The sequence below is a fragment of the Methanobrevibacter woesei genome (assembly GCF_003111605.1).
In the GTDB taxonomy this organism is placed as follows: domain Archaea; phylum Methanobacteriota; class Methanobacteria; order Methanobacteriales; family Methanobacteriaceae; genus Methanocatella; species Methanocatella woesei.
Genome location: NZ_MZGU01000004.1, coordinates 574,456 through 632,126, shown reverse-complemented (window position 1 = coordinate 632,126; position 57,671 = coordinate 574,456). Strand labels below are relative to the sequence as shown.

Genomic DNA, 57,671 nt, shown 5'->3' with positions numbered 1-57,671 from the left:
TTATTTATAAGAATAAAATTTTATTATCTTTTTATATACTGACCAGGATTTAAGAAATCATCTATAAAAGACCAAAATTCACTGCTATCACTAGAAATATCCTCTAGGTTAATGAAAGAATAGCTATCAAGTAAAGAATCTTTTAAATTTTTACCAATCTTAATTAAAGCAATATTTTCACTGGTAAATACATGTTTTATATATGAAACAGCACTTGTAAATTCTCTTTCAACATTCATAACAAGAAAATCATCTTTAATATAACAATTTTCAAGACCATGAGCATCAATAAACTGCTTGCATCCTCTTTCAATGAATACTTTAGGACCTTTGTTGATTTTGATTTTATTTAAAGTAGATGAAGCCATTTCAAATATAAAAACAGCTACTTTTTCTTCATCAGTCCAATAATCAGATGCAAAAACATTAAACTCTTCATCAGCCAATTTTTCTGATAATGATTCAACGGTTTTCTTAAGTTGAGGATGAAGAGTATCTAAAGGAATTTCTGGAATGTTAAACTTAACAACAATAAATTCACTTTCATTATCTTTAATTTGATTTAATAGATTTTCTTTATTTGTGTTTTTATTAATGGGGTTAAAATATTCTTCTTTTATATTGGAATTTAAATAATTTCTTGCAGATTGTATAAATTCTGCCATTTTATCTAATCTTAATGCTGCCGCAACATTACGATTTTTATCTGTTGGATCTATAGCTATTAATGGGTCATTAAATAGCTTAGATGTTTTATAATCCATTAAATCAATAACAGTTCCATATCTCCATTTAGATGCTTCTTTTAAAGTGGTTTCAAAATCACCATACTTTACAATTAAGAGCTCACAAAGATAACCTGCAAATCCACCAACTTTAAACTCAGAACCGTAAGTTCCAGTCATATCCATAAATCTTTTAAGTAATAAAACATCATCCTTCTGAGATTCTTTAAGATTTGCTTTAATAAAGTTAGTATGAAGTACAGTCCTGTCTACAGCAGATTTTAACTGACTACCATCTTCAATTTGGTAGCAAGGTACAAAATCAATTTCAAAACCTTCAATTTCACTAGTTAAATAGGGATGAGAAGCATAATGTTCACTAGCTACTCCATTAAACTTTTCATTACATAAATAACCTAATTTAAGTCCCATTTCTTTAAGGTAATCCATTGATGTTTCAAGAGGAAATGTAATGAAAATATCAATATCAGATTTTCCCTGAAGATATGTTCCTTTAGCTACTGAACCAACAAGAACTGTATTAGCATTGATACTCTCTTTTTTACAGTAATCATTAAGAAAATCAATAATTTTATGAGATATTTCCTTAATTTTAGTTTTCTCCTGTTCTGTTGGTCGTAACTTATTTAAAATTGAAGTATAATCCATGTAATCACTTAAATATCAAAAACTTTTACATCTTCATAAATAGGGCCATTAGGTGTTAAAGTACTTTTTTTAAGTGAAATTCTACCAATAGACATTTCACCTATTTCAACAGTTTTATAATCATTTAATTTTTCTTTAACTTGATTTTTATTTTTAGCTGATTTCATTCTACCAATTGTAAGATGATTTGAGAATCTGGAATCTTTTTTAAATCCTATTTTTGAGAATTCTTCATCTAAATCATCATGCAAGGAATTTAAAATAGTGTTTTCTTCAGTTCCTAACCAAATGACTTTTATATGGTTTAAGTTAGGAAATGCACCGCAACCTTGAATTTTAAGATTAAATGGTTCAAATCCTTCTAAAGTATTGGATACTATTTCTGAAATCTGATTTATTTTATTTTCATCAACATCCCCAAAAAATTTTAAGGTGAAATGAAGATTTTCAACTTCAACAAACTTAATGTCAGTGTTTAAAGTTTTAAAATCTTCAATAATTTCTTTTATTTGAGGTTTGAATTCTTCTTTTAAATCAATAGCTAAAAAAGCCCTTATTTTAGACATGATATCATTGTTCAATAATAGTTTCATCAATTGCAATACCAAAGTGTCTTGCACTAGTTTCAATATAAACTTTAACTTTATCTCCAACTTTTAGCTCAGCAACGGAAATAGGATTGTTATCACTATCAACTATCCTAATTGTTTCTGCATTCTGGAGTAAGGTTCTAATGATAGTTCCTTCATATTCTGCTTCAACAAGAAGTAATGGTCTTTTTTCAATTTTACTCCTGCCTACATATGCAGTTCTAGTTTCACCTTCAGTATTAACAATTAAAACTTCATCTCCAGCTTTTAATTCAGCAAGATAACGAGTTTTATTTCCAGGAACCATTACATATGCCTGAACAGGCCCTGCATTTACTCTAAATGGCCTAGAAGCAACATATTCACTTTCAAGAGATTCACTGTGAACTAAGAATAATGCTTTTGAATAGGAACCAATAAGCATACCTTCACCAGGCTGCATCATAGAGGTTGTGTCAACACAGACTCTATCTCCTGAGCCTAATGGTTTAACATTGGTAATTGTAGCTTCTTTTAATTCATATTGTTCCCTAGATAAAGATTCAACAAGATTAACTATGTCCTTAATTTGGCTAAACTCTTCAGGTTCAAATATTACACCATCAGTACCTATTTCTAAGGTTTCCATAGCTACTTTTGCATCATCACTGTTTTTAACAGCAGCTATTATCTTAACAGATTCTTTTTGTAAGTCTGCAATAATATTTTCAAGTGGAATAATTGTCCAGTCAGTAGCAATGAGAATTATATAATCAACAATTTTACCTAATTCAACAGCCAACTGTTCATGTGCTTTATCAGTTATTTTTATATAAGCACAAACAGTTTTTCCAGCATTTTTAGCTTCTTTTGCATCAAAAAGGTCTTGTGATTCAGATAAATTTTCATTAAGGATTAAAGACCCATCTCCTTCACCATCAATACCGATTAAATAAATATCTGCATCATCACTATTTGCTACAATATTTACATTACCCAGTTTTCTAATTTTATCATGGTCATTTAAATCTAGTACATAATCAATACCAGACTCTAAAGCCATTGTGATAAATTCTTTTCTTTCATCCCATGGTTGATTAGGAGATAAAATCCAACTGAATTTATTTTGCAAAGAATCACCTTATTTTAAGAATTTTAATGCTTCTTCAACTTCTAAATCATTGTGGACTACTTCAGAAATAGCTCTGGTGATTTTTCCCGGATTTTCAGCTTGGAAAAGGTTACGTCCAAAAGCTACTCCAGCTCCACCAACTTCAATGGAATCTTTTACCATTTGGAGTAATTCTTCATTAGTTTCTACTTTTGGTCCACCAGCTATTACAACAGGTACTAAAGCTCCATCAACAACTTCTTTAAATGAATCTGGGTCACCAGTATAATTTGTTTTAACAATGTCTACACCTAATTCTGAACCTACACGTGCAGCATGTTTAACTAATTCCACATCATGTTCATTTTCTACTTTTTGACCACGAGGGTACATCATAGCAAGTAAAGGAATTCCCCAATAACTACAGGTTTCAGCTACTTCTCCTAATTCTTGTAACATTTTACTTTCAGTTTCAGAACCAAGATTTACATGAACAGAAACTGCATCTGCCCCTAATTGAATAGCTTTTTCAACAGAGGTTACTAAAACTTTATCATTTGGATCTGGTGCTAAGGAAGTACTAGCAGATAAATGTACAATAAGACCAATATCTTTACCGTATCCTCTGTGTCCTCTTTCTACAATTCCTTTGTGCATAAGAACAGCATCTGCTCCACCTTGGGAAATGGATTCAATGGTTTCATCAATGTTTATAATTCCTCTTAAAGGTCCACTGGAAACACCGTGGTCCATTGGAGCAATTACAGTTCTTCCGTTCTTTCTATTTATTATTCTTTCTAAACGAATTTTCTTTCCAATCATTATTTTATACCCCAAATATTTATGAAGTATATTATCTTACTGACTGTATATAATGTTTTCTTAAAAATAGTTATTTCAAAGAATTTGTCCATAATTCAAATTCTTTTATTTGTGGAGGTATTCCTTCATTTTTATAGGACTCCAAATAACCTTCACTTGAATAGAAAGATTCATCACTTTTAGATGTAGAATTTAAAAACTCCAAAAGCCCCCTATTTCTGATTATTGTTGATTTAGGCTTGAATGTTGAAGACCATATGTAAAATACTTTAAAAACAGTGTCAGGATGATAACCACCACCTAAATCAACAGAAAGAACATCACAACTTTGAGTTTTTTTAAAAACTAATGATAATACATCATGAAGCCTTACATCTCCATGAATAAAACATAGATTATCATATTCATTTTTTAAGTTATCCATTTTTGGAATAGCTTCAGGACTGTTATCTACTGAAATAAGTGTAATATCTTCAAAACTATCTAAAATCATCCTTGAGGTAGTGCCTACATGACATCCCAATTCAATAATTGTGTCACCATGATTAATAACTTCAAATAATTGATTTCTATACTTTTTGATGTTATAACTTACTTTAATCATATTTAACACCAAAGTTATCTATCTCATAGATATCAACTTCTAGATTTTCAAAGGCATCTTCATTATATGCAAAGGAAAATACAGTATTTCCAAGCATAGCCATTGAAGAACCTAAAATATTATCTCTTTCATTAAGATAATCAATTAAATTAGAAACCTCCTTACTCATTAAATTTGTATCAGTGGAAAATTTATAAGAATAATCCAAAAACTTATCAACAGAGGGATTTTTAATAAATTTTTTTGTTAAATTTAGTCCAACATCACTAATTACCTTTTTATAATGAGGATCTTGAATAATATCCGAAGTTTCAATCTCTCCAAAGGTTTTACATGCAACATAAATAGTTTCATTATTAAAACAAGAAATTTCACCAATACCTGGTGCACCAGGTTTTGTTCTTAAAACAATCCCTTTTCCAAGTTCAGCAATAACATCTCCAAGGCCTGAACCTAATTTAATTTCAGCCTGATGAGCAATTTGACCCGATTTAATCATATCATGATTTAAATCTAAAATATTTGAAATTCCAATAGCTGTTCCTAATGCTGAAGCTGCAGATGTGCCAAAACCTGCACCAATAGGAACTTCTACTGATTGATTAATTTTAAAGCTATCTTCAATATCCAATAACTTAAGGACTTCATGAATTATAGTTTCATTTCTTTTATCTATTTTCCCATTGATTTTTATAGAAGTTTCATCTTTTGAGGTTTTTTTAATAGAAGTTGTAACCCCTTTGTTAAGTAAAAAACCTGCACCACAGGACCCATTAACTAAAGGGTTATCATCATTTCTTATATTAAAAAAACCTGTTATATGACTAGGAACAAAAACTGAAACAGACATTTATATCATCTTATTAGATAACTTTATTTATAATTATATAATAAATTTATTTTTATAATATAAAAAAAGGTGCTTAATTTTGAATAAAAGAATAGATTTGCATATGCACAGTTTATTTAGTGATGGTGAATTATTGCCATCTGAATTAGCTAGAAGAGCTTACAAATTAAACCATGAAGCAATAGCTATTACTGATCATGTTGATTACTCAAATATTGAAAGTATTGTCCAAATTCAAGAGGCTATTGATGACATTAATGCTAACTGGGACATTAAAGTCTTATTAGGTGCTGAAGTTACTCATGCTCCTGTAGAGTCCATTGATGATTTAGCAAAAAAAGCAAAGGAACTTGGAGCAGATATTGTAGTGGTTCATGGTGAAACTTTAAATGAACCTGTAGTTGAAGGAACTAACTATGCTGCAGTTAATTCAAAATATGTAGATATTCTAGCACATCCTGGTTTAATTACAAAAGAAGAAGCTGAAATAGCTAAGAAAAATGATATCTATCTTGAAATAAGTGCAAGAAAAGGACACTGCTTGTCAAATGGACATGTTGCAAATATTGCACGTGAAGTTGGTGCAAATCTTTTAGTAAATACTGATACTCATGCACCAGATGATTTAATAACCTTTGAAAAATCTTATGAAATAGCTTTAGGTGCAGGATTAACTAAAGAGGAAGCAATGAAAGCTATTGTTGATAATCCAAGAAAATTACTTGGAGATTTATTAAATGAAAGCTAATAACCTTCTGGAAGAGATAAAAACAAACATTAAAGATTACAATATTGATTATCTTAAAAATAAGGTAACTGATGACAGATATAAAGATCCTCTAACTAAACGATTAGCAAAATATAATTCTGAAGCTTATGATGAAATATTCGAGCTAGAGATTAGTGAAGATTTTGAAATATCTGATAAAACAATTAAAAACATAAAAGAGGATATTGACTACTATTTTAGCAGATACAATCCTCATGATGAAGAAAACCAAAATTTAACAAGAAATTTGTGTTTATATTTTGCTCTTATAAGCAAAAAACCACTTCATCCCTTTGGATTAAACCCTAAAAAGGATGGCGTTTATAAATATAATGACAATTATTTCTGTAAAGGAAAATCAAAGTATATTAAAGAGCATAAATCATTATGCAGATACTGCATCTGTAAAAAAGCTCCTTTTGAACATTTATTTCTTTAATATTTAACTTTATATTTTAAAACTAAATCTTTACCACAGCTAAAAGAATCAACTAATTCTAATTTTACACTTTCATCCATAGTCATAAAACCATCTCCACCAAATAGTGAGATAGCATTAACACCACCAACAACCATAGGAGCTACACATATTCTTATTTCATCAATTAAACCATCTTTTATCATTGAAAAGTTTAAGGTAGATCCACCTTCCAACATTAAGGTTCTAACTCCTTTTTCATAAAGATAATTCATTAACTTTACTAAATCAACTTGATTTTCACCAGCAAAGAAAAAGTCTACGCCATTATTTTTTAAAACATGATATTTATCACTAGCTGTTAAATCAGATTTATAGTCATCAGAAACAGCTATTATTGTTGGTGCATCATCATTGGTTATTCTAGATTCAATTGGAATTCTTCCTTTTCCATCAACAACAACTCGGATTGGATTATCTTCCTTTTTAGATTCTATTTTATGTACAGTTAATCTTGGATCATCTGCAATTACAGTGTTAATACCAACCATTATTGCATCCACTTCTTTTCTAAGTTCATGAACCCTTATTAAATCTTCCTTTCCAGAGATATTAGAACTTCCAGTTTCAGTAGCTATCTTTCCATCTAAAGTCATTGCAGCATTTAAAATTACATAAGGTTTCATATAATCACTTCAAAGTTAGATTTTAAAAACAGATTTTGCATTATTAGTAGTGATTTCATCTACTTCACTTACATCAATATCTTTAATTTCAGCTATTTTATGAACAGCTTTTGCAACATTAGCTGGTTCATTTCTCTCTTCTCTTGTCATAGCCAAATAAGGACTATCAGTTTCAGTCAATATTGATTCTAAAGGAATATCCTTAACTAACTCCTGATGTCTTTGGGAGTAACAGACCATTGTAGAAAAGCTCATATAATATCCTTTATCCATAATCCTTCTAGCTGTCTTCATACTTCCACTAAAGCAGTGAAATATTATTTCAGGAATATCATCATACTCTTTAACAATATTAAATGCTTTTCTTTCACAGTCACGAGCATGGATAAGTAATGGAACTTTATATTCATTAGCTATCTCAACAAAGCTAGTGAAAGTCTCTTTCTGTTTTGCACGGAGAGCTTTATCTTTAACATAGAAGAAATCCATACCCACTTCACCAATAGCAACAATATTATCCAAATTAGCTATTAAATGTTCTTGAGCAGCTTTTAACTCTTCAACAGTAGAATCTTGAGAAGTTACAGGATGAAAACCGAAACTTGAATATATAAAACCTTCATTTTCTTTTGATAATTCTAAAACTCTTTGATTACCTTCTAAACTAGTTCCAGAATTAATAACAGCATCCAAGGTATCTTTTGCTCTTTGAATTACATCAACTCTATCATTATCAAAATCCTCAAAATCAACATGACAATGTGTATCAATCATTCTATAACCTCCAAAAAATAAAAATAAACAGGTGTTAAAAAATAAAATAAAAAATAAGAGAACTATACACCAAATCTACGTTCTCTTTGTTGATAAGAACGAATAGCTCTTAAAAAATCAACTTTTCTTAATTCAGGCCATAAACTTTCACAGAAATAAAGTTCAGAATAAGAAGACTGCCATAATAAAAATCCACTAAGACGTTCTTCACCACTTGTTCTTATAATTAAGTTCGGATCATCTAATCCTTCAGTATAGAGATTTTTAGAAACTACATCCTCATTAATATCTTCAACATCAAGTTTTCCATCTTTCACATCTTGAACTATTTTTTTAATAGAATCTACAATCTCTAAACGTCCATCATAACCAATAGCTATATTGAATAAACGTTTATCATAATGTTCTGTTGCTTTTTCAGCTTCTTCAATAGCTTCACGAACACTATCTGGAAGTAAATCAAGTTTTCCAACTACTTTTACCCTAACCTCATTATTATGGATTTTACTGTGATTTACAATCCTTTTAAAATTTTTAACAAAAAGCTTCATTAGCCCCTCTACTTCCTTTTGAGGCCTATTGAAATTTTCAGTGGAAAAAGCATAAGCAGTGATTATTTCAATACCTAAATCAATACTCCAGTCTAAAACACGTTCTAAAGTATCAACACCAAATTCATGTCCCTTAATAACATCCATATTGCCTTGAATTCTAGAATATCTTCTATTTCCATCCATAATTAATGCAACATGTTTCGGCATGTTCTCTTTTTTTAAATTACGAGAAATATACCATTCATAAATTTTGTAAATAAAATTTTCGGACATGAAACTCTCCTTGTAAATAATTGGTTATATATTATTAGCTAATTCATAATTAATAAATATTATTTAAATTATATGCTAATTTTATAGAACGTAGGTATCCTTCAACACTTTGAGACCTACTAGTGTCAATATAAATTTTATCTAGACCAAAGGTTATTGCACCATTACTTGGCCATTTGTTTATTAAAATAAGTGTTCTAAAAATAATATTGCCTGTAATTCCATCAGGAGCTATAATAACATTACATTTATCTTTTACAGCCTGTTCAATCAATATATAATAATTTTTAACATCCAAATTAGTTTTACTTAATAAATCAAATAATTTCTCACTTTCATCAATGGATTTATTAATTTCTTCACTTCTTCCATAATCCCCTTTTCTTCCACCAGCTAAAATAGCTATTTTCGGAGTTTTTTGAAGTTTTTCTAAGAATTTAGCACAGTTAATAGCTATTTCATATTTCTCTTCTATTGTTGAACCTTCATCTATTCCAACAGGAGAAAGCAGAAACTCCTGATTTTCTCCATTTACATAGGTAGCCCTAGTAATTAAATTTGAAGAATAATGCTCCTTAATATCTTTCATAATAGAAGATGAAGGTAAAGAACCTCTAATTACTGCATCAACATCTTCATCTTTAATTGCTTTTATTAAATCTTCTTCTTTTTCAATTAATTTAATATTACAATCTGAATGTTGAGTTTTAAAAATAGAAATGGCTTTTAAAACATTTCTATTTTCACCAATCCCAATAGCTATTGTATACATTGCTCTAAAAATTATTTAATTTCTTAATCTACTTGCTAAGGTTCCTAAATGATGAAGAATAGCAAATACAACTAAAAATATTACACAGATAAGTATGGATCTTGAAGTAAAAATCCAATAACATCCAATTACTACCCAACAGAATTCTAAAGCATAAAATAACCAGTAATAAAATTTTGGTCTGAGAGTAAAAGGTTTTTGAATAACTTCATCAATTTTTGAAATTGTATCTTTTAATGACATTATCTACACCACATAAAAAAATAAAATAAGAATTAATGATTATTAAAATCATCAATTGCTGAATCAACTAAGTCTAAAACAGATTTGCCTAAATCAGGATAAGTATAATCTAATGCAATAGGAATATTATCACAGTAAACAACTTCAAGACCAGCATCTATAGAATCTTTAGTAGCTACATCTACAGCAGCAGCTTTTAACTCTGTAAGCATAACATCTGCTTCATCCATATGTTCTTCAATATCTTTCTTAAGTAAAGGCCTGTTAGATAAATGAGAAGTTATACCAACAATTTTACAGTCATAGTTTAACTCTAAATATTCAACAAGTTTATCTTGAACAGCTTCAGGAGCAGTAGTTGCAAATAAAACTTTTTTGCCTGCAATATCTCCTAATGGTTTTGGCCTGAATACTGTAGAAATGATTTTTGCATTTGGATTAATCTCTTTTACATACTCTTCAAGGTATTTGATTTTTTCTTCATTAGCCATTGGTGCTTCACACATTGTAATAACAATTAAATCAGCTAATCCTATTCTATAAGGTCCAAAGTATTTAATTATATTATTTAATGGTTGATTAGCTCCTATAAGCACAATATTTTTATCTGTTTTAATAGGTGGAATAGCTGCACCACTACCTTCAAATATTACAAATTTACTGTCAACTTCATTGGCTAGTTCTGCACCTTTTGGCATGTTAGTAAGGAATACTTCTCCAGCCATTCCTCCACCACAACGTCTACATCCAATAGTTAAAATCCTACTCATTAATGCATCTTCCCAATGATCACTAGCTGCATGAACTCCTTTTTCAGATTGTTCAAGTAAAAATTCTGGTGATATTTCAATTTCATCCCCATGAACTATTTCAGGTTCTTTTGGTCCTCCTCTTCCCATAGCTACAACACAAGGTTCATAATTGTTTTCATCAATTAATCTAGAAACAAACCCAGAAACAGCAGTTTTTCCTATTCTTTTACCAGTTCCAATAATTTTTAAAGAAGGTTTTTTAACAATATCTAATTGAGTAACTGGTTCAAATTTAAAATCAGGCCCCTCATAAATTTTTCCTTCATTTAACACTTTACAAGCAATATTAAATCTTTTAGGGTAATCCAAAATAGGTTCATCACTTAAATCAAATACTGCATCTACTTCATAGCTGTTAATCATTTCCACAATTAAATCATAAGGGATATTTTTAGTTTCAGCAAAACGAACAGGAACACCTAAAATATTAGTATAAGATTCTTCATTGTCATCTCTTAACTTTTCAGTCCCACCAATGAAAACAGCAGCTATAACATCATATTCATCTTTAGAGTTTAAAGTATTAATTGCATCTTTAGTAACAGGAAGGTAATGTTCACCATCCACTAAACATAGGACTTTTTTTGAATTCATTAAATCACCATTTAAGTTCATAATATAATAAAAAAGAAAAAAATAAGATTATGCTTTAAGTTCTTTCTCAGATCTTGTTACTAAATCTGCTAAAGAATTGCAAACATTTGTAGGAATTGAATTTGAATCCTTATCAGCAATCAATTGAGCAATGATTTTACAGAGCACAAAAATTGCATGTTTATGTTCTGCTTTTGTTTTATGGATATGATGGGGGCTAATATTAAGTGATATATATTCTGAACAGTCATTTTTAATTTGATCATTTTCTGCCAAGTATTTTAAAACATAAACTAAAAATTGATGTAATTGAATCATTTCGTCTTTATACATAATAATCTAACCTATATATACATAGTCTATCCAATCTTAACAAAATTAATTATATAAATATTATTTTTTCATTATGATATTTAAATATTAATGCAAAATCAAATAGGAAACCTTATATTAAACATGCATAACTGTTTAATAATGGAAAATTTATTTTATATTAAAGAATTTTAATCAAAGCAATCCTTAATTAAATAGTTATTTTTTCCCAATATGGTTAAATAAGAAATATAAAAAGAGAAAAAATTGCTCATTTTAACAGTGTATTCAGCAGATTTTCATAAATTTCAGGAAGTTCATCATCAAGTAAATCCAAACCTTTTTGAGTTATGCCTTTTTTTGTAGCTACTTTACCCATCAATTCATCAGCTGTGAATATATTAGAGCTTAATAAATTAGATGAACTAGTTACAGTTTCAGATAATAAATCAAATAATTCATTTTTGTTTAAATCATAATTAAGAGCCATAAAATCTACAAATGATTTAATATTTAATGCAACAAAAGCAGGCATACAGCTAGTTATAACTGTAAATAATTCCAACTCTTTTTGATTTTTAACTTCCTTAACAATGCTAAATTTAGAAAATAAATCTTTTACAAAAGTTTTATTCTCACTAGCTAAATTTGCATTATTATAAATAAGTGAAACTCCTTTTTTATCTTTATTTTCACAAATAGAGGATGCAATTGATGGAATAACACAAGTTACTGGCTTATCATATACTTTAGAAATCTCATCAAAGCCAATTCCAGCACAGGTATGAATAATGAAAGCTTTTTCCTTTAAATAGGGATTAATTTCAGCAATAACATCTATCAACTGAGGACTTTTAACAGCAATTATTATTTTATCACAATTCAATGCCACTTCCTTATTAGAACTGCAAATAACTACATCATCATTATTTTCAAATTTATCAATTTTTGAATGTGTTTTATTTGAAATAAATAATTTATAATCCTCATTTAAATTTAAAATATTTAAGGTAAGAAGCTCTCCAATATTTCCATATCCTATAATTCCAATATTCATATAATTCACCTAAATATAGTCTAATTCAAATTTTTTAGTTTTAACAAGTTTAGGTAACTTTCCAATAGTTCCAATATTATCCCCTGAGATAATCAATACTCCTTTAAAAAGTTCTTTATAATTTTCTGCTATTTCTAAAGCATTTGAAATTGCATCCTGAGAATTTTCGCCTTTGACTTCATTAGCCAATCTTGTTGCAAGCCCATCAGCCAGTGATGAAGAATCAGCAATGACAGTTACAGAATCTGCATCACCAAAGCTAATAGAATGACCTATCCTACCAGAAGAAGTACAAATACCTAAAGGAAACTTATTTGGTTTTAAACGAAAAGCTATTTCATTTCCAATAACTTTATTATTACTGTATATGCCACAAACAATTTTTCTATTGTTAATAATAGCTATATCTCCACCATTTTCAACTATAGAATTTTTAGAACCTTTAGAAATCAAGTAATTAAGGGACAGTTGAGAAATTGTTCCAGCAACTGTAGCCATAGGGCCAACATCTGACAGATTAGATGACCTGACCATCATCTGGACAATTTCAGGTAAACTCTCTAAATTTTCAACTTTAATCTTATCAAAAGTAATGAGAAAATTCTTATTGAATTTAATATAACTTTTAAGTTCAGATCTGATTTTAAAAATATAAGAGCTTAAACAGTGGAGTTTTAAATCGGTTTTAAGCCTTATATGTGTTTCATCAATATCAATATTTTCACTATACATTGTTTAATCCTTATTTTCATATTTTTTAGAAAATGGAGAAATTATCAAACAAATGACAAATAGCACCGTGATTAAATCAAAGGCAAGTTTCATTGCATCATAAAGAATTTGATTTGCAATTTCTGCAGATGCTGAGGAAACACCCTGCAATTGATTTATTTCAACATCATTCATGTGTTCAATATAAATATTGAAGTCATCAAGAACTTCATCCTGAGTTATATTATAATCAGTATATAATCCAACTCCTTCATAAAAGCCATAGGCAGCTCCAACAATAATTAAAACACCGATAATCGCAGTACCCATTGAAGAACCCAACATATTTCCAGTAGTAATCAATCCAGAAGCAGAGGATTCATCTTTACTTTCAACACCATTTAATGCAATATCAGTTCCAAGTGCAAATACAAAACCAACACCTGCACCTACTAAAAACATTCCTGGACTGATATCCCATATTCCAACACTTAATCCAAATTGTCCTCTAAGTAAAATTGAACCGATAATGGCTAAGATAAGTCCAATCATAATAACTGTTTTATGGGAGAATTTACTAGCCAATCTTGGTGTTACCATTGAAAACAATAATAATCCTACAGTTAATGGCATTAATGCTAAACCGGTAGTAAATGGATCAGTTTTTAAGATTGTCTGCAAGAATATAGAAACAGCAAATATTGTTCCTGCTAAAGCAAGTGCTGCTAAAAGTCTTACAACAAAAGAGATATCCAAAGTTCTATTTTTAAATAAATCTAATTTCAATAGAGGTTCTTTTCCTTTTTTAGTACGCCTATTTTCATATAATACAAATAATATCAAGAAAACTAATGATAAAACAAGAATAAAACCTGTTAAATGTAAATTAAACATATGTAATGATAAAATTCCTAAAATAAATGCCACTAAAGTTATAATAAATAAAATAGAACCATAAATATCAAAATCAGATTTAGATAATGTAGTTTCTAATTCCTGTATTTTTCCTCTAAATACTAAAACAAAAATAACAATTAATAATTCAACTAAAAATCCTACTCTCCAACTTGCATAGGTTGTTAAAACACCACCAAATAAAGGACCAATAGCTGCAGCAATACCTGCCATTGCACTAACAACAGCTAATGCTAAAGTTCTATCTTTTCCTTTATAAGTACCACTAACAAGTGAGATAGTAGCAGGAGTCATAAAAGCTCCCCCAACTCCTTCAAGTAATGACCAGCCAATAAATAAGGTACCTGCTGAATTACTTAAAGAAGCTATTAGAGTACCGCATCCAAATAAAAATGCACCAATCATAAAAATTTTCTTTTTACCAAAAATATCCTGTAATTTAGCTCCTACAAGCATTAAAGAAGCCGTGATTAATGTATAAAAAGTAATTATAGCTTGGATAGTTGATAAAGAAGTATTTAAATCTTGAACTAATGTAGAAATAGCTACATTCATAAAAGTTGAATCAAGAGCTATAATAAATGATGCACATGCAATTATAATAAGTGGAAACCACGATTTTGAATGATTTTCATTTACTTCCATAATTTATACCTCATATAAATTATCTTTTATTTATTCAGGTATATATTATATAGTACTATAAGAAGAACATGAGAAAAAACCTAATATATTTAAATACCAATATTTATTAATTAATAAAAAATTAAATAGTTTACATATATAAAATTACAAAAAATAAGTTATAAAAGTGTGATTATCTTGAAATCATTCAGTTTTTTATCAAAAGAAAGAGAGAATAAACCAAGAACCAAAGGACTTACTATGGTTCTTGATAAAGGTTTAGGACTTGAAACTGCAGAAAGTTTAATGAAAATATCTGGAGAATACGTCGATTACTTAAAATTCGGATGGGGAACCTCTATTGTTCATGAACAAGATATCATCAGAAGTAAAGTTGAAATGTATCAATCTTATGACATTACTCCTTATACTGGAGGTACTTTATTTGAATTAGCTTGTTATCAAAATAAATTAGATGAATTTTACCAAGAAGCTCATGATTTAGGATTTACAGCTATTGAAGTTTCAGATGGATCTTCACATATTCCACATGATGAAAAATTAGAATACATTAGAGAAGCTAAAAAAGAAGGATTTGAGGTTTTATCTGAAGTTGGTAAAAAAAATCCTGATTTAGATAAAGAAATTACAGTAGCTGAAAGAGTAGAATTTATGAAAGAAGAATACAAAGCAGGTTCATCTTTAGTTATTGTGGAAGCAAGAGAAGGTGGAAAAAATATTGGAATTTATGACAGCAAAGGAAATGCTAAAGAATCAGAAATTGATTATATCCTTGATAATTTTGATTCCAATAAAATATTATGGGAAGCACCTAACAAAGATCAACAAGTATTCTTCATTTTAAAATTAGGAAATGATGTTAACTTAGGAAACATTTCCAGTGATGAAATTACTTCTCTTGAAACTCTTAGAAGAGGATTAAGAGGAGATACTTTTGGTAAAATCTAAAATTCAATAGAAGGGTTAATATTGAGAAGTATTGAAGAGATTAATAAAAAAATAGAAAGTGGAGATGCCAATATCTTTACTGCTGAAGAATTTAAACAGCTAGTAAAAGATGATGATGCTCCAAGTTTTGATGAAGTTGATGTTGTTACAACAGGGACCTGTGGAGTAATGAGTGGTACTGCTGCAGTATTTAATTTAATAGCTGCAGAACCTGGAAGATTTATCAGAGCTAAAAACATTTATCTTAATGGAGTTCCTGGAAATGTAGGTCCATGCCCAAATGAATGGCTAGGATCTGTTGATTTAATATTACATGGAACAAGCAAATCACCTGAAAATCCAGATTATGGTGGTGGATTCCTTTTAAAAGATCTTATTGATGGAAAAGATATTGATATTAAAGTTGAAACCTTAAATGGAGAGATAATTGAATCAACCACAAATCTTGATGAAATGGGAAGAGCACAAATCTTTGGAACACGTATGGCATTTAAAAATTACACTGCTTTTACAAATCCGTCAAAAGAAGAAGTTTCTTCAATATTCTCAGCCATTCCACTTGAAGGTAATTTATCTGGATTAACATTTTCAGGATGTGGAGATTTAAACCCATTACAGAATGACCCTGTTCATAATGTTATTAAAGAAGGAAGAAGTATCTTATTAAATGGAGCTAAAGGTTTAGTTATTGGAGATGGAACCAGAAGTTCTCCTGAAAAACCTAATTTAATGCTTACAGCTGACATTAAAAATATGGAACCTGGATATCTTGGAGGATTTAAAACAGGTCAAGGAGCTGAAGTCTTTGATACAGTAGCTATCCCAATTCCAGTACTAAATGAAGAAATATATAACAACTTATTAATTAAAAATGATGAAATTCCATTAACTGTTTCAGATATTAAAGGCCGTCATATGCCATTATGTGAAACAGACTATGGTGCACTGTGGGATAATCATCAATCAAGACCAAAATATGATAGAGAAAAATGTAAAAACTGCAGTGACTGTATTATTGAAAAAATATGTCCTACAAATGCTTTTGCAAATGAAAGACTTGATTTGACACGTTGTTTTGGTTGTGGAATATGTGTTCACTACTGTAGAAACAATAGCTTTGAGATGGATACTGGTTCTGTTGAATTAGAAATAAATGGAAAAACTGAAGAAATACCTATAATATGTAGGCAATCAGATATTTTAAGAGCAAATAAACTTTCAACTAAGCTTAAAAAGATGATTATTAAAGAAGAATTCAAGGTGTAAACAATGAATACACAAAGAATAGATGATGAACCTCTTGATTTTGCTGAAACTATCATCAATGATATAAAATCATCCAAAGATGAAGGGGTTTTAAAATGTGTTCAATGTGGAATGTGTACTTCAACATGCCCAGCAGCACGTCATTCCCATTATAATCCACGTGATATTATTGAAAGAGTACTTGAAGGAGATAAAACTGTAATAGAAGAAGATGATATTTGGAATTGCTTCTACTGTTATACATGCCACAGCATCTGCCCTGTTGGAAATAGTGTTTCAGAAGTAAATCAAATATTAAAGCAACTTGCAATATCTGAAGGAAAAGCTTATGATAAAGTCTATGACTATCTAGGCTTTGCAGACAGCTATTATTCAGAGGCAATTGGTGCAATCCCATCTACATTTTATCCTGAAATAAGTGAAGATGTTGATGGATGGTGGGATTTTAGATTACATCTTGATGAAATAAGAGAAGAACTTGGACTTGGTCCTGTTTCACCTCCTAGAGAAGTAATTGAAGAAGTTAGTGTAATACTAGATAATACTGGTTTTAAAGAAAGAATAGAAAAAATTAGAGAATCAAAAGAGTGTTAATAATGAAAGAAATTCCAAATAAAGACATACTTCTTTTTAAAAGTTGTCTTGTAAGTGTAGAGTATCCTGGAATTGAATCATCCACTAAATATGTCTTTGATAAACTTAACATAGATTATCTTATCTCTGATAAACAGACCTGCTGTACTGGTCTTGGACATTATTCAGATATTTTTGACCAGTTCACAACAACAGCTATTGGAGCACGTAATTTAAGTGTAGCTAAAGAATTAAAAAGACCTAATTTAGTTATGATGTGTGCTACATGTTATGCTATTAATAAAAAAGTAGTTAATATCTTAAATAAGAAAGATAATGTGAGAGAAGATGTTAATAAAGTTTTTGATGATTCTAACTTAAGTCATTTAAAATATGAAAAAAATAGCTTCGATTCAACAGAAAATATGTTTCATGTAGTGGACATTTTATATTCAAAGAAAGATGAGATTCCTGATTTAATAAAATATGATTTAAGCAACTTTAAAATAGCTACTCATCATGGATGTCATTACTGTAAAGTTCATTATGATGATACAATTGGAGGAGTTAGAAATCCACAGATTTTGGATGAATTAGTAGAAGCATGTGGATGTGAAACTGTTGGTTTTTACGATCATAAACGTACAACCTGCGGATCTGGATTTAGACAAAGATATTCCAATAAAGAATTATCAATGACAGTTACTGAAGATAAATTAAACTCCCTAGAAGATGAAAATGTTGAGATTCTAGTTCATTTATGCCCTAACTGTCATGTACAATTTGACAGGTATCAAAATCTTATATCAGAACAATGCGGTAGAAAATTTAACATGATACATCTCAATATTGCCCAATTTATTGCATTAGCTATGGGAGGAGACTTAGAAAAAGTTGTTGGATCAAAAGCACATACTGTTCCTCTTGATTCAGTACTTAAAGATTTAAAGGAGGTTGAACAATGAGAGACAATTTAAAAGTAGGTTTATTTATCTGCGAATGTGGGGGAAACATTTCTGATACTGTAGATATTGAAAAAGTTAAATCCTCCTTAGATGTTGAAGTAGTTGAACAATTTGAAAACTTATGCTCATTAAATGGAAGAAAAATAATTCGTGACGCTATCTTTGAACATGACTTAGACCGTGTTGTTGTTGCTGCTTGTTCACCTATAAGTCATGAAAAAACATTCCAGGACTATGTAAAACCTTTAAATCCTTATCTTATGGATATGGCAAATATACGTGAACAGTGCTCCTGGGTACATGATGATAAAGAAAAAGCAACCAAAAAAGCTATTTCTTTAATTAATGCTTCAATAGAAAAAGTAAAACAATCTGATGAAGTAAATCCTATTTATTGCCAAACTCCTGATGAAGTTGCAGTTATTGGTGGTGGAATAGCTGGAATGAATGCAGCACTTTCCTTAGCTAAACAAGGAACTAAAGTAACTCTTATTGAACAAAGCCCTTCTATTGGAGGACATATGGCTAAAATAGGTAAAGTATTTTCTCCTGTAAAAATAGCTGAAGAATGTGGAATGTGTCTACTTAACCCAATTCTTAATGAAGTTGTTTGGAATGAAAATATTGAGGTTATGACCTGTGCAAAAGTTGTTGAGGCTGAAAGAAGAGCAGGAACCTATAATCTTATTGTAGAACAATCTCCAAGATATGTTGATGAAGAAAAATGTATTGCATGTGGTAAATGTGCTGAAGCTTGTTCTGTTGAAGTTCCTGATGATTGGAATGATAATTTATCCAATAGAAAAGCTATTTACAGACCATTTGGACAATCTTATCCAGAAGCATATATTGTAGACATTGAAAACTGTGATAAATGTGGAGACTGTGTAAGAGTATGCCCAATGAGAGCTATTAAACTTAGACGTAAACCCGAAAAGATTCCAATAAGTGTAGGTTCTGTTATTTTAGCAACTGGCCATCAACTATTTGATCCTAATTTAAGACCAGAATATGGTTACTCAAGATATGATGATGTAATTACACAAAGTGAATTAGGGCGTATTACTGGTGTAAATGGACCAACTAAAGGAAAATTACTTAAATCCAATGGCGAAGTCCCTAAACGTGTTGTAATGATACAATGTGTCGGTTCAAGAGATGAAAAACCAGATGGTCATAAGTACTGTTCTAAAGTATGCTGTATGGTAGCTTTAAAAAATGCTAACATTATAAAACATAAATACCCAGATACCGATATTGTAATCTGTTACACAGACATCAGAACTCCAGGAATGTATGAAAAATACTATAAACACTCTCAAGCTAGTGGAGTTAGATTTATACGTGGAAGACCTGGAGAAGTTGTTAAAAAAGGAGAAAATTTTGTAGTGAGGGTTGAAGATACACTTAAAAGAGAATTCTCTGAGATTGAAGCAGATATGGTAGTTCTATCAACTGCAATGGAACCATCTGAAGGTACTAAAGAAATAGCTAAAATCTTAAATGTTGGAACAACTGAAGATTCCTTTATTAAAGAATCACATCCTAAAATTAAACCTGTTACAACAGACCTTCAAGGAACCTTTGTTTGTGGAACAGCACAAGACCCAAAAGATATTACTGAATCAATTATGCAAGCAACAGCAGCTGCATCTAAAGTAGCTGAATACAATTATGGTGGAATTGAAATTGAACCATTTATTGCAGAAATTGATGAAGAAAAATGTCAACTATGTGGAAACTGTATAAAACTCTGTAAATTTAAATCACTAAGCATAAGCGATGATAAACTTAACATTGACCCTATGAGTTGTACTGGTTGTGGAAAATGTCTAACAGCATGTAAAAATGCAGCTATTACCGTTAACGGTAACATAGATGAAAAAATATTTGCAACTATTGATGGAATATTAACTAAAAAAGAACCAGGTGAACGTTTAATCCTAGTATTTTTAGATAATATTGGATACACAGCAGCAGACAATATTGGAGTCAATAGACTCTCCTATCCAGAATCAATTCATATCATAAAAGTATTATCAGTAAATCGTGTAAGACCTCGCCACATTAGATATGCACTTGAAAATGGTGCTGATGGAGTATTCATTGGTGAATTCCCTGGAGATTTAATGTACGAAGAGGTTGAACGTAAAATTGAAAGGGTAAAAAACAGAATTGCTGAAAGTAATCAAAATCCAGAAAGATTAGCATTCTCAAAAGTATATATCCCATACTTCACAGGACTAGCTAAAAAATTAACTGATTTTGATAAAAAAATTAAAATGTTAAATGAATCTGAATAATCGGATTCATTTTTTACTTATTTTGAAATAGCTTCCATAAATCTCTCTTTAATTTCTTCTGGAGATAATGGAATAACAGGAGCCGGTGAATTTCCTGGTTCAACAGAATATCTAATAAAACTACATTTTTTATTGCTAATTACTTCTTTTAAATCAATATTCTCAAATTCATAAGCATCTTCAAAGCCTACAGATTTAGCTATTTTTAAAAGATCTATATCATTAGCATAAGTTTCCTGATTTCCAGTGGATCCATATGCTCCATTATCAATAACAATCCAAGTTAAATTATCTGGTTTTTCTACAAAAGTAGTGATAATAGAATTAAGATTCATTAAAAAGGCACCATCACCATCAATAACAACAACCTCTTTATCTTTTTTAGCTATTGCAAGACCAAGAGCTATTGATGAAACAAGACCCATAGAACCAATCATATAAAAGTTTTCATCCCTATCTTTAACATCATACAACTCTTTTGATGGAAAACCAATATTGCAAACAACAATTTCATCATCAATATATTCCATTATATTTTCAATTGCATCCCTTCTAATCATAATATCACCAATAGCTAATCTCCAATAAAATAGAAACAGGTTTTCCTTCTTTTAAAGAATTATTCCATGATTCTTTAACTTGTTCATAAGCTTCATCTGGAGAATCAGGTTTTGAATAGGTAAAATCCATTGCATCAAGCAAACGGGGAGTTGCTTCACCCATAGGAACTTGTCCACAGATGGATTCGCCTTCAGTTCCTCTATGACTCATAATCATTACTAATGGAAAATGATATAGTTCTGTTAATGACTTTAAAGCATTGATTGAATTTCCAAGCCCTGAATTCTGCATTAAAATAGCTGTCTTAAGACCACCCATATATGCTCCTGCACAGATTCCAATACCTTCTTCTTCCCTTGTAACTGGAAGATGTTTAATTTCATCATCTTCATCAAGCAAATTAAGAAGTTTTGATAGATTTACACAAGGAACACTAACAACAAAGTCAATTCCAGCTTCCTTTAAACCTTTATAAATTGCTTCACTACTATCCATATAACTCCTTCACAATCTTTTTTTTAATAGTCTATTATTTGATTACTATAATTAAAAAGTTATGGATAGCTATAAAAAATAAGAAAAAATAGGATTTATTTTAATTCCTATTTATAAAAAAAATTAGTCTTTCCTTTCATGGAACCAGCCTAACTCATCATCACTTAAATTGTATCCTCTTTCAAAGCAGCTTTCAACACCATCAATGGAATCTTCATTATCCCTTGCTTTATCTTCACAGTCATCTGGCCATACATCATGAAAATCTTTATGCAAACGTTTATAATCAGTATAAATATTCTCAGAATATTTGCTAACAATTTTATTTATATCATGAAAAGAGTTATAATTCTCTTTAATTGAATTTACTTCCTCTCTTGAAATGATTCCCTCAATATATTCAAAATAATATCCATTTACATCTGGACTAAATAAAATTAAATCCTTTCCAAAAATATCATACAAACTTTCATCAGAATTAAAGGAAGAGAATATTATTCTTTCAAAGCTATCTAGAACTACAAGGAAAATTCCAGAAGGTTCTTCATCAACAAGCTCTTTTCCATAGACATCACATAATTTATCGTAACCATAACTATCAATAATATGGGTTTTGAAATTATCTGTCCTTATTTTAAGGTAAACAAAACCTAATTTTTCAACAATTAAAGAGTTAACGCCATAATTATCAGTTACATACTTTTCATAATCTTCTAATTCACCTTCAATTGCACTTTTTCTAATTTTAAAATATAAATAATCCATATCCATGAATACAACACTATTTTTAAACAAATTTACATCATATTCATTTAAATGATTAGTTTTCTTAATACAAAATAGGTAACTTGCCTCTAAACTAGATTTATAATCATTTAATTCAGATTCTGTGACACTAGTCATCTTTCTTAACTTATTTATCATTTTTATTTCATGATTTAAATCTTTTAAGTTATGTAATCTTTCTATATACATATTATATTCATATACAAAGGAATCTTTATCAAATTCAGTGGGATTAGTATCAGTATCTACTTCAAAATCATCTAACAGTTTTTCTATTATACTATCCATATCCTCTTCATTATTATTGAATTCATCTTTATCTTCTTTTTTCATAATTAAACACCAAAATTATTGAGTATATTAATAGGAACAGGCGAAAATAGTAACTTTATCATTCAATTTTAAAAAAATTAATACTGTTTTTCATGGAACCAGCCACATTCTTCATCACTTAAATTGTATCCCCTTTCAAAGCAGCTTTCAACACCATCAATGGAATCATCTTTCAGTTTTTCTTTTTCCGCAGCTTCATAGTTATATTTCATATCCTTCTTACGAATATAATATTCAGATTGTTCTTCATAGAATTCTAATTCATCAAAGAATTCACTCATATTACCCCTTTCAAATATGAATGGATCATAATCTTCATAATCCTCAAAATCATGTTCAAATAGGTAATCTAATTCATCAATACTTTCAGGACCCAATAATTCAAGAATATCTTGCTCATATGGATTTTCCAATTCCCAAAGTTCTTTTAATTGTTCTAATTCCTCCATTTCTTCTAAATCCATCAATTCCCTTAATTTTACTACTTCTTCTGCATAGATTTTTGCATCTTTATTAATTTCTTCTAAAATAGTTTCATAAAATTGTGGATCTTCAGTCTGTATATTAGCCCATTTACTATCATGATTCATAATAAAACACCTTCTAGAAATCAACTATATTAATATTAACTGCATTCAATGTTTTCTTATTTTTCTTTTTATCAAAGCTTTCTTCAAGGAAAAAGGACACATAGTCTCCTTCTTTTACTTTGGATTTATCTCCTTGAATCTCATAAATGCTAAAGTAGTAACTTTCACCATCATCGGCCTTAATAAAACCTGCCTTTCCATGGCCTAAAATATTTGATATTGTCCCATAGCTTCTTTGCTGATTATTAAATTTAATCTCAACCCATCTTTCTTTTAGTTCTTTCTCTATTTCAACAAAATTTTCATCATCTTCAATAGCTTCTATTAATTTAACAATCTTGTCTGAATCTTCATCCATATCTTTAGCTATAAAAATTTCATCAAGCAGCCTATAAAGATTAATTTTATATTTAATATCACCTTTAGCCAATGCTGCATCCATTGCATACTTAAGAGCAGAATCATAATCCTCAGTAAGAGAATAAATCTCAGCCAGTTCTTTAAAGATAAACCAATCATTCTTAGAATTTATAATATCCTCCAAGTATTTTAATGCTACATCATAATTGTCTAATTCTTTGTTTGCAATAGCTATTCTCCATTTAAACCATATGTCACTATTATTTACAAATTCATCAAGTTCATTTAATGCTTCATCTGCAAATTTAATGGTTTCCTCATATTCTCCCATATCTAAGAGATGTTTTGTTTTAAGACTGTACCACTTTTCTTTATCTGAATAAAATTTAGATATTCTACCATTCCTGTTCATAGACTTTGGATTTGAATTTAACAACTTTGGATTAAGCATATCTAACCATTTTAGACATTCATAAGCATTGTCCTTAAAATAGTTAATGATTTTAAGCATTGAAGTAGTGTATGCACAAACTTTAACCTTATTTGTATCTTCCTGAATTAAAAGTTCAGAAATCAATTCACAGGATTTTACTAATTCCTCTTCAGATGATGGATTTTTAATATGCAAATGATATAAAGCCCAGGCATAAAATCTCCTATCCCAAATAGTAAATGCCTCTGGATCTTCATCATAAGCAGCTTTATAAATTTTTTCAGCTTCATCATGCTTTTTCTTTTGATAAATAGCTTTTGCTTTTTTTAATTGAGTTTTAATATCTTCTTCCATTTATACACACCTATTCTGTATGAAATGAAGTTCAACCAATTTTAAAATTATTCTAGAAAAAATTAATTTTCAAAGAATATGATACTATATATTAATATTATATAATCCAAAGAATATATAATTTGTGTTTAAATTATTATAATAAAATTGTTATACTAATGATAAGGAGTATTTCTAAATAAATAATTAAAAAAATAAGCTAAAAATGAATAAACTAAAAAGAAATCTTTTTATATTAATTCAATCTCATTAAATATCATGTTTGATAAGTTACCAATTACTTCCAAAACAGAAAAAATTTTAACAAAATCACTTGATGAAGAAATTTCTGTTGAAGAAGCTAATTATTTAATGAATATAAAAGGATCTGATTTGTACCCTTTACTTGCGACAGCAGATTATTTAAGGCAGCAAATCGTTGGAGACAAAGTTACATTTATTAATAACTGTAACATCAATTTTACTAATGTATGTACTGTTAGATGCGGATTCTGTGCATTTGGTAAAGATGCAGATGACCCTGATGCATATATATTAGATGATGAAGGAATACTTGAAAAAGCAAGACATGCTGCAGATAGAGGAGCTCATGAGTTCTGTTTAATGGGAGGAGTACTTCCAGATGCAGATATTGAATATTATGAACACTTATTACAGCTATTAAAAGGAGAATTTCCAAACATTCTTATTCATGGATTTTCACCTACAATGATTAGAGATGCAAGTATTGTTTCAGGAATGGATATTGAAGAGGCATTTAGAAGATTAAAATCTGCAGGTCTTGACACATTACCTGGAACTGCAGCAGAAATATTAACTGACAGGTCTAGAGAAATTATATGTCCTGAAAAGGTTTCAACACAAGAATGGATTGATATTGTAAAAACAGCACAAGAAGTAGGAGTAACAGGTTCTGCAACAATCATGTATGGACATGTAGAAACCTTAGAAGAACGTGTAGAACACATTGACATTATACGTAACATCCAAAGAGAAACAAAAGGATTTACAGAGTTCATTCCAATGACTTTTATGCATGAGTACTCTCCAATCTTTTTAGAAGGTCAACAAAACCTTGGAGCTACTGGTACTGAAGATTTAAAACTTTATGCAGTTTCCAGATTAATGCTTAGAGATTTAATTCCAAATATTCAAGTATCTTGGGTAAAAATGGGTTTCAGATTTGCACAGGTTTCATTAACTGCTGGTGCAAATGATTTAGGTGGAACACTTGGAGGAGATGAATTATCAGAAGCTTCAGGTGCACCAGATGGTGTTGATGCTTCAATTGATACTTTAAGAAGTATTGTTGAAAACTTAGGTAGAACTCCTATTGAAAGAAACTCCAAATATACAGAGTTTTATCCATTTGACAATAAAATTGGAGTAGCTTCCAAATAAATAAAAAAAAAATATTCATTAAATGAAAGAATAAATAGCTATTAACTATTTATTCACATAACTTCTTTTATTCCATCTTCTGAAATAATTAATAAAGAGTTTAAATTATCCAATATTATTGAAACAATAGGATGCTCTTTAATTCCTTGATTCATAAATAAAACTTCTTTTGGTGTTACAACTAACCAGTTTACATCATAAACAACAACACCATTTACAATTAAACCTAAATATTTAGGAACAAAAATATTTTCTTCGACTTCCTCAAAAAACTCATTTTTTCTTAGAATATCCTTTAAAACAGATTCCATGTTAATCCTTCCTTTCATAGACAAATTTAGGAACAGCTTCTTTAAATGGATCAAAAGTTTCCCTATTTTTAACTTCCACACATTTCATACTAACTTTAGAGTGAAGGGAAGAAGGGAGCCTTAAAATTCTTTTTAAATCTATAGACACTTTAGCATCAATAGTTGACAAATTAACCTTAGCCATAGCTTCAACAAGATTTTTGTAACGTCTAGGACCTATATTGCTTTTAAATAAACCCCATTTGTTATCATCAAGAAAATGTCTATACTTCATAATATCTTTCATTAATTTTGGATTAATCCCATCTAACTGCTCATTACCGACTAAATGTTGAATATTATACTTAACTTTCTGAGTAAAGAGTCTTGAATAACCAACAGGAATAGAAAAATGCTCAAAATTAAAAGAAGTGTTAGAAGCACTGGAATTGGAAAAAGTAGTGTTTGGAATTTCAGCTCCAGCAGCATATTTTAATACCTCTCCTCTTAATTCACTGCCTGCAGTCATCATTTCCTCATCAAGAATCCTAATATGATAACCTCTTCCAGAGTATATTAAATGGATATTATTTAACCCCAAATCTCCTTCTAAATCATCAATAAGAGTATTAACAATTTCTAAAGCTTCACCAAGACAAACTTCACATACACTGTCACACTGACATGATCTAATAGGAATATCTTTTGCATCTACATCAAAGATATACTCTGCTTTAAGCCAATCTTGTCTTTTTTTAGGGTTATTATAGAAAGCTACTGAAATATAAGCAGCAAAAGGAGCTTTATATCTTAAAAATTTTCTTAAAGATTCTTTTCCTTTAAAAGTTCTATATCTATCATTTGGTCCTTGTCCTAAATGGTCAAATCCAAATTCACGTTTTGTAATATTGTCTGTAATAAAATCAGGCAAATCTTTAACAGACCATTCTTCACGATAATATTGTCTTCGTTCTTTTAAAGTAGCTTTAGAAAACATAAATATCAATCACATTTTAAGTTTTTATCCTTTGAGGTATTTAATAATAGTCTTTTATAATTAATGAAAAATACTTTTTATTAAAATTAACAAATTAAGAATCAATAAAGTTTAAATTAGGTGAAAAGATGGAAGAAGAAGTAATTGAAGTAATAAATATTGAACATCTTAAAACATTATTATCACATCTCAGTCCAAGAGATATTGTAGAACCTGCTTACAAAGAATGGATACCATGTCAAAGAACTGGACATACAATCATTGATTTAGAAAGTGGAACCATTCAAGGACTGGGAGTTGAATTAAACCAACTACCCTTAGCTAGTATGATTTACATAACATTATATACAATTAAATCTGGGGAACATCCTATAACTCCTGAAGAACTCTTTAGTGAAGAGGAATATGAATGTTATTTAAATTTCAAGGATGATGATCCTTCAGAATATACTCCAGATATCGTTTCAAATTTCTGTGAGACTTATGACATAAATGAAAACGAGCGTAAAATATCAATATTGGCTGATCGCTTTGAAGAGGATAAATACTGGAATTATAATATGTGGGAATCTGGTGTTTTAGAAGATTACTATGATGCTCTTCAAGGAGATTCTGACCTTTAATCAGATTTTTCAGCTTTTTTACTTTTATCTAATTGGAATTTATTACGAGTATAACAAGATAAAGGATTATTAATTCCTTTACAGGATTTATCCGGCTGACAGAGATGTGGCAAATGTATTTTAATTTTTTCACAACTCATTGGAGTGTACCACTTAGTTTCACCTTCATTTTCAAGATTTACTTCTTCATGCATTCCAAATCCTAATTTTGAAATAATATTTATTTTTTCTTGCGGTTGATCATCAAATAACGGAGGTGAACAATTATCAGCTGCCTCATAAATCAATGGCAAAATCTCATTTTCTGTAATTGACAAATCTGCATCTATATCTGAAACTTTAACAGAACTATCTGCTGCAAAGATTCTTGGATATAAACGTGCATAAGAAACAAAAGAAGTTAATAGCAATACAATAGCATCATTACGTCCACCAGAGGAAACACCTTCAATAGTCTTTTGAATACATGGCGGAAATGCTTCCCTGATTAATTTTCCTGCCTTTACAGTTCCGTAAATTCCTCCACTACCTGCAAAGTAAGTATTATATTTACTGATTTCAGTTGGGATAAATTCTTTAAGTTCTTCTCCAAGTTCAATAATTACAGGGTGAATTTCAATGATTTTTGACATTTCTTTAATTCTTTTAATGTATTCTTCTGTTTTCTGCATGATAAGCCTTGAAAGAATTACTTCTTTAAGTTTTTCACCAACCAAAATATCATACATTTTCTCTGCAGGCCTATCCTGAAAGGCATCCTCAAATTTATATAAAAAGTCATCACTTTCTAAGACAATTTCGCCTTTATCAAGCAATAATTGAGTTAAAGAAAGTTTTTTTGATGCAATAACATCTTTTAGTGTTTTCCAATTGATGGAACCATCAGTCTGAATTTCTCTTAGTGTATCATCAATAATTTCACTTCTATTAGCTGGTGGTATTTTAGCTAATCTTTCCTCAATAAGTCTTCCTTGTGATTCAATAAATAACCTGGTCTCTCTTGAAGTTATATTGAATTCCATAGCTATTGCTTGAGATAAAATATGAAATGCAACAACATCCTGCCTATATAAATCCCCATTAAAAAGATATTCAAATTCCTGCTGTGAATAGTTTTTATTATTTTTTTTCTCAATAGCCCATTGAATGCGCTTTAAAGCTAACTGCTTATAAGATTTAGGAATAATATCATCATCAGAAATTTTTTGGTTTTGAGTATGGATAACCTCCTCTATTAAGGATTCATCTTCATTATCCAATTGATTTAAATCTCCATAATCTTTTAAAATTTCCCTTCCTTCATTTGAAAGCGGATTTATAAAGGATAAACTTACCATGTTTTTGATATATTCACTTAATTGTATTTAAAAATTAACATAAAACAATGAAAAATAAAATTAAATAAAGATTCTTAATTATGATAAAAATTTAGAAATAAAACATAGATTTAAATGTTTTTAAAAACATATAATTTAAAGATAAAGAAATTATATTTACAATTTTTATTTAATTTTAATAAAAACAATGAAATGGAGAATAAATAGATGTCTAAAATTTTTATTTCATGTGCACTTCCTTATGCAAATGGACCTTGCCATTTAGGTCATTTAAGGTCTACTTATCTTCCTGCTGACATTTATGCAAGATATAATCGTATGATTAACAACGATGTATTGCTAGTTTGTGCAACTGATGAACATGGAACACCAATAGCTGTTAAAGCAGATAAAGAAAATAAAAAGCCTATTGAGATTTCTAAAAGATATCATGATATGATTGTTAAAGATGTAGAATCCATGAATATATCTTTAGACAGTTTCACACGTACTACTGATAAAGCTCATTATGAAATTGCTCAAAACTTCTTTTTAGATTTATATGAGAAAGGATTAATTTACAGAAAAGACATTCAACAGTTATACTGTGAAGAATGTGGTAAATTCTTACCTGACAGATATGTTGAAGGTATTTGTCCAGTATGTGGTGCAGAGGCTCGTGGAGATCACTGTGAAAAATGTGGAAGACCATTAGAACCAACTGAACTTATTGAACCTCAATGTTTAACCTGTGGTTCTACACCTAAAATTAAAGATACTTACCAATACTTCTTTAAATTAAGTGCTTTCCAAGATGACATTACTGAATATATTGAAAATAATAAAAATTTACCAGATAATGTTAGAAATTATGCACTTAACTGGCTTAAAGAAGGATTAAATGACTGGGTTTTAACACGTGATATGGATTGGGGTATTCCAGTTCCTCTTGAAGAAGCAAAAGGTAAAGTAATTTATGTTTGGGGTGAAGCATTCTTAGGTTACATCTCCTCAGCATCACAATGGTCCAAAGAAAGTGGCATTAAATGGGAAGATTACTGGAAAGATAATGTTGTACATTTCATTGGAAAAGACATTATTTACCACCATGCAATCTTCTGGCCAGCATTACTTAAAGGATATGGATGTAAATTACCTGATACAATCTATGCAGGTGAATTCTTATCTTTAGAAGGTCAAAAAATGTCCACCAGTAAAAATTGGGTTGTATGGATATCTGATTTTGTTAAAGAATTTGAACCTGATTTACTTAGATATTACCTAACTATTAATGCACCGTTAAACAAGGACACTGACTTCTCATGGGATGATTTCCAAAGAAGAAACAATGACGGTCTTGCAGATGTAATAGGTAATTTTTTACATAGGACTTTTACATTTACACACAAATTCTTTGATGGAGAAGTTCCAGAGTATAAAAATCCTTCTGAGGAAGATTTAGAGTTTGAAAAATTAATCAAAGAACTTCCTGACACTGTTGGAGAACATATTGCTAACTTTGACTTCAGAGATGGTCTTCTTGAAATATTTAGAGTTACTAAAAAAGGAAATAAATACTTTAATGATCAAGAACCATGGAAAGCTGTTAAAGAAGATAAACAAAAAGCAGCAAATACATTACATTTATCTAATCAATTAGCTAAAATATTAGCTGTTGTTCTTAAACCTTACATTCCAACAAAAGCTGAGCAAATAGCTGAAATAGTTAATATAGCTAACCCAGAGGAATGGAAGGATGCAAAAGTTCCATTAAATGAAGGTCATAAAATCAATAAAGCTAAACCTTTATTTAAGAAAATTGAAGATGATAAAATAGCTGAACAAAAAAATAAATTAGAAGAAAATTTAAAAACTGAAGAGGATGAAAATATGAGTGATATTATAACTATTGATGATTTTGATAAAGTTGAAATTAGAATTGGACAAATTAAAGAAGCAGAAAAAATCGAAAAATCCGACAAATTATTAAAATTACAAGTTGATATTGGTTCTGAAGTAAGACAAATTGTTGCAGGTCTTGCACAATTCTATTCACCAGAAGAATTAATTGACAGAAAAGTGGCTGTTGTTGCAAACCTTAAACCAGCAAAATTATTCGGAACCTTATCTGAAGGTATGCTTTTAGCTACTGGTGAAAGTGGAGCATTATTATCACCTGATGAATGTGAAATAGGCGAAAGAATCCAATAAACTAACTAAAACTAAAAAATTCGGTGTCTTTGATGGAAGAATCTTCACTAATTAGCAAATCTGAGAAATTTTTAAATGAAATTTCAAAAGAATCAATTGATGTTAGTCAACTTGATGATTTTGAAGAATTTAAATCTCTCTATTTTAAATTAGATGATAGATTATCCACTCTTCACACTTTAAGAAACCAAATGGATTTACAAGGGTATACAACCCCATTCCGTTCATTAAGTAAATATGGAAACACTACTTCAGATGTTGTAAGCTTAGAGGAAGTTAGTGAAAACAGCAGACATAACCAATTTTTCAGAATGAAAGCGAATGCCAAGAAAAACATTCTTGATAGAGTAAAATCTGCTATTGACTCACATCAAATAGCTATTGGAAATTTAGAACAATATGGTTATGTGAAATGTGAAAGCTGTTATAAAAAATACAGAATGAATGAATATAAAGAAAATGAATGTAAATGCAGCTGTGGAAGTGAACAGTTTTCTTTTAAAATAAATAAAGACAACTCCTACAGATTAGAAATCATTCCATTTTTACCATTATCTGGAAATTACAGAGTACATATGACCCAATTTTCAAATTGGGGAAGAGATTCATTTAAAAAAGTTCTAAATTTACTTAAACAAGAAAGAAAAGGTGTTGTTAAATCAATATCCCTTGTTATAAAATTTAAAGATGAAAACAATAGATGGATTCGTAAAAATGTCACTATAGACTCTGATCATGTTGACAATTACGAAGAAGAAGTTAGAAAAACCTATGGAAAAAATGTTAGAATTGAAGTATTGAGATTCCATAGAACCAAACCAGCTATTATTGATGATAGACATGCAAGAACTGCATTAGCTATTGGATATGTTAAATATTCAGAAAAATTAGTTAATGAAATGAAAGATTCAATTTTTAAAAAGAGAATATCCGATTTCAAAAGATTGAATAAATATAATGATCTTAAACATGAAATTGCCACTAAAAAACCAACTTTTATTGATGAACATGACACTGCTTCATTAGAATCCTGGAGAAAAACAGAATTTGAAGAAACATGCAAAAAACTTAAATTTATGGATAAATTTGGCAATTTAAACAGATCTTTAAAAAGAGATTTAAAAATAAAAGAGAATATTGAAAAATCTATTTTTACTAATATAGCACCTACATTGATTATATGGGATATTTTCAGATATTATTTAACCACTTCACATAATAACCGTAAAATAACTTCAGGTCCATTCCCATACATTAGGGTTGAACTTGATAGACAACAAAGAAAAATATTCCAAACTACTTATAAAAAGGTTATTGAAACATTAAATGAAGAAACTAACCTTAAGCTAATTCCAATTCCAGAAATGGATCTTGTTTTATATGAAAAATTTAAACTTGAAAAGTTAATTAAAAATACTAAAATGAAAATTAATTATCCTGCTTTAGGTGCTGGATTAATCCATAAAACTACTGAAATTCCTATTGAAAATATTGGTAATGCTTTAAATATTAATAATTCTAAAATTAAAAAGGAAATTAAAAATATTGAAACAATTAGAAAGCCAAAAACTGAAAAATCAAAAAAATTCTTAGAATTAATTAAAAAATAAGTGATTATATGGATGAAGAAACTACAAAGATTCATATAACCCAAGTATTAACATTATCAAAAGTTATGGAATTAATCGATGAATATCCCAACCTTGAAGAGATTACCTGCAGTCCCAGTGTTTATAATAGAATTTCAAAAAAATATATTGAAGCATTGGAATCTCTTGATATAACTGTTAAAAAAGAATACCAATGGGGATCTAAAAGTAAATATTCTTCTAAAGATGAAGAAATTTTAAGATATGTTAAAGAAAAGAAATCTGCTAAAGAAATATCTGAAATTTTAAACATACCTGTTAGCAGAGTTTACTACTATGTAAGAAAAAATAAGGATGAAGTAAGCTTTGATAATTACAAAAGAAAGCATGATTTAAATACAAGAAAAGAAATTAAATCATTAAATAAAGAAGGATTAAAACCAAAAGAAATATCCGAAAAATTAAATGTACCAATTAGAACTGTGTACTATATACTCAACAATAAATAAATCACTTTTTTTAAAAAAAAATAATAAAGAATTTATCCTAAAGTGTAGAAAAATTCTTTAATATACATAATATCTTCTATAGTTTCATTTTCTGCAAAACCAGGCATAGACAATGCAATTAAAATACCAATAATACCGAATATTATACCTATAGCCCAAATAATTTTAACAGCATGCTCTTCTTTAATTGGTTTTCTTAAAATAAATCTAATTAATGATTTAAAACCTGTTTCTGGTCTAACTAATCTTCCTTCATCATCTAATTGAGTAGGTTTAAATTGTTGTCTTTCCATGACTCCTGCACTGTAAAATTTTAATGCAGCATCAATGATATTCGGAATAAGAACAATAAAAGCAATTAACTTTACACGACCAATAAATGCAATAGCTACAATAGTTGCACCAATAATCAGAGTACCAGTATCACCAGGAAATATCTTAGCAGGATATTTATTAAAGTGTAAGAATGCAATAAGTGCACCTAACATACTCATACTTATTATTGTAACATCATATTTTCCAAGAATAATACATGAAATAGTCAAAGATCCTAGTGCAATAATACCAAGACCTGCTTCAATACCATTTAATCCAGCAAGCATATTAGTTAAATTAGCACCAATTGAAACAGCTATTGGAATAGCAATTAAATATAAGATTCCAACTTCTGGAGGTGCTGCCCATATTAAAGGAATACCTGCTAAAAATAGTAAGAACAACTTTTCTTTTGATGAAAGTACAAGTAAGTCATCTGCAATACCAATAATTCCCACAAGTAAAATTACAATCAAAACAATACATAATGGAAATGTTAAAATGGAATGCATTCCAATTCCTGCAAAAATACCTATAATAAAACCAAATAAAATTCCAAATCCGCCCATTTCTGCAACAATTGGTTTCCAAGATTTATGAATATCTTTACCAACAATATTTGCTTTTTCTAATTTTTTAATAATCTTAGGCATTGATAAACGTGTAACTAAAAAGGACAGTATACCACAGATTATTGCAATTACATATAATGGTAACTGAGGAAACATAACAGCCATATAATCACAATTTTATTTAATTAACATATAATTTGTTTCAGCTACTAATTAAATTTAATTAATCCATTTTACATTAGCTGTTGTGAAAACATAATGATTTGAAAATACAGGATTGTATAACTCATTAGTTAAATTTTCACTATTGAAAGTATAAGCCAGAGACTTTCTTAAATTATAATTAATCCTATCTCCAAAAGAATCTTGCAAATCTTTATCAATTATCTCACTTGATGAAACTGTAACCTTAAATTGAATTTTCTCTTTATTATATCCTGAATCGACACCCATATTTGTATAATTTACATTTTCTAACTTAATTAAAGAAGGATGAAGCAAATTTTCTTTTGATAATTCATATTCTCTATAAACATCATCAGGATAAACAGCCGCTGAATCAATAATTATTCCTTCATTAACACCATTTCTAGCAGCAATCATTGCTTTGTTTAGCTCATCTTCTTCTAAAATAAATATACTTGAAACAACTAGAAGTGCAATGAAAAATCCAATTAACAGTAAAAATTCAGCACTTGACTGGCCTTTACAGTCCATTATATAAACCACCTTTTAACTGAAATTGTATTTTCATCTTCTTTTTTGATTAAATAGCTGTTTCCACCATATAAGTCCACATCAAGATTGTTTTCTAATTTAATTGGAAAAATGTTTGTTGAAGCCTTTCTATTATCAATGTCTAAGGTTAATGAATCCCCTGATAAGGTTAAGACATAACTATTATCCTGTATTTTATAAGGAAGTGATATTACTTTTGAAAAATTAGCACCATTTGAATTGACTTGATTTATTTCATCTGCTATATTATCAAGAAATAACCTATAGCTAGTAGTTTTTTCTATATTTTCAGCTGAATTCAAGGTGGATTCTGAAAAATAAAGAATACCAATAGCTATTAAAATAATTAAAAAGATAGAAAAAAGATAGTCTATTGAAATAAAGCCTTGATTATCCATAATAACTAATTTTTCATGAACATTAATATAATTTGTTTAAATAACCTTGTCAAATTGATTAAATGATTAAAAAAATAATTATAACAACTTTTTAGCTATTATACATAATTATTAAATAGAACCTAAAACTTATAATGGTGTATGAAAGGTAAAGTTATTTTTATTGGAGCAGGTCCTGGAGACCCAGATCTCATCACTGTAAAAGGAAAAAAAGCTATTGAAAATGCAGATGTTATCATTTATGCCGGTTCACTTGTCAATGAAGAAGTTTTAGACTGTAAAAAAGAAGAATGTGAAGTTTACAACAGTGCTTACTTAAATTTAGATGAAATTATCAACATTATCAAAGAAGCTGTAGCTGAAGACAAATTAGTAGCTAGAGTTCATACTGGTGATCCTTCAATATACGGTGCAATTGGAGAGCAAATCAGAGAATTAAAAGCAAATAATATCGAATATGAAATAATTCCTGGTGTAAGCTCATTATTTGGAACTGCATCTGCTTTAGAAACTGAGTTAACCTTACCTGAAATCTCACAAACAGTAATTATAACTCGTCCTGAAGGTAGAACACCAAAACCTCCTTTAGAAAGTATTTCAAGCCTATCAAAACATCATGCAACAATGTGCATCTTTTTAGGTGTTGGTATGATTGACAAACTTGTTGAAGAATTACTTGAAGGATATGAAATTACAACACCAGTTTCAGTAGTTCAAAAAGCAACATGGAACGACCAAAAGATAGTTGAAGGAACACTTGCAGATATTGCAGATAAAGTTAAAAGTGCCAATATAACAAAAACTGCAATGGTTGTAGTGGGAGATGTTTTAAAACCAGGTGATTTTACTCCATCTAAGTTATATGATGCAAACTTTAAACATGAATATAGATAAAAAAATAGCTATTTTTATAAAGAAAATTAAATAATTATTTTGATTTAGCTAATTTTTCAGCTTCATCAAAATTATTTTCATAAATATGTGCACTAATAGAATGGATTGTGATAGGACCAAGTTTTACATCACCAATCTCTTCTGATACATATTTTGCACAGTAAGTTAAACCAACAGCATTTGCAAACCAAGCACCATAAATATCATGACTTCTCCATAATGCTGTTGTATATAAAACATTATCTCTTATTTTAAAATCAATTAAAATCATACATGGAACTTCTTCTGAAGTACTATCAATAACTTGATCCCAAGTAATAGAAATAGCTCTTCTAGATTCTCTGCAATTTTTTAAACGAGTAATTGATTCTTGAATTTGATCAACATTATCAAAATGTGCTCTTAAACGATTACCATAAGTATAAACAAAACCAGGATTTTCAGGGCTGATAAACTGATCAGCATAGGTTTGAAGTTTGTCTCCTTCCCAGAAATAACCTTTAGGAATCCTAATATTTTCCAACTTTTCTAAAGCATCACCCATACCAAAGAAATCCTTTCCACCAACACTAAATGGGTCTTTAATTTCAGTAACAATATTTAGACACTCTTTAGTTAAAGAACCGCGTTCATCATTAACATAATGTCCATTATTAACAATATTAACAACTATTTTCTCCCAACAATCTGCTATATCATTACCTTTGATATGAGTAACCATTTTAACACCTATTTAACCTCATTTAATACTTTGGTCATTGTTTCTAATTTTTTACAAGCAACATTTACACTAGCTTTTCTAAGACCACAATCAGGATCTAAAATCATATTCTCTTTACCTACTGCATCAATACCTCTTTTTACAAGATTTAATACATCATCATAAGAATCAACTTCAGTAGATGCAGTGTCTAAACAACCAAACCCGATTTTTTTACCTTTAATTAAATTTACATTATCTTCTAAAATACCAATATTAATATTATTTCCTGCAAATTCACAGTCCAGAATATCAATATTAAATTTAGTTAAATCTTTAAAAACATTATTTAAATTTCCGCAAACATGCATAGCTAATGGAACATCTAATCCTTTACCAATAATATCAATAGCTTTACGTGCAGTTTTAAAATCAACTAAACCAGTAGATAAAAAAGGTTCATCAACTTGAATATACTTAGGGTCAATTTTATCCATAATTGCATTAACTTCATGTTTTAAGCTGTGAGCCAAATCAATTATTGCATCATTCTTATTTTTATAAAAACTCTCGATTCTAGAAGAATGAACAATTGTTGAAGGTCCAGTTATAATTCCTTTTACTCCCTTATTTTCAGGGATAGAACCAGAATAATAATCTTTTAAAATAGATTTAGCATATTTTAAGTCATCAACTGTTATTTCTTTAACAGGAGCCCTTATTTTAGAAGTGATAATAGTTGAATTGTGCTCAAATTGCATTCCAGGAATATATTTAGAAAAAGAACCAACCATATCTCCTCTAACCTGACCATCAGAGATAATATCTACACCAGAGTCTAACTGATGAAAAACAGCTTTTTTAATAGCTGATTTATAAGGATCATAAAGACCAAAAATATTTAAAAATTTATCTTTAAAAGAAGGGGAAGTTTCTAATTCTACAGGGAAACTTCCAACAACAGTAGAAAACATTCTATCATCATTTAGTGTTTAATTTTCTAATTCTTTCGATTTCTTCAGCATCAACTGGTAATTCTATTACTGCAGAACCATGACAAGGTTTAGTATATGGGATTAAAGCAGTTCCTTTGGATTCATTAATTCCAATTGGAACCGGGGGAATTCCAATAACCCTAACACCCAATACTTCATCTCCAGGTTTAATATTTACAACTTCTGGAGCTTTAGAACGGATAATTTTAGCACAGTCTTTAAAACCAGTTTTAGATGCTAAAATTTCATAATCATCAGATTGTTGAAGATAAGTATCTAAACAAAAAGACATTTTTATAACTCCTCCAATACTTTATCAAATCTAACTCTAATTGGAGTTGGATTATGGAAAGCTTTAACAGCAACAATTTTAGCATCAGTGTTTTCCTGAACCATATCAACATAGCTTTCCAATAACTCCATATCCTTTTCAAATACAAGAGCTATTGATTCACATTGCAATAAATGATAAAATGTAATGAAGAAAGATGCAGCTGCATCTTTATGAACAAAACCAACTAATAAATCATAATCTCCTTCTTTTATATCATTTAAACATCTGTCTAAATCAACGATGCTTTTTACATAAACTTTTTTTGGATCTGAAACTTTAACAAGTTTAGTTGCTGCAGGATTTGCTGCCACAGTAACATCATAATCTAATTCAGATAACTTATTTGCTGCATAAACTGCCATTGGTGTCTGAGAAGGAGATTCAGGACAACCAAGCAATACTAATGCTTTTTTCATTTTATAACATCCCCTCATTATTGATTTCTAGTTTTAAGAGTTACTGCATGAGATAAAATAAATGCTCCTAATAACATGAATGTAAGTAATGCCATACCGTTGATTGTTCTGTTAAATATGAATAATCCAATTAATGCTTGTGCAATAAATGCAGAAAGTGCACCAATAAGCATTACTTCTTTACCTAAATATTTTTTATTATTTTTCTCTCTTTTCTCTCTATACATTGTTAATATTTTTAATCCAACAAAAATGGTTAAAAGAACAAATAACATTAAACCAATTAGTCCTAAATAACCAAAGTCAAAACCATACCCCATAATACCTGGAAGCATATAATCCACAGTATCCTTTTGGTTTACAAGTACACCAAAGAACAATGGGAATGGTAAACCAAAGAACAATATTAATTGCATTGGAAGGGAAACATATCCTTCTGCAAATGCTGTTCCATTAACTCCCCAATATGATGCATCACCACTATGACCTATTAATTGAGTATTGTTTAATACCATTCTAATACTTGATAATGAGTTATCTTCAATCCTTTCAATCCTTAATAATGGAGAGAAGATAGTCATTCCGGTGACTCTAGCTATTACCTCTAGACATGCAAATGCTGCAACACCTAATCCTAAGAACATAAGGATTCTTTTAAGAGTAAAAATGGATTTCTCTCTGAAATTTTTAGAGATTATTGAATAACCTATAAATAAACCAAGAATCCAAAGTAAAAGGAAAGATCTGTGCATTAATCCACCAAATACTGTAATAGCTGCAATTAATATAAATACGACCTTTTTAAGACCAGAGACATCAACTCCCGACTTTTGCATCACCTTCAGCGATGCTAAAGCAGTAATAACAGCAAAAAGTGCCAATGGTCCAAATGGATGAGTAAATTCATTCTGACTTGAAGAGATTATAAGAAATAGAATATCTGCTCCAAATAGAAGAACGAATCCTCCAGAAACAAACAAAGATAAAAATGTTACAATACTAAGTGATAAAGGAACTAAATTTATCACAAAGATAAAAGTTACAAGCAAAATTAAAAATACTTCAATAATAAATTGTAAATGATTTTGAGCTATTAACAACATATATGAATCACTTAGACCTGTTTGTTTTATAAAACAATTAATTTAATATGGACTGACCGGGATTTGAACCCGGGGCCTCCGCCATGCCAAGGCGACGATCTACCATCTGAGCTACCAGCCCTTAAAAATATAACTAAAATATTCTATTAATTTAATATGAATATTTTAATATAAATAACTATTTAATTTATTTACCTAAATCATAGATATTATCTAAAATTAAATTAAACAAATCATCAGATTCAAAGTTAATCTCCTGATGAGGATTAACAATAAAATTCAATGCTTTTTGGATAATATCATCAGTATCATTAGATCTATACATTAAACCCTGATTGATATAGAATTGATCAACAGATAATGTATCTCCAGGATAACAAGAAATAACAGGAGTCTGTAAAATAGCAGATTCCCTATTCATTGTACCTCCAGCCCCAATAACTAAATCACATTTTTTAATTAAACTGGAAGTATCAACAGGGGGTTTTAAAATAGTGACATTTTCAATATCTTCAAAAATTTCAGACTGTTCTCTAAATCTTGGCAATACCAAAATATTTGCATAATCTTTTAAAACATCAACAATTGGAGATAATACAGATTGTCTGCAGTCAGTATCCAAATATGAAGCAAGAGAAGGTTCCGGCCTCATTAAAATAGTCTTAGGATGATTAAGTTCAAGATTTAAATCAGCAAATATGTTCTCATTATAGTTAAAGTTATTAAAATGCATTAATTCAGAAGTTCCTTTATATGGAATAATTGAATTAGGATCAGCTCCACATTTCATTAAATTCCATACACTAATAATTTCAGGAGTTATAATCCTATCACATAAAGGAAGGGTTAATTTATTAGCAGCTAGTGCATGTTCATTATCTAAAATAAATAAGCTTGGAATACCTAAACCAAAAGCAACACGAGGAAGCTCAATAGAATGTTTACTAACTGCTACATCAATTTTTTCACCATTAATTAAATCTGTAAGCTGAGCTACCCTATTAGTACTTTCATTAAGTTTATCATAAAGACTAACTCCATGTTTACCTACAGAAATAAAATCAATATCATAGGATTCCATTAATTTATGGATATCACCAAATTTCCTTGCAGTAACAATTAAATCCTCACCTTCAGCTTCCAAATACTTAATAATGTCCTTAAAAAATCTTACATGAGGAGCATTAGAAATATCAATCCATATTTTCAATGAAATCACCATTTAAATTTAAATATTGTCTTTACGTTTGTTGATAGCTGCAATAATTTCTTCTAATCCTTCACCATCTTTTAAGTTACTTTTAATAACTTCAACATCAGGATTTAAAGCTTTTGCATCAGCTATCATTTTATCGGTGTCGGCACCAACGGCATCAGCTAAATCAATTTTATTAATAATAATTAAATCTGAATCTTTGAAAATTAAAGGATGTTTCTCAACAGTGTCGTCTCCTTCAGTAACACTTACAACAACAATTCTCATATGAGATCCAAGCTCAAAATCAACAGGACAGATTAAATTACCTACATTTTCAATGATTAATACATCAATATCATCTAATGGTAAATCAGCTACTCCATGTCTTACTAAATGTGCATCTAAATGACATTCTTTACCAGTGTTTAAACCTACAACAGGAACATCATGTTTCTCAATTCTTCCTGCATCAAATTCACTGATAACATCTCCAGCTATTACACCAATACTATAATCTGTATTATCAATAATATCTTCAATTAAAGTAGTTTTACCAGAACCAATAGCTCCTACAAAATCAACACAAAAAATGCCATGATCTTCAAAATTTTCCCTATTTTTATCAGCTAATTTTCTATTAGCATCCATAATATTTTTTTGTACTTCAATATCTGCAACTTTATGCATAATTTAATCCTCCTTATCATCCGGTTTTTCAATAACAATATTTTTAACAATGCAATCTTTACCATTTAAAATGGAAATTCTTTTATTATCACATTTAGGGCAAGAAACCATTGGAGCATAATGATCAAGATCATCTAAAATTGCATTTCCATGAAAACCACACTCTGGACAATCAATTTCAACAGGTATCTCTTCAATCTCAATTTTTGCATTTTCAACTATGGTATTCTCAACAAGAACACTTAACATAAATCTTAACTGTTCAGGATTTATCATAGCTAATCTTCCAATTTCAATAGACACTTCTGTAACTTCAACTGCATCATTCTCCTCTGCAGTTTTTAAAACAGCATCTATTATTCCTTGAGCCATTGATAATTCGTGCATTTTTATTCTCCTTATATAAATCAAATAATTTCTATATTATTAAACTTTACATTTAACAGTTATATAAATATTATGAAAAAAAGTTGTATATAAAAAAATTAAAGATTATTTAATTTAAAAAATAAATCGTTAGCTATTTCATTAGCAGAATCCAAATTTAAAGCTCTTTTATTGAAATTAATAGCTCCCTGTTTATCTCCCTGCTCATATAATATCATAGCAATAAGTGCCCATGCATCAGAATTTTTCTTGTTTTTAGATAAAATATCATTTAAAATTTCTTTTGAAGAAAAATAATCTCCCTGACAATATAAATCGTAAGCTTCTTCATATTCTACTTCAAAAGAATCTTTTTTATTAGAAATTTCTTCATTAATTGCTTCATTACTTTTTTCTTTTACTTCTGATTTAGAACCATCCCTCTTACTACACATATAACCTAAAATATGTTTGGTTGCTTTTTTATGAAGAGGTTTATTATCATTTCCACATTTCGGAGAATAAATGCATGATGGACAACCATCAACACAATCACAATTCTTAAGCAAATCATATGTTGACTTTACTAATTCTGGAAATATTTCAATAGCCTTTTCTGTAATTCCAATTCCACCTTCATAACCATCATAAATAAAAATAGTGGATTCTTGTGTGTCTTCATGATATTTAGTAGATAATCCTCCTATATCAGACCTATCACACATTACATGAAGTGGGAATAAACCAATCAAAGCATGTTCAACACCATGAAGACCACCTGCAAATATAGAATCACCCGAATATAACTCTTCTACTTCATCTTCAATATATGCCGGAATTGTAAACCATAATCCTTTTGTTGTGAACCTCAAAGGAGGTAAATCCAAATCAAAAGATCCTAATGTTTTCGAAAACTGTATTTTTTTATATTTGTAATAATCTTCTGTTACAGTCAACTCTCCAAAATGAATTGTTAAATCACCAAATTTAGTTTTAGATATTTTACGCTTAATATTAATATTTACCTTATTTAAAACTACAGTATGATAATCTACATCCTCTTTAACAACATTTACTGTATTATTTCTCAAATTTAACTTATTAACAATGTAAGATTCACCCTTGTTAATTAAAACTGCACCTTCATGAGCTTCCCTATAAACTTGAGAACGCCCCATTGTTTCTAAAATTTGACGATTATAAAATACTCTAAACTCTTCATTAGATAACTGGTCTAGAGAATGATTAAATGCAGGATTATCATCATAAGGATAAACATAAGTTCCACGAGGTGTTTTTCTTAAATCTTTTCTTTCAACAAGATTATCCAAAATTTCAACAGGAGCATTAAAGTATTTATTACATTCCTCAGAAGTTAAAGAATGTTCTTTAGCAGCACATAAAATATGAGCATTCCTTAGAATATTGTTATTTAAATCAATGAAAACATTTTCATGAGGTTTATCAAAGAAAAAATCAGGATTATTCATAAAATACTGATCTAACTGATTTTCAAATGCTATTAATATAGCTAATGATTTCTGATTACTTCTACCTGCCCTACCACTTTGTTGCCATACTGAAACCATTGTTCCAGGATAACCTGAAATTATAACTGCATCTAAAGAACCTATATTAATTCCAAGTTCTAATGCATTAGTACATGTAACTCCAAGATATTTCCTTGATTTTAACCCTTCTTCAATTTCGCGTCTTTCTTCAGGACGATAACCTGCCCTATAAGCAGCTACTCTATCAACAAGCTTAGCTTTAATATTATTGATTTCATTTTTAGACCATCTAGCTATTAATTCAGCCATTTTACGTGAAACAGTGAAACATAATGTCTGAATATTCTTGAATATAAGATATAAAAATATTTCTTCAGTTTCTACATGCACAGAAGGTGATTTTGAATTTCTTTTATTTTTTTTCTTATTTATAAAAGGATTATAGAGTATAAAATCTTTCTCACCACTTGGAGAAGTATCTTTATCAATTAAAACAAATTCTTCACCAGTTAATTTATTAGCCAGTTCTAGAGGATTAGCTAAAGTAGCTGAAGATAAAATAAACTGAGGATTAGAACCATAATTATTAGCAATTCTTTTCAATCTGCGAATAAGAAACGCCACATTGGAACCAAAAACTCCTTTATAATAATGAGATTCATCAATTACAATATATTTTAGATTTGTGTAAAATCGTTTCCACTGATGATGCCAACTAAGGATTAAATGTAACTGATATGGATTTGTTAGTACAATTCTTGACTTTTGACGAATCCCATATCTTTCATCTTTTGGAGTGTCTCCATCATAAGTTCTAGGATTTGTTTTAATATCTAACTCCTCTTCAAGATTTTCAAGAACATGCAACTGATCATTTGAAAGAGCCTTAGCAGGATAAATATAAAGTGCTGTGGCTTCTTCATCTTCAATCATTGTTTCCATAATTGGAAGATTAAAAGCCAAGGTTTTTCCTGAAGCAGTGGGAGTTGTGATAATAATATTCTCCTTATTTTGGATATGCTCATAAGCTTCTGCCTGATGTTCATATAATTTAACACCTTTAGACTCTAAATAATCAATTATACATCCATTCAGATTGTCAATTTTTTTATATTTGGCTTTTTTTGAAGGAATAGTTTCCACATGGACAATTTTATCCCTATACCTAATATCATTTTTAAATCTGTCAATTGGTTCAATATCTGAGCTATCCATATAAATCTAAAAGAAGTTTATTAAAATAATATTATAATTTATATAATTTATAATCATATAAAAGTTTCAGTTAGAATAATAGATTTCAAATGCTCTAACAAAGAGATAATTAAATAAAATATAATAAAAATAGTAGATATATAAAAAATAAAAACAATTGAGGGCTATAATGATTACTTATGAAGAATTTGAGGAAATTGTTGTAAATACATTAAAAAGAGATATTTCTTCAAATGAAGAACAGAAAAAATCAATATTATCCAATGTAAATCAATCTCAATTTATTGTTGCAGGTCCAGGTTCTGGTAAAACAACAGTTATCGTGCTTAAAATCTTAAAATATATTTTTGTAGATGATATAAATCCAAGTGAAATAATTTCAACAACATTTACTAGAAAAGCTGCTGATGAACTTTACTCACGTATTCTAAATTGGGGAGATCAAATTAAAAATATACTTCTTGAAAAATACGGAGATGATTTTAATAAAATATCAGCTCTTGTAAGAATTGATTTTAACCAAATTATAATAGGAACCATTGATAGTGTTGCAGAGGAATTAATAAGAATTCATAGGGCTCCTGGTGAAAATTCACCAACATTAATTGAGGGGTTTGTAGCAAAGTCTGCAATGATAAATACTGGACTTTTAAAAAATGACAGATATCTTAATGAAGACCTTCAAGACTTTTTAAAAGAGTTTGATGGAAGGGAAAAACTAAATGACCCCTCTAAAATGAGTAGAATATTAATTAACCTAAAAGATAGACTTTACTTTGACCAAGTAGATTTTAATGAAGTATATGAAAATGTGAAAAATAATCCTGGAGCTGTAGAAGCATTAAATGCAATTGCAGACTATGAAAAAGAATTGAAAAAGCGTAACCTCCTTGATTTTCCAATGCTTGAAGAAGAGTTTCTAAAAAGACTTAGAGAAAATCAATTAAATGAATTTTTAAATAATGTTAAAGTAATTCTTGTTGATGAATATCAGGATACAAATCTAATCCAGGAAAAAATCTATTTTACAATAGCTAAATCTGCTTTAGAAAATAATGGAAACATAACTGTAGTTGGAGATGATGATCAATCCCTTTATAGATTTAGAGGAGCTACAGTTGACTTATTTACTAGTTTTAAAGAACGTGCAAATGAAAAACTTGGAATTGAAGTTGAAGAGATTAATTTAAGAACAAATTATCGTTCAACTGAAAAAATAATTAACCAATGTAACAGTTTTGTTGAGCTTGATAAAAAATACCAGTCAGCAAGAGTACACAACAAACCTAAAATCATTGCTCCTAATTTCAAAGAAAATGAAATGCCAATTCTTGGAATGTTTAGAAATAACCCTGAAATGCTATCCAGGGATTTATCTAATCTTATAGGAAAACTAATCAACAAAGGAGAAGTTGAAGTACCTGTTTACAGAGTCATTACAAGAGAATATAATGAGATAATGAATAGCTCTCTTTCACGTGATGAAAAACAGAAAGAAAAACAAAAATATCTTAAAGAGGGTAAAAAAATTAAAAATATAACTCTTAAACTAGACAAAGAAAATGGTTCTGCATCAGATATAGCTATTTTAACTTATTCTCCAAAAGAAACCAATAATAATGGAAGGTTATTCCCATTTTATCTTAGAAAACATTTATCCAGATTAAGAGAACCTATTAGTGTATTTAATCCACGTGGAAAAGACCTTCAGGAAGTTTATGAAGTATCTATTTTCTGCGGATTAATATTGGAATGTATTGACCCTGAAAGTAAAGTTCAGGAGGATGATAAACAAATTCCAATGCTTGCAAGAAGAAATATGCGCAAATGGAGATCAAATGCCCATGAATATATAAAAGAAGACCCTCAACCACATTATCCTCTATCTTTAGAAGAATTCGTAAGAGCCTGGCAAGAAAGAGAACCAATAGGGCATGAAAAATGGCCAGAATCAGCTAGTTTAATGGAACTTGCATATAAATTAATTACATGGATTGAAGAACTGCAAGATGATGTTGAAGGAATTGTTTATTTAGAAGCTATTACTCAATCAATTACTCAAACAGGATTCTTTAATAAATATTCTGCCAATATTGTTCATGGAAACGAAAAAGAAGAATATGAAAGTATAAAAGAAGCAATCTGGAATATTTTCATCCCCATAGCTACAGGTGATGTTGAAATTGATGAAGCTCTTCTAGAAACTTTGCCTAATGACAGAATAAACTTAATGTCCATTCATCAATCAAAAGGACTTGAATTTCCTCTCGTAGTTGTTGATGTTGGTTCTAAATTTAAGAAAAATGAAGCAAAGACACAGAATCTAAGATTCCCAAAGATGCCTTCCAAAAAGAAATCATTAGAAGACACAGTTAGAAATTATAGTTCTTTAGGAAAATTAGAAAGAAGTGAGAAAGACAGATCATTTGATGATTTAGTGAGACTTTATTTTGTAGCTTTTTCAAGAGCAGAAAATGTCTTGCTTTTAATAGGACTTACACAAGGAATTGACGGATATTCTGATAAAAATGAACTTAAAACCATCCCTAACGTTGCATTAGGATGGAGTAGAGATGAGAAATTTATTGGATTTAATGAAATGTATATGATATAGTGATGAAAATGAAATTATCTACAAGATCAAAACCATATATAATCCCAGAATACAGTTTAACTGGTGATTTACTTTCTTTTTTAACCTGTAATCTTCAATACAGATATCAAAATAAAGGTACACTCCCTCCATCCATGCCAGTTCAATTATGGTTTGGAGAATTTATACATGGTGTTTTAGAGGAAGCATTTCTTAGATGGGATTTAAACAAGACATCATTTCCATGGGATTGGAAAGAGGATATTAGACCTATAGAAAATATGATTGATTTAAAGCTTCAAGTTAGAGGTCTTTACCCTCCTCAAAATCATTTCTTCACAACAAATATTCCTGGACGTGAAGATATGGAAGTTACTGAAGCAGACCATAAAAAATTAGCCAGTGCAAGAGCAGAGGCTGCTATTAACATTTGGGGTCCTCATCTATTTCCATTAATTGATTCAACTGAAGAACTGATTAAAGGAATACGGGATATGCCAAATTATAAAGAAAACATTAGTAGATCCAATTATTACGGTATAAATGGTGTTGTTGATGTGATTACATTATTCAAAAAAGATGAATTGAAAAAAACAGAACAATTCTCACTGGATTATTTTAAAGAAAATGAAATAAAAAATTACCTTAGAGAAAATAAAGAGTTTAATGAAAATCTTCAAAAACTTGATGCAAATGAATATGAAATTATCATTGACTATAAAGGAATGAAAAGACCCTCCATAAACGATAACACATGGAATCACCATAAATGGCAAATATTAACCTATTCCTGGCTTAAACATAAACAAGAAGATTCAAAACCTATCCTTTGTGGAATTATTTTCTATTTAAATGAGTTAGTTCCCTCATATGAAGATTTAAGAGCTATTAAACAGGACATACTTAAGAATGAAAATGATGTGAAAATTAGTGATGAAGATTTAGAAGTTCTGATGAATTGGGATGAAAATGATGAAGAGAATTATCCTGAACTTTCAGACAAATTCAAAAAAGACAGATCCATTAGAATTATTACAGTTGATGATGATGAACTGGATAATGCACTAGAAGAGTTCGATAAGGTAGTTGGAGATATTGAAGAATCATTAATTAAAGAAACAAACGGTTGTAAAATTAAAGATGCATGGAAAGCCGAAGCTGATGAAAGAACATGTAATGCATGTGACTTTAAAACCTTTTGTAACAATAATAAAATAAAAGAATTTAAGGTACCTTAATTACATAATTATAAATAAGTGGTTATATGAGTAATGAAAATTTAGAATTAAATAAAGAATATGCGAATGTATTTGAAGAAAATATAAAGTTAACTTGTTCTCCTGTTGCAATTAAACTTCTTAAAAGTGAGGATGAAATACCAGAAGGTATTGAACGTATTGGAGAAAAAATAAGACATTGTGAAATGGTACGCAAAGCATCATATGGTGATACATTCTACAGCACTATTGATGAACATCTATGTCAAGGAGGAGCTGGAGCTATTGGTTTGAGAGAAATGCCACCAAAAGTAGCTAGTGGAGAACATTACTTTAACTTAGGAAGATTCAAAACCCCTGAAATAGCTAAATCAACAACTGATGCACTTTCTGTAATCTCAGAACCTCAATGGGGAATCGCTTATGCTCCATTAAATGAAGCTAATTTTGAACCAGATGTTGTTATTATCATTTCTGAACCAATTACTGCAATGAAAATAGCTCAAACAATTGTATATAACAATGGAGAAAAAGTAAGACCTAATTTTGCTGGAATCCAATCATTATGTGGAGATGCATTAGCTAATCCTTACTTAGAAAAAAGTGTAAACATAACCATGGGATGTGATGGTTCTAGAAAAGCAGCTGATATTAAAGATAATGAATTAGCTATTGGAATAAGTAAAGATAGATTAGAAGAAGTAATAGAAAGCTTAAAAGCTATCTAAAACTTTTTTATAATCATCATAATGATTAATATTTAATAATTCCAATTCATTTTTTTCTTTAATCCCATAAAATGTAAATCCATCCTTAAACATTTTTCTAAGGATTGGATTTAAATTATCATTTTCATTTTTTAGATAATTAATTAACTGATTTTTATTTGCAACAAAAGGCATTCCTAATCCTTCAGCAGTATCAAGCAAACCAGTTTTTCTTCTTCTTAAAATAGAAATTGTTTTTTCAGGATTTTTTGAGTTTTCTGCACATTCAATTAACTTACTAAATGTTTCTGTTGATACTGTTGGTTGGTCTCCAGTAACACAAAGAGCATAATCAGATGAAATATTTTCTAAACCATGTAAAAGAGATATTGAAAGACCTACATCAACAGGATTATTTTCAACAAATTTAACTTTATCTTTAAAATTATCAGAAATAGCATCCTTAATTTCACTAGAATAATGACCAAGAACTATTATACATTCATCAATATTGCAGGATAATGCATTACCAATAGTTGTCTCAATAATAGTTGAATCTTTAAAAGGAAGAGCCAATTTATTCTGAGGTTTTAAACCCTTTGAAATCTGATCTTTTCTCATACGAGAGTTTTTACCTGCTGCGGTAATAATAGCTGAAATTGACATAATAAAAAAAAAAATTAAGAAATGGTATTTGTTGAGTTAGTGCTAGTTTCATTAGTTGGTTCATATCTAATGATTTGAGCATAAATCAACATACCTGTTCCTGAACCTTCAGTCCACATAACAATTTTAACTGGATAATCATGATTATTTGTGATTTTAATATCCTCAGATGGATGGAATCCAAATAATACAGCATCTTCATCATTTACCATACCCACAGGTAACTCAAATCCCTCTGCTAAAACAACATTTCTTAAAGCCCTAGCTGGAGGACATACTCCATGAGAAGCCGCTCCACCTGGTGCATCAGGATCTACTGCTGAACCAAAATCAACATAAGCCCTACCATTACCCTGAGATTCTGGAGGTATAACTGTATTGTTCCATGCATCAACAAATTGTCTTGCATTATATTCCCTTATACTATCACCATATTGAGGATGTGATCCTAATGAGGTGTAAGCAAGTTCTCCTTCTGTTTCAGTAGTATTACCCATATACAATACAATAGGAGTACCATCAGGATATGCTGCAACATAATCAGAAACATTAGAACCAAAAATAGATTCTACCTGTTTAAATGATACATCAGACCTTCCATCGGAAAATGAAGTAATTCCTCTTTCTAAAGTAAAATTACTGCCTTCTTTATTAGAATTAAACCAATTTACTATAGTGGTATTATTGTAATAATCATTAGCATAATCTGTATTCTTGATTTCTTCAGTTGGAATTGAATCAATTACAGTACCATTTTCTACAACATCAACCCCAGAGCTTGTTTTAGTTAATACCTTATATGGGAAACTGTATCCCCAAATGTAAGTATCTGGCGGATGAACAACAAGATTATCTCCATCTAAAGTTAAATATCCTGGACCATCAAATCCATAAGCTTTACCATAACTGTCAATATGACCACTGGAAACAGTAGAAAAATCAAAAGGAACAGTTCCTGTTGATACAGTTAATAACAATCCACCTAAATCCAAACTTACAATTTCATTAAATATAAATCTCGCATTACTCAACAATGGTACTTTCATATTGTCAAATTCACCTAAAATTGAGTCCCCATCATATACTGACTGTCCAATAGGTAAATCATAAGTTTCTGCTATTGTTTTTCCTGAAAACTCAGCATTACTTACAAAGGAGAAAGCAAATATAAGTACGCATGCACAAAATAATGTTCCTATAATTTTTAAGGACGTATTTCTCCATTCATAACTCATTTAATAACACCTGAAAAATAGTAAAATAATAAGAATAATAATATAATTTATTATTATATTGTATTCTATATATAAAGATTGTTATAACTGATGCAAATAGTTGACAATGTATAAAATTAATTACAGTTCTGAGATAGTAATCTAATTCTTTCCTGTATATCTATAATAACATCTTGACCATTTCCACCAATAAGCATTGCTTCTTCATGAGAAAACTCGGCAACCAATGCTATAATTTCATCAAGAGAAGTAGCTATTTCCACTCTTCCTTCATAATTCAAGGAATTTAATCTATATTTTGCCACTTCAAAATTATCATCAAGACCAGGGAAAAGAACAATAACCTCAGGATTATATTTAACAACTTCATCAAGAATATCTAATCTATGTTTCTCATGAGGTCTTGGAGTTCCAATGAATATTGCATAAAAATTATTTTCAGCTAAAACAGAAGCTAAAGCATCACTATTATCTGTTTTTCCAATGTAAATTAAAGAATCGTTAAGTGGATAAACATCTAAACGACCTGCAACAGCTTTAAAATTATTTAAAGATTCTTTAATAATACTTTTTTTAATTTTAAGTTCAATTGCAATAGCTGCAGCTAAACCTGCATTACATCTGTTAAACTCACCAAAAACTTGCAATTCTTCTTGTGATTCAAAGTATGGGATTGAATTTGATGCAGAATCAATAAAATCTGCTTTAAAATCTTGATTATATGCAATTACTATATTTTTATCTTTAAAAAATCTGACAAGAGAATTTTTATAGTTAGCAACTGTTTTATGAACATCCATATGATCATTACCCATATTTGTAAGACCAACAATATCAAAATCAAAACAGTAATTTGCAAAATCCAAGGTCATGTCACATACTTCAACAAGTAAAATATCATAATCCTTTTCATTTGCTTCTAAAATCAAATCATAATAACCTTCAAATCCTCCACCACCATTTCCACCAACTAATACTTTCTTACCAGCATTTTCTAAAATTTCTTTAAGCATATGAACAGTAGTAGTTTTTCCATTTGTTCCTGTGATTCCAATTGTAAATAAATCTCTATGTTTAGTTAATACATCACATAATAACTTTCCATTTTCAACTATTTTACTTGCAAAAGATCCTCCCCACATACTAGGGCTAATTGCAATTGCATCACAGTCATCTATTTCATCAGGATTGGTAAATCCAATATCTAAAACAAAATTCGAAGAAATAAATGAAAAAGAGTCTCCCCTTTTAATTAATTCCATATCTAACTTTGGAATATCTAATCCAGATAAATCAACATTAACATTTAAATCAGATGCATAAACATCCCATCCATGATTTATAAGAGAGTTAAATGCTTTTTTACCTTCAACTCCTAAACCAATAACAGCTGCTCTCATATAATAAACCCTCGATAAAATACAATATTATATATTAATTAATTCTTTTTACTTTAAATAACTAACAAATTTTTTAAATAGAATAAATATGTAATAAAACTAATATCTATAAAAAAATGTGATAAAAATGTTTGAAGAAGAAAATGATAATAAAATTTATAATCTCATTGTAAGTAATGGATATGATAAAAACAATGAATATAGACAGTTTATTGAAAAAATATATTCAAAAACAGATTTCTTATGGAAAGAATCTATTTCTCCTTCATATTCAACCGTAAATCCAGAATTCTTCCATAAAATAGATGTTATAATATTATTAGCAGGTCTTTATCAAGAAAATAAAGATAAATTTGATGATCTTTTAAATGCCAGTGAAAAACATAACATACCAATAGTCTTAGTTAGACCATATGGTGTTGAAGAAGTTCCAGAAAATTTAGAAAAAAGAGCTACAGTCATTGTTGGCTGGAATGCAAATTGTATTGTTGATTCAATTAAAAATGCAATCCATGAACATAGCTCTTCTTGTGAAATCTAATTTTCAATTATAACTTTTGAAATTCCATTATTTTTTTCAACTTTAATCAAGTTAGTTGCTGCATTTTCTAATTGAGTTTCATGAGTTACAATAATCATTTGAGGTAACATAGACATTTCTTTTAATAAATTAATTAACTCATGTTTCCTGAAACTATCTAAATAAATAGTAGGCTCATCTAAGAGAATTGTTTCTAGATCTCCTTTAGACATAGCTTGTGTGATTCCTAATCTTAAAGCAAGGGCAATAGCTATTTTTTCACCACCACTTACCATATTAAGGGAAGTTTCACCTTCAGGACCGAAAACAGAAACATCATAATTATCATCTAATATTAAATCGGAATAATTAAAGTTAAATTGATTAAAGAAGTCTTTAGTGTATTTTTGAATTACAGGTTTGGAATAGTTTCTTAAATCTTTTTGGATACCATTTTTACCATATAATTCTCTAATTGAATTTAGAATAATTAAATACTTATTAACACCATCTAATTCTTCTTTAGCACGATTATCTTCAAGAACTTTAGTAGTTAAAGATTTTACCTGTTCAATAACTTCTTTTGATTGACCTTTAATACCATTTAATTCTTCAGAGAATCTTTCATATCTTTTCTCAAATACTTCAGAGGAATAAATAAGTTTATCATATTTTTCCCTATCATACTTAGAGTTTTCAATATTGGATTTGATATTATCTATTTTATTGTATTTCCAGTCAATATCTTCTTTTTTGGATGTTAACTGACCTTCAAGAGATTTTTTATTTTTAACAAATCCTTTAAGTTGATTATATTCTTCTTCTTTTTGTTTTAAATCATTAATACGATTTTGAAGCTCTTGAGTAGTAATATCATTAGAAAGATGACTATCCTGTTCAATAGCTATTTCAATATTCCTAATATGAGTATCAATCTCATTTTGAACTTGATTAAGGTTGTATTGAGTTTCAGTTTCACTATCTAAAACATCTAAAGCACCTTTAGCCTTATTATATTTCTCATAAGAAGCTTGATATTCTTCATGTTTTACTTCTTCTCTAGAGATACTTAAAATAATTTCACCAAGCTTAGAGTTAATATAATCTTTGGATTCAAGTCCTTCATCAATTCTGTTTAATTTACCTAAATCTTTTTCAAGTTGAGCAAATTTATGTTTATATTCAATAATATTTTTAGAAATTTCTTTAACATTTTCTTCTTTTTGTGCAAAGTTATCTCTATTTTTCTTCAACAAGTGGATGTTTTCATCATTATTATAAATTAAGCTTCTATTTTCACTTATAATGTCAGAATAATATTTTTTAAGCTCAACTTTCTTTGCACTGGTAATTTCAGACTGACATAGAGGACATTGATTATCTACTTCATCTAATTCATTTAATGGTTTATCAGCAGATTTCATAGCTTCTTTAAATTTAACATTTTCCTCTTTTTTCTCATTGATTTCCTTGTTGATACTTTCAATTTTATCAGAAATTTCATCTAAAAAATTATTTGTAACTTCTTCTAGTTGACTAAATTTATCAACATCTGTTAAAATATCTTGAGAAAGTCCATTATCATATAATTCATCTTTAGTTGTTGAAAAGAAGCTGTTAATGTCATTTCTATTTTCTTCAATTACTTTTAAAAGCTCTTTTTTATTTTCTTCAAGCTGAGTAATTCCAACTAATTCTTGTTCAATTTTAGATTTTCTATCTTTTAATTTTTCAAGTTCCTCTTCACAAGCCATGTAATTAGAATAACCTTCCTGTTCAGCTTCAACAATTGTTTTTTGTTCCCGAATAGACTCTAAATTACGGTTAATTTCATCCTCTTTAACTTTTAACTGTTGAATACTGGTAACTGATTTTTCAAAGTCAAGATATAAAGGTAATTTTTTAGTAAATTTCTCTAATCTTAACATTTTCTCTTCAGCTTCTTTAATTTCATCTAATCTATCATGGAGAATGGATTTATCCTTTTCTAAACTAGTTAATGCTTCTTGTTCCACTTCTAAATTATGACAGAAGTTATCATAGATTTCTTTTTCTCGTTCCATGTTTAATTTGTCATTAGCTATTTCCTCTTTTAGCTCTGTTACTTCAGCAACTTCTTTTTCAAGTTCTAAACCTCTTTCTTTAAGAGTGTTAAGTAATGAAATCTTTTTCTCACGTTCTTCATAAGTTTCATTAGCAGAAGCTAATCTTCCTTTAAGTTCAGATTTCTTATTTTCATAAGAGCTAATAAAAGGTTGTAAATTCTTCCATGCTTTTTCTAAAGAATCAATTCCCAGTAATTTACCTATTAACTGTTTTTTCTCAGCAGCTGTTTTATCAACGAGCTCAGCAATTTCACCTTGCCTAATATAAATAGCATTCAAAAATAGATCAGAATCAATATCTAAAACAGATCTGATTTCATTAGTTACCTCTTTATCACCCGCACAGACTGGTATAAAATTACTATTTGAGGATGTTTTCTTAAGGAAAGTGGATTTTAATTGTGAACCTTTCTTATCACGAACTACTCTGTATTCTTTTCCATTTGAAATGAAGTCCAATTCCACATACATACCATCATCACTGCCATTTCTAATTAAATCATCAATTTTTTTAGCAGTGTGCTGTTTAAATAAAGCAAAACTAATAGCTTCAAGAATGGTGGACTTACCAGCACCATTTTCACCTACAATAACACTGATACCCTCATTAAATTTTATTTCAGCATCATCATAAGATTTGAAATTTTTTAAACTTAATCTAGTAAATATCATTGAGAACCCTCTTCCAATGTTGTTTGAGTATCTTTTTCTTCTTCTATTGCAAAATGATTGTCATAATAATCGCTAATGATTTTTTCAGAGCCTTCATTGTCATCTTTTGATAGTGAATCATATAAATCAATAGCTAATCTTGAGATAGACTCATCATCAAACTCTTTTAAACCTTCAACTAAAAGTTCTTTAGGTCCTAAAGAAGTATCCTTATTAATTAATTCTTCAACTTCTTCATCAATTAATTGGAATTTAGGCCTAATCATAAGTGCATAATCGCCCAGTTCTTTTTTAATAATCTCATAAACATCAGTGGTATCAATATCAATATTGGTAATATTTAAACTAATAATTGGTTTTTTATCAAAATCATTAATAGTACTTTTAATATTTCTTAACTCATCTTCAAGATTATCATAAGAAATAGTTTTGTCAATAAATGCTCTTGGACTTTCCACTACAACCCTTTTAACAGCTGGTTTTGGACCATCTAAATCAACAACAACAAAACCTTTACCATTTTTCTTATAATCTGGAAGTTCATTAGTTCTCCAAATATCAATTGATCCAGGGTAAACTAATTTACCTTTACCAAAATCATCTTCAATATACTTGTGAAGATGACCAAAAGCATAATAATCAAAGTTATCTGGAATGTCACCAATCTCTAATTCATATTGAAAACTTAAATATTTATCAATACCTTGATGTAAAACTAAAATAGATTTTTCATGATTAGCTGCTTTTTGAGATAACTCAGCAAGCTTATTTTTAAGGTTTTTACTTTGGGAACTAGGATAATAAGGAAGTCCAGCTATAAAAACATCATCAAACATATAATTAGTATTTATAGGACTAATAACTTTAAGACCCCACTTTTTAAATAAAACTTGAGGAGGAATAGCTTCTTTACGCATAACTGAATCATGATTTCCAGCTATTGAAAACATAGGTATTCCTGCACCTTTTAATCTTAACAAACCTTTTTGAAAAGTAAGTAAAGCATTAGGTGATGGTCTAGCAGTTTCAAACAAATCTCCACTATGAATTACAAAATCGACATTTTCTTCAATTATTTTATCTATAATAAGCTCAAACACTTCATAAAAGTCTTTTTCTCTCTCATTTAGACCAAATTGTCTATAACCTAAATGAGTGTCTGATAAATGTGCAAATTTCATTATATTACCTTTCTCTAATTTTTGTTTTTTTATAACCAATTAACACTCAAATTAATTATTAAACATATAATAATCTAGTTTAAATATTATTTAAATATTTATTTTATAAAAAATAATTAAAAAATTAAAATAAAAAAGAGCAAAA

The 57,671-nt window shown here is 29.2% G+C and carries 58 protein-coding genes and 1 tRNA gene; 17 read left to right on the top strand and 42 right to left on the bottom strand.

Annotated elements, in window-relative coordinates; all coding sequences use genetic code 11:
• Positions 1–23: 23 nt before the first annotated feature.
• The 6 genes from cca to MBBWO_RS05815 form a co-directional block, all read right to left on the bottom strand.
• Positions 24–1,394 carry a CCA tRNA nucleotidyltransferase gene (cca, locus tag MBBWO_RS05840; protein ID WP_116669937.1) on the bottom strand — a complete coding sequence of 457 codons (1,371 nt, stop codon included), beginning with the start codon at positions 1,392–1,394 and terminating at the stop codon, positions 24–26.
• Positions 1,395–1,402: 8 nt separating this feature from the next.
• Positions 1,403–1,987 carry an RNA 2',3'-cyclic phosphodiesterase gene (thpR, locus tag MBBWO_RS05835; protein WP_243408474.1) on the bottom strand — a complete coding sequence of 195 codons (585 nt, stop codon included), beginning with the start codon at positions 1,985–1,987 and terminating at the stop codon, positions 1,403–1,405.
• Complete coding sequence (locus tag MBBWO_RS05830) at positions 1,965–3,095, bottom strand: 3-dehydroquinate synthase II (RefSeq protein ID WP_116669936.1); 1,131 nt, start codon at positions 3,093–3,095, stop codon at positions 1,965–1,967. Before MBBWO_RS05830 ends, thpR begins: the two co-directional genes overlap by 23 nt.
• A gap of 9 nt (positions 3,096–3,104) precedes the next feature.
• Complete coding sequence (locus MBBWO_RS05825) at positions 3,105–3,899, bottom strand: 2-amino-3,7-dideoxy-D-threo-hept-6-ulosonate synthase (RefSeq protein ID WP_116670037.1); 795 nt, start codon at positions 3,897–3,899, stop codon at positions 3,105–3,107.
• A 67-nt stretch (positions 3,900–3,966) separates the two neighbouring features.
• Positions 3,967–4,500 carry a class I SAM-dependent methyltransferase gene (locus MBBWO_RS05820; protein ID WP_116669935.1) on the bottom strand — a complete coding sequence of 178 codons (534 nt, stop codon included), beginning with the start codon at positions 4,498–4,500 and terminating at the stop codon, positions 3,967–3,969.
• The gene (locus MBBWO_RS05815; protein WP_116669934.1) at positions 4,493–5,350 is read right to left on the bottom strand and encodes a pantoate kinase; all 858 of its coding nucleotides are present in this window, start codon (positions 5,348–5,350) and stop codon (positions 4,493–4,495) included. The genes MBBWO_RS05820 and MBBWO_RS05815 overlap by 8 nt, the downstream gene beginning before the upstream one ends.
• A gap of 79 nt (positions 5,351–5,429) precedes the next feature.
• On the opposite strand from MBBWO_RS05815, the gene MBBWO_RS05810 reads away from it, so the two are divergent.
• The gene (locus tag MBBWO_RS05810) at positions 5,430–6,098 is read left to right on the top strand and encodes a histidinol phosphate phosphatase domain-containing protein (RefSeq protein WP_116669933.1); all 669 of its coding nucleotides are present in this window, start codon (positions 5,430–5,432) and stop codon (positions 6,096–6,098) included.
• Complete coding sequence (locus MBBWO_RS05805; RefSeq protein ID WP_116669932.1) at positions 6,088–6,558, top strand: DUF2115 family protein; 471 nt, start codon at positions 6,088–6,090, stop codon at positions 6,556–6,558. The genes MBBWO_RS05810 and MBBWO_RS05805 overlap by 11 nt, the downstream gene beginning before the upstream one ends.
• Here MBBWO_RS05805 and MBBWO_RS05800 read toward each other — a convergent pair.
• The 10 genes from MBBWO_RS05800 to MBBWO_RS05755 all read right to left on the bottom strand — a co-directional run bounded on the left by MBBWO_RS05800 (position 6,555) and on the right by MBBWO_RS05755 (position 14,885).
• The gene (locus tag MBBWO_RS05800; RefSeq protein WP_116669931.1) at positions 6,555–7,223 is read right to left on the bottom strand and encodes a 2,5-diamino-6-(ribosylamino)-4(3H)-pyrimidinone 5'-phosphate reductase; all 669 of its coding nucleotides are present in this window, start codon (positions 7,221–7,223) and stop codon (positions 6,555–6,557) included. The two genes, MBBWO_RS05805 and MBBWO_RS05800, sit on opposite strands and share 4 nt — an antisense overlap.
• Before the next feature lie 15 nt (positions 7,224–7,238).
• Positions 7,239–7,997: a TatD family hydrolase gene (locus MBBWO_RS05795; protein ID WP_116669930.1), complete on the bottom strand. Its 759-nt coding sequence runs from the start codon at positions 7,995–7,997 to the stop codon at positions 7,239–7,241.
• 62 nt (positions 7,998–8,059) lie between these two features.
• Positions 8,060–8,824, bottom strand: a complete 765-nt coding sequence (uppS, locus tag MBBWO_RS05790) for a polyprenyl diphosphate synthase (protein WP_116669929.1) — start codon at positions 8,822–8,824, stop codon at positions 8,060–8,062.
• A gap of 49 nt (positions 8,825–8,873) precedes the next feature.
• A complete protein-coding gene (gene mtxX / locus MBBWO_RS05785) occupies positions 8,874–9,596 on the bottom strand; it encodes a methanogenesis marker protein Mmp4/MtxX (protein WP_116669928.1) in 723 nt (240 codons plus the stop codon).
• A gap of 15 nt (positions 9,597–9,611) precedes the next feature.
• Complete coding sequence (locus tag MBBWO_RS05780; protein WP_116669927.1) at positions 9,612–9,839, bottom strand: hypothetical protein; 228 nt, start codon at positions 9,837–9,839, stop codon at positions 9,612–9,614.
• A gap of 32 nt (positions 9,840–9,871) precedes the next feature.
• On the bottom strand, positions 9,872–11,245 hold the full coding sequence (locus MBBWO_RS05775; RefSeq protein WP_273475836.1) for a 2,3-diphosphoglycerate synthetase: 1,374 nt from the start codon (positions 11,243–11,245) through the stop codon (positions 9,872–9,874).
• A gap of 48 nt (positions 11,246–11,293) precedes the next feature.
• Complete coding sequence (locus MBBWO_RS05770) at positions 11,294–11,578, bottom strand: UPF0058 family protein (RefSeq protein ID WP_116669925.1); 285 nt, start codon at positions 11,576–11,578, stop codon at positions 11,294–11,296.
• A 250-nt stretch (positions 11,579–11,828) separates the two neighbouring features.
• Entirely contained in the window at positions 11,829–12,614 is a 786-nt protein-coding gene (locus tag MBBWO_RS05765; protein WP_116669924.1) for a pyrroline-5-carboxylate reductase family protein, read from the bottom strand.
• A 9-nt stretch (positions 12,615–12,623) separates the two neighbouring features.
• Entirely contained in the window at positions 12,624–13,346 is a 723-nt protein-coding gene (locus MBBWO_RS05760; protein ID WP_116669923.1) for a UPF0280 family protein, read from the bottom strand.
• Positions 13,347–13,349: 3 nt separating this feature from the next.
• The gene (locus tag MBBWO_RS05755; protein WP_116669922.1) at positions 13,350–14,885 is read right to left on the bottom strand and encodes an MFS transporter; all 1,536 of its coding nucleotides are present in this window, start codon (positions 14,883–14,885) and stop codon (positions 13,350–13,352) included.
• Positions 14,886–15,062: 177 nt separating this feature from the next.
• Between MBBWO_RS05755 and comA the strand changes: the two genes are divergently transcribed.
• Genes comA through hdrA form a run of 5 tightly spaced genes read left to right on the top strand, consistent with a single transcriptional unit; the run spans position 15,063 to position 20,940 of the window.
• Positions 15,063–15,833: a phosphosulfolactate synthase gene (gene comA / locus MBBWO_RS05750; protein ID WP_116669921.1), complete on the top strand. Its 771-nt coding sequence runs from the start codon at positions 15,063–15,065 to the stop codon at positions 15,831–15,833.
• 18 nt (positions 15,834–15,851) lie between these two features.
• A complete protein-coding gene (locus MBBWO_RS05745) occupies positions 15,852–17,099 on the top strand; it encodes a methanogenesis marker 16 metalloprotein (RefSeq protein WP_116669920.1) in 1,248 nt (415 codons plus the stop codon).
• A 3-nt stretch (positions 17,100–17,102) separates the two neighbouring features.
• Positions 17,103–17,693, top strand: coding sequence for a ferredoxin:CoB-CoM heterodisulfide reductase subunit HdrC (gene hdrC, locus MBBWO_RS05740; protein WP_116669919.1), 591 nt, complete (start codon positions 17,103–17,105; stop codon positions 17,691–17,693).
• A complete protein-coding gene (gene hdrB / locus MBBWO_RS05735; RefSeq protein ID WP_116670036.1) occupies positions 17,693–18,637 on the top strand; it encodes a ferredoxin:CoB-CoM heterodisulfide reductase subunit HdrB in 945 nt (314 codons plus the stop codon). The genes hdrC and hdrB overlap by 1 nt, the downstream gene beginning before the upstream one ends.
• Complete coding sequence (gene hdrA, locus MBBWO_RS05730; RefSeq protein ID WP_116669918.1) at positions 18,634–20,940, top strand: ferredoxin:CoB-CoM heterodisulfide reductase subunit HdrA; 2,307 nt, start codon at positions 18,634–18,636, stop codon at positions 20,938–20,940. The genes hdrB and hdrA overlap by 4 nt, the downstream gene beginning before the upstream one ends.
• A 17-nt stretch (positions 20,941–20,957) precedes the next feature.
• Here hdrA and comE read toward each other — a convergent pair whose 3' ends face one another.
• The 5 genes from comE to MBBWO_RS05705 all read right to left on the bottom strand — a co-directional run bounded on the left by comE (position 20,958) and on the right by MBBWO_RS05705 (position 24,852).
• Positions 20,958–21,500 carry a sulfopyruvate decarboxylase subunit beta gene (comE, locus tag MBBWO_RS05725; RefSeq protein ID WP_116669917.1) on the bottom strand — a complete coding sequence of 181 codons (543 nt, stop codon included), beginning with the start codon at positions 21,498–21,500 and terminating at the stop codon, positions 20,958–20,960.
• A gap of 4 nt (positions 21,501–21,504) precedes the next feature.
• On the bottom strand, positions 21,505–21,996 hold the full coding sequence (gene comD / locus MBBWO_RS05720; protein WP_116669916.1) for a sulfopyruvate decarboxylase subunit alpha: 492 nt from the start codon (positions 21,994–21,996) through the stop codon (positions 21,505–21,507).
• 123 nt (positions 21,997–22,119) lie between these two features.
• Positions 22,120–23,115: a hypothetical protein gene (locus MBBWO_RS05715; protein ID WP_116669915.1), complete on the bottom strand. Its 996-nt coding sequence runs from the start codon at positions 23,113–23,115 to the stop codon at positions 22,120–22,122.
• A 77-nt stretch (positions 23,116–23,192) separates the two neighbouring features.
• Positions 23,193–23,705 carry a hypothetical protein gene (locus MBBWO_RS05710; protein WP_116669914.1) on the bottom strand — a complete coding sequence of 171 codons (513 nt, stop codon included), beginning with the start codon at positions 23,703–23,705 and terminating at the stop codon, positions 23,193–23,195.
• Between the two features lie 13 nt (positions 23,706–23,718).
• Complete coding sequence (locus MBBWO_RS05705) at positions 23,719–24,852, bottom strand: S1 domain-containing protein (RefSeq protein WP_116669913.1); 1,134 nt, start codon at positions 24,850–24,852, stop codon at positions 23,719–23,721.
• A gap of 258 nt (positions 24,853–25,110) precedes the next feature.
• Here MBBWO_RS05705 and cofH point away from each other — a divergent pair, with 258 nt between their 5' ends.
• Positions 25,111–26,253, top strand: a complete 1,143-nt coding sequence (cofH, locus tag MBBWO_RS05700) for a 5-amino-6-(D-ribitylamino)uracil--L-tyrosine 4-hydroxyphenyl transferase CofH (RefSeq protein WP_116669912.1) — start codon at positions 25,111–25,113, stop codon at positions 26,251–26,253.
• A gap of 53 nt (positions 26,254–26,306) precedes the next feature.
• Here the strand turns inward: cofH and MBBWO_RS05695 are convergent, their stop codons facing one another.
• Together MBBWO_RS05695 and priS are read right to left on the bottom strand one after the other, a co-directional pair.
• On the bottom strand, positions 26,307–26,564 hold the full coding sequence (locus MBBWO_RS05695; RefSeq protein ID WP_116669911.1) for a hypothetical protein: 258 nt from the start codon (positions 26,562–26,564) through the stop codon (positions 26,307–26,309).
• 1 nt (position 26,565) lies between these two features.
• Complete coding sequence (gene priS / locus MBBWO_RS05690) at positions 26,566–27,540, bottom strand: DNA primase catalytic subunit PriS (protein WP_116669910.1); 975 nt, start codon at positions 27,538–27,540, stop codon at positions 26,566–26,568.
• A 128-nt stretch (positions 27,541–27,668) separates the two neighbouring features.
• Here priS and MBBWO_RS05685 point away from each other — a divergent pair, with 128 nt between their 5' ends.
• Positions 27,669–28,163 (top strand): hypothetical protein, encoded by a 495-nt coding sequence (locus tag MBBWO_RS05685; protein ID WP_116669909.1) that lies wholly within the window; start codon positions 27,669–27,671, stop codon positions 28,161–28,163.
• Here the strand turns inward: MBBWO_RS05685 and priL are convergent.
• Entirely contained in the window at positions 28,160–29,500 is a 1,341-nt protein-coding gene (priL, locus tag MBBWO_RS05680) for a DNA primase large subunit PriL (protein WP_116669908.1), read from the bottom strand. The genes MBBWO_RS05685 and priL overlap by 4 nt on opposite strands.
• A gap of 207 nt (positions 29,501–29,707) precedes the next feature.
• Here priL and metG point away from each other — a divergent pair, with 207 nt between their 5' ends.
• From metG to MBBWO_RS05665, 3 genes are read left to right on the top strand one after another with little or no spacing between them, the layout of a single operon-like run.
• Positions 29,708–31,690, top strand: a complete 1,983-nt coding sequence (gene metG, locus MBBWO_RS05675; RefSeq protein ID WP_116669907.1) for a methionine--tRNA ligase — start codon at positions 29,708–29,710, stop codon at positions 31,688–31,690.
• Positions 31,691–31,722: 32 nt separating this feature from the next.
• Positions 31,723–33,300 (top strand): DUF530 domain-containing protein, encoded by a 1,578-nt coding sequence (locus tag MBBWO_RS05670; protein ID WP_116669906.1) that lies wholly within the window; start codon positions 31,723–31,725, stop codon positions 33,298–33,300.
• Between the two features lie 8 nt (positions 33,301–33,308).
• Complete coding sequence (locus MBBWO_RS05665; RefSeq protein WP_116669905.1) at positions 33,309–33,788, top strand: hypothetical protein; 480 nt, start codon at positions 33,309–33,311, stop codon at positions 33,786–33,788.
• Between the two features lie 32 nt (positions 33,789–33,820).
• Here MBBWO_RS05665 and MBBWO_RS05660 read toward each other — a convergent pair whose 3' ends face one another.
• From MBBWO_RS05660 to MBBWO_RS05650, 3 genes are read right to left on the bottom strand one after another with little or no spacing between them, the layout of a single operon-like run.
• Positions 33,821–34,840, bottom strand: coding sequence for an MraY family glycosyltransferase (locus MBBWO_RS05660; RefSeq protein ID WP_116669904.1), 1,020 nt, complete (start codon positions 34,838–34,840; stop codon positions 33,821–33,823).
• Between the two features lie 54 nt (positions 34,841–34,894).
• A complete protein-coding gene (locus tag MBBWO_RS05655) occupies positions 34,895–35,392 on the bottom strand; it encodes a hypothetical protein (RefSeq protein ID WP_243408473.1) in 498 nt (165 codons plus the stop codon).
• Positions 35,392–35,811, bottom strand: a complete 420-nt coding sequence (locus MBBWO_RS05650; protein WP_116669903.1) for a hypothetical protein — start codon at positions 35,809–35,811, stop codon at positions 35,392–35,394. Before MBBWO_RS05650 ends, MBBWO_RS05655 begins: the two co-directional genes overlap by 1 nt.
• Positions 35,812–35,952: 141 nt before the next feature.
• On the opposite strand from MBBWO_RS05650, the gene cobM reads away from it, so the two are divergent.
• On the top strand, positions 35,953–36,705 hold the full coding sequence (gene cobM, locus MBBWO_RS05645) for a precorrin-4 C(11)-methyltransferase (RefSeq protein ID WP_116669902.1): 753 nt from the start codon (positions 35,953–35,955) through the stop codon (positions 36,703–36,705).
• A 34-nt stretch (positions 36,706–36,739) separates the two neighbouring features.
• Here the strand turns inward: cobM and MBBWO_RS05640 are convergent, their stop codons facing one another.
• The 10 genes from MBBWO_RS05640 to MBBWO_RS05595 form a co-directional block, all read right to left on the bottom strand.
• On the bottom strand, positions 36,740–37,426 hold the full coding sequence (locus MBBWO_RS05640) for a thymidylate synthase (RefSeq protein WP_116669901.1): 687 nt from the start codon (positions 37,424–37,426) through the stop codon (positions 36,740–36,742).
• An 8-nt stretch (positions 37,427–37,434) separates the two neighbouring features.
• Positions 37,435–38,379: a methionine synthase gene (locus tag MBBWO_RS05635; protein WP_116669900.1), complete on the bottom strand. Its 945-nt coding sequence runs from the start codon at positions 38,377–38,379 to the stop codon at positions 37,435–37,437.
• Between the two features lie 7 nt (positions 38,380–38,386).
• Positions 38,387–38,692: a DUF1894 domain-containing protein gene (locus MBBWO_RS05630; RefSeq protein ID WP_116669899.1), complete on the bottom strand. Its 306-nt coding sequence runs from the start codon at positions 38,690–38,692 to the stop codon at positions 38,387–38,389.
• Between the two features lie 2 nt (positions 38,693–38,694).
• Complete coding sequence (locus tag MBBWO_RS05625) at positions 38,695–39,150, bottom strand: DUF1890 domain-containing protein (RefSeq protein ID WP_116669898.1); 456 nt, start codon at positions 39,148–39,150, stop codon at positions 38,695–38,697.
• Positions 39,151–39,167: 17 nt separating this feature from the next.
• Positions 39,168–40,253, bottom strand: a complete 1,086-nt coding sequence (locus MBBWO_RS05620; RefSeq protein WP_116669897.1) for a hypothetical protein — start codon at positions 40,251–40,253, stop codon at positions 39,168–39,170.
• Between the two features lie 48 nt (positions 40,254–40,301).
• Positions 40,302–40,374, bottom strand: a tRNA-Ala gene (locus MBBWO_RS05615).
• 66 nt (positions 40,375–40,440) lie between these two features.
• Positions 40,441–41,472 carry a DUF354 domain-containing protein gene (locus MBBWO_RS05610; RefSeq protein WP_116670034.1) on the bottom strand — a complete coding sequence of 344 codons (1,032 nt, stop codon included), beginning with the start codon at positions 41,470–41,472 and terminating at the stop codon, positions 40,441–40,443.
• 9 nt (positions 41,473–41,481) lie between these two features.
• A complete protein-coding gene (gene hypB / locus MBBWO_RS05605; protein ID WP_116669896.1) occupies positions 41,482–42,138 on the bottom strand; it encodes a hydrogenase nickel incorporation protein HypB in 657 nt (218 codons plus the stop codon).
• Positions 42,139–42,141: 3 nt separating this feature from the next.
• Entirely contained in the window at positions 42,142–42,525 is a 384-nt protein-coding gene (gene hypA, locus MBBWO_RS05600) for a hydrogenase maturation nickel metallochaperone HypA (protein WP_116669895.1), read from the bottom strand.
• 98 nt (positions 42,526–42,623) lie between these two features.
• Positions 42,624–45,230, bottom strand: a complete 2,607-nt coding sequence (locus MBBWO_RS05595) for a DEAD/DEAH box helicase (protein WP_116669894.1) — start codon at positions 45,228–45,230, stop codon at positions 42,624–42,626.
• 169 nt (positions 45,231–45,399) lie between these two features.
• Between MBBWO_RS05595 and MBBWO_RS05590 the strand changes: the two genes are divergently transcribed.
• The 3 genes from MBBWO_RS05590 to MBBWO_RS05580 are packed head-to-tail and all read left to right on the top strand — an operon-like array spanning position 45,400 to position 49,768.
• Positions 45,400–47,844: a UvrD-helicase domain-containing protein gene (locus tag MBBWO_RS05590; RefSeq protein WP_116669893.1), complete on the top strand. Its 2,445-nt coding sequence runs from the start codon at positions 45,400–45,402 to the stop codon at positions 47,842–47,844.
• An 8-nt stretch (positions 47,845–47,852) separates the two neighbouring features.
• Positions 47,853–49,061 carry a PD-(D/E)XK nuclease family protein gene (locus MBBWO_RS05585; protein ID WP_116669892.1) on the top strand — a complete coding sequence of 403 codons (1,209 nt, stop codon included), beginning with the start codon at positions 47,853–47,855 and terminating at the stop codon, positions 49,059–49,061.
• A gap of 26 nt (positions 49,062–49,087) precedes the next feature.
• Positions 49,088–49,768, top strand: a complete 681-nt coding sequence (locus MBBWO_RS05580) for a DUF169 domain-containing protein (RefSeq protein ID WP_116669891.1) — start codon at positions 49,088–49,090, stop codon at positions 49,766–49,768.
• On the opposite strand, the gene MBBWO_RS05575 is transcribed toward MBBWO_RS05580, so the two are convergent.
• The 3 genes from MBBWO_RS05575 to MBBWO_RS05565 form a co-directional block, all read right to left on the bottom strand.
• Positions 49,754–50,413 (bottom strand): nucleotidyltransferase family protein, encoded by a 660-nt coding sequence (locus MBBWO_RS05575; protein WP_116669890.1) that lies wholly within the window; start codon positions 50,411–50,413, stop codon positions 49,754–49,756. The genes MBBWO_RS05580 and MBBWO_RS05575 overlap by 15 nt on opposite strands.
• 14 nt (positions 50,414–50,427) lie before the next feature.
• Complete coding sequence (locus MBBWO_RS05570) at positions 50,428–51,648, bottom strand: hypothetical protein (protein WP_116669889.1); 1,221 nt, start codon at positions 51,646–51,648, stop codon at positions 50,428–50,430.
• A gap of 116 nt (positions 51,649–51,764) precedes the next feature.
• The gene (locus tag MBBWO_RS05565) at positions 51,765–53,048 is read right to left on the bottom strand and encodes a Mur ligase family protein (RefSeq protein ID WP_116669888.1); all 1,284 of its coding nucleotides are present in this window, start codon (positions 53,046–53,048) and stop codon (positions 51,765–51,767) included.
• 127 nt (positions 53,049–53,175) lie between these two features.
• Here MBBWO_RS05565 and MBBWO_RS05560 point away from each other — a divergent pair, with 127 nt between their 5' ends.
• A complete protein-coding gene (locus MBBWO_RS05560) occupies positions 53,176–53,589 on the top strand; it encodes a nuclease (protein ID WP_116669887.1) in 414 nt (137 codons plus the stop codon).
• On the opposite strand, the gene MBBWO_RS05555 is transcribed toward MBBWO_RS05560, so the two are convergent.
• Positions 53,586–56,345, bottom strand: coding sequence for an AAA family ATPase (locus tag MBBWO_RS05555; RefSeq protein WP_116669886.1), 2,760 nt, complete (start codon positions 56,343–56,345; stop codon positions 53,586–53,588). The two genes, MBBWO_RS05560 and MBBWO_RS05555, sit on opposite strands and share 4 nt — an antisense overlap.
• Positions 56,342–57,526, bottom strand: a complete 1,185-nt coding sequence (locus MBBWO_RS05550) for a metallophosphoesterase family protein (RefSeq protein ID WP_116670033.1) — start codon at positions 57,524–57,526, stop codon at positions 56,342–56,344. Before MBBWO_RS05550 ends, MBBWO_RS05555 begins: the two co-directional genes overlap by 4 nt.
• Positions 57,527–57,671 lie beyond the last annotated feature (145 nt).

Bases quoted from the DNA above. Each gene is read 5' to 3' on its own strand.
- cca (WP_116669937.1), bottom strand. From the start codon at position 1,394: ATGGATTATACTTCAATTTTAAATAAGTTACGACCAACAGAACAGGAG.
- thpR (WP_243408474.1), bottom strand. From the start codon at position 1,987: ATGAAACTATTATTGAACAATGATATCATGTCTAAAATAAGGGCTTTT.
- MBBWO_RS05820 (WP_116669935.1), bottom strand. From the start codon at position 4,500: ATGATTAAAGTAAGTTATAACATCAAAAAGTATAGAAATCAATTATTT.
- MBBWO_RS05815 (WP_116669934.1), bottom strand. From the start codon at position 5,350: ATGTCTGTTTCAGTTTTTGTTCCTAGTCATATAACAGGTTTTTTTAAT.
- MBBWO_RS05805 (WP_116669932.1), top strand. From the start codon at position 6,088: ATGAAAGCTAATAACCTTCTGGAAGAGATAAAAACAAACATTAAAGAT.
- MBBWO_RS05800 (WP_116669931.1), bottom strand. From the start codon at position 7,223: ATGAAACCTTATGTAATTTTAAATGCTGCAATGACTTTAGATGGAAAG.
- MBBWO_RS05795 (WP_116669930.1), bottom strand. From the start codon at position 7,997: ATGATTGATACACATTGTCATGTTGATTTTGAGGATTTTGATAATGAT.
- uppS (WP_116669929.1), bottom strand. From the start codon at position 8,824: ATGTCCGAAAATTTTATTTACAAAATTTATGAATGGTATATTTCTCGT.
- mtxX (WP_116669928.1), bottom strand. From the start codon at position 9,596: ATGTATACAATAGCTATTGGGATTGGTGAAAATAGAAATGTTTTAAAA.
- MBBWO_RS05780 (WP_116669927.1), bottom strand. From the start codon at position 9,839: ATGTCATTAAAAGATACAATTTCAAAAATTGATGAAGTTATTCAAAAA.
- MBBWO_RS05775 (WP_273475836.1), bottom strand. From the start codon at position 11,245: ATGAATTCAAAAAAAGTCCTATGTTTAGTGGATGGTGAACATTACCTT.
- MBBWO_RS05770 (WP_116669925.1), bottom strand. From the start codon at position 11,578: ATGTATAAAGACGAAATGATTCAATTACATCAATTTTTAGTTTATGTT.
- MBBWO_RS05765 (WP_116669924.1), bottom strand. From the start codon at position 12,614: ATGAATATTGGAATTATAGGATATGGAAATATTGGAGAGCTTCTTACC.
- MBBWO_RS05760 (WP_116669923.1), bottom strand. From the start codon at position 13,346: ATGTATAGTGAAAATATTGATATTGATGAAACACATATAAGGCTTAAA.
- MBBWO_RS05755 (WP_116669922.1), bottom strand. From the start codon at position 14,885: ATGGAAGTAAATGAAAATCATTCAAAATCGTGGTTTCCACTTATTATA.
- hdrC (WP_116669919.1), top strand. From the start codon at position 17,103: ATGAATACACAAAGAATAGATGATGAACCTCTTGATTTTGCTGAAACT.
- hdrA (WP_116669918.1), top strand. From the start codon at position 18,634: ATGAGAGACAATTTAAAAGTAGGTTTATTTATCTGCGAATGTGGGGGA.
- comE (WP_116669917.1), bottom strand. From the start codon at position 21,500: ATGATTAGAAGGGATGCAATTGAAAATATAATGGAATATATTGATGAT.
- comD (WP_116669916.1), bottom strand. From the start codon at position 21,996: ATGGATAGTAGTGAAGCAATTTATAAAGGTTTAAAGGAAGCTGGAATT.
- MBBWO_RS05715 (WP_116669915.1), bottom strand. From the start codon at position 23,115: ATGAAAAAAGAAGATAAAGATGAATTCAATAATAATGAAGAGGATATG.
- MBBWO_RS05710 (WP_116669914.1), bottom strand. From the start codon at position 23,705: ATGAATCATGATAGTAAATGGGCTAATATACAGACTGAAGATCCACAA.
- MBBWO_RS05705 (WP_116669913.1), bottom strand. From the start codon at position 24,852: ATGGAAGAAGATATTAAAACTCAATTAAAAAAAGCAAAAGCTATTTAT.
- cofH (WP_116669912.1), top strand. From the start codon at position 25,111: ATGTTTGATAAGTTACCAATTACTTCCAAAACAGAAAAAATTTTAACA.
- MBBWO_RS05695 (WP_116669911.1), bottom strand. From the start codon at position 26,564: ATGGAATCTGTTTTAAAGGATATTCTAAGAAAAAATGAGTTTTTTGAG.
- priS (WP_116669910.1), bottom strand. From the start codon at position 27,540: ATGTTTTCTAAAGCTACTTTAAAAGAACGAAGACAATATTATCGTGAA.
- MBBWO_RS05685 (WP_116669909.1), top strand. From the start codon at position 27,669: ATGGAAGAAGAAGTAATTGAAGTAATAAATATTGAACATCTTAAAACA.
- priL (WP_116669908.1), bottom strand. From the start codon at position 29,500: ATGGTAAGTTTATCCTTTATAAATCCGCTTTCAAATGAAGGAAGGGAA.
- metG (WP_116669907.1), top strand. From the start codon at position 29,708: ATGTCTAAAATTTTTATTTCATGTGCACTTCCTTATGCAAATGGACCT.
- MBBWO_RS05670 (WP_116669906.1), top strand. From the start codon at position 31,723: ATGGAAGAATCTTCACTAATTAGCAAATCTGAGAAATTTTTAAATGAA.
- MBBWO_RS05665 (WP_116669905.1), top strand. From the start codon at position 33,309: ATGGATGAAGAAACTACAAAGATTCATATAACCCAAGTATTAACATTA.
- MBBWO_RS05660 (WP_116669904.1), bottom strand. From the start codon at position 34,840: ATGGCTGTTATGTTTCCTCAGTTACCATTATATGTAATTGCAATAATC.
- MBBWO_RS05655 (WP_243408473.1), bottom strand. From the start codon at position 35,392: ATGGACTGTAAAGGCCAGTCAAGTGCTGAATTTTTACTGTTAATTGGA.
- MBBWO_RS05650 (WP_116669903.1), bottom strand. From the start codon at position 35,811: ATGGATAATCAAGGCTTTATTTCAATAGACTATCTTTTTTCTATCTTT.
- cobM (WP_116669902.1), top strand. From the start codon at position 35,953: ATGAAAGGTAAAGTTATTTTTATTGGAGCAGGTCCTGGAGACCCAGAT.
- MBBWO_RS05640 (WP_116669901.1), bottom strand. From the start codon at position 37,426: ATGGTTACTCATATCAAAGGTAATGATATAGCAGATTGTTGGGAGAAA.
- MBBWO_RS05635 (WP_116669900.1), bottom strand. From the start codon at position 38,379: ATGTTTTCTACTGTTGTTGGAAGTTTCCCTGTAGAATTAGAAACTTCC.
- MBBWO_RS05630 (WP_116669899.1), bottom strand. From the start codon at position 38,692: ATGTCTTTTTGTTTAGATACTTATCTTCAACAATCTGATGATTATGAA.
- MBBWO_RS05625 (WP_116669898.1), bottom strand. From the start codon at position 39,150: ATGAAAAAAGCATTAGTATTGCTTGGTTGTCCTGAATCTCCTTCTCAG.
- MBBWO_RS05620 (WP_116669897.1), bottom strand. From the start codon at position 40,253: ATGTTGTTAATAGCTCAAAATCATTTACAATTTATTATTGAAGTATTT.
- hypB (WP_116669896.1), bottom strand. From the start codon at position 42,138: ATGCATAAAGTTGCAGATATTGAAGTACAAAAAAATATTATGGATGCT.
- hypA (WP_116669895.1), bottom strand. From the start codon at position 42,525: ATGCACGAATTATCAATGGCTCAAGGAATAATAGATGCTGTTTTAAAA.
- MBBWO_RS05595 (WP_116669894.1), bottom strand. From the start codon at position 45,230: ATGGATAGCTCAGATATTGAACCAATTGACAGATTTAAAAATGATATT.
- MBBWO_RS05590 (WP_116669893.1), top strand. From the start codon at position 45,400: ATGATTACTTATGAAGAATTTGAGGAAATTGTTGTAAATACATTAAAA.
- MBBWO_RS05585 (WP_116669892.1), top strand. From the start codon at position 47,853: ATGAAATTATCTACAAGATCAAAACCATATATAATCCCAGAATACAGT.
- MBBWO_RS05580 (WP_116669891.1), top strand. From the start codon at position 49,088: ATGAGTAATGAAAATTTAGAATTAAATAAAGAATATGCGAATGTATTT.
- MBBWO_RS05575 (WP_116669890.1), bottom strand. From the start codon at position 50,413: ATGTCAATTTCAGCTATTATTACCGCAGCAGGTAAAAACTCTCGTATG.
- MBBWO_RS05570 (WP_116669889.1), bottom strand. From the start codon at position 51,648: ATGAGTTATGAATGGAGAAATACGTCCTTAAAAATTATAGGAACATTA.
- MBBWO_RS05565 (WP_116669888.1), bottom strand. From the start codon at position 53,048: ATGAGAGCAGCTGTTATTGGTTTAGGAGTTGAAGGTAAAAAAGCATTT.
- MBBWO_RS05560 (WP_116669887.1), top strand. From the start codon at position 53,176: ATGTTTGAAGAAGAAAATGATAATAAAATTTATAATCTCATTGTAAGT.
- MBBWO_RS05555 (WP_116669886.1), bottom strand. From the start codon at position 56,345: ATGATATTTACTAGATTAAGTTTAAAAAATTTCAAATCTTATGATGAT.
- MBBWO_RS05550 (WP_116670033.1), bottom strand. From the start codon at position 57,526: ATGAAATTTGCACATTTATCAGACACTCATTTAGGTTATAGACAATTT.